The following is a 57,671-nucleotide window of genomic DNA, read 5'->3' as shown; positions in this document are numbered from 1 at the left end:
AGCTAGTGATAAACTAATCATTTCAAGAAGAAAGAAATAAGGGTATAAGATGGCAAGATCAATAAAAAAAGGTCCATTTATAGATGCACACTTATTAAAAAAAGTAGTAAGTGCAAATGCTGCGAAAGATAAAAAACCAATTAAAACTTGGTCAAGAAGATCTACAGTATTACCAGATATGATTGGATTAACATTCAATGTACATAACGGAAGAAACTTTGTTCCTGTATTAATTACTGAGAACCATGTTGGATATAAATTAGGTGAGTTTGCACCAACTAGAACATTCAAGGGCCACAAAGGTTCTGTTCAAAGAAAGGCGTAATTATGGCAAGAGCAATATTAAAATTTATTAGAGTTTCTCCAATCAAAGCAAGACTTATAGCTAGAGAAGTTCAAGGAATGAATGCAGAGTATGCAATTGCATCTTTACAATTTACTCCAAACAAAGCTGCTGGAATTATTTCAAAAGTTATAGCTTCAGCTGTTGCAAATTCTGGTTTAGATCCTGTTGATGCGGTTATTACATCAGCTAGAGTTGATAAAGGACCGGTTTTAAAAAGATTTACTCCAAGAGCAAGAGGTTCAGCTTCACCAAAGCATAAACCAACTGCACATATTATGATTGAAGTAGCTGCTTCTACAAAAGGAGACAAATAATGGGTCAAAAAGTTAATCCAATAGGTTTAAGATTAGGTATCAATAGAAACTGGGATTCAAGATGGTTCCCAAAATTTGAAACAATGCCTGCAAATGTAGCTGAAGATGACAAAATTAGAAAGTTTGTTAAAAAAGAGTTATATTATGCTGGAATTGCTCAAACAGTTATCGAGAGAACAGCTAAAAAAGTTAGAGTTACAGTTGTAGCAGCTAGACCTGGAATTATCATTGGTAAAAAAGGTGCAGATGTTGAAAAACTAAAAGATTCTTTATCTAAATTAGTTGGTAAAGAAATTGCTGTTAATATTAAAGAAGAGAGAAAACCTCAAACATCTGCTCAATTATCTGCAGAAAATGTTGCTCAACAATTAGAAAGAAGAGTTGCATTTAGAAGAGCAATGAAAAGAGTTATGCAAAATGCATTAAAAGGTGGAGCAAAAGGTATTAAAGTATCTGTTTCTGGAAGACTTGGTGGAGCTGAAATGGCTAGAACTGAGTGGTATTTAGAAGGTAGAGTTCCATTACATACATTAAGAGCAAGAATTGATTATGGTTTTGCTGAAGCTCATACAACTTATGGTTGTATAGGTATTAAAGTATGGATTTTCAAAGGTGAAGTTTTAGCTAAAGGAATTCCAACTGAAAAAACTGAAGAAGCTGCTAGTAAGCCAAAAAGAAGACCTGCTAAGAAAAGAGGTAAATAATCATGTTAATTCCTAAAAGAACAAAATTTAGAAAAATGATGAAAGGCCGAAATAGAGGTCAAGCTCATAGAGGTAACTCTTTAGCTTACGGAGATTTCGGAATTAAAGCTCTAGAGCATGGTAGAATTGATTCAAGACAAATTGAAGCATCTAGAATTGCAATGACTAGAAAAGTTAAAAGACAAGCTAAAGTTTGGATTATGGTATTCCCTGACAAACCACTTACTGCAAAACCATTAGAAACAAGAATGGGTAAAGGTAAAGGTTCAGTTGATAAATGGGTAATGAACATTAAGCCAGGAAGAATTTGTTTTGAAATGGCAGGTGTTGGTGAAGAATTAGCAAGAGAAGCTTTAGCTTTGGCTATGCACAAATTACCTTTTAAAACAAAAATTGTAACAAGAGATAGCGAAAATGAACTATACTGATTTAAAAGATAAAAACTTGAATGAATTACAAGTACTATTAAAAGAGAAAAAGGTGCTTCTTTTTGAATTAAAAGCTAAGCTAAAAACTATGCAGTTGACTAATACTTCTGAACTAAGAGCAGCAAAAAAAGATATTGCTAGAATTCAGACAGCTATTACAGCTTCAAAAGCTAACTAAGGATCTAGTATGACACATAAAAGAGAGATTCAAGGTGTAGTAGTAAAAAGATCGGGTGATAAAACAGCTTCTGTTTTAGTTACTAGATCAGTTTTACACCCAAAGTATCACAAAACTGTTAAGAGATTTAAAAAATATTTAGTTCATGATGAAAAAAATGAGTTAAATGTTGGTGATAGTGTAATCGCTATTGAGTGTAGACCATTGTCAAAAACTAAATCTTTTAGATTAAAGACAATAGTAGCTACAGGAGTTAAATAATGATTCAAAGTTTTACAAGATTAAATGTAGCAGATAATACAGGTGCTAAAGAGATTATGTGTATCAAAGTTTTAGGTGGTTCTAAAAGAAGATATGCAACTGTTGGTGATGTTATTGTTGCTTCTGTTAAAAAAGCTCTTCCAACTGGAAAAATTAAAAAAGGTCAAGTTGTTAAAGCAGTAATTGTAAGAACTCATAAAGAAGTTCAAAGAGAAAATGGTTCATTAATTAGATTTGATGACAACGCTGCTGTTATTTTAGATGCTAAAAGAGAGCCTGTTGGAACAAGAATTTTTGGACCAGTTGCCAGAGAAGTTAGATATTCAGGTTTCATGAAAATCGTTTCACTTGCACCGGAGGTATTATAATGGCTATTAAATTAAAAATTAAAAAAGGTGATACAGTAAAAATCATCGCTGGTGATGATAAAGGTAAAACTGGAGAAGTTTTAAGAGTATTACCAAAAGAAAACAAAGTAATCGTTAAAGATTGTAAAGTTGCTAAAAAAACTGTTAAGCCTGATCAAGAAAAAAATCCAGATGGTGGATTTATAAATAAAGAGATGCCAATTGATATATCAAATGTGGCAAAAGTAGAAGGGTAAGAAATGGCATCAAGATTATTAGAAAAATATAAAGCTGAAATTAGACCTGTACTTGAAGCAGAGTTTCCAAAAAACAAAACTTTAACAGCTAAAATTGATAAAGTTGTTATTTCTGTTGGTGCTGGTGAAGCAATGAAAGACGCTAAATTAATCCAAAATATGCAAGATACAATCTCATTAATTGCTGGTCAAAGAGCAGTTAAAGTTATTGCTAAAAAATCTGTAGCTGGATTTAAAGTAAGAGAAGGAATGCCTGTTGGTATTAAAGTAACATTAAGAGGTGAAAATATGTTTCATTTCTTAGACAAATTATGTAATATTGCTTTACCAAGAGTTAAAGACTTTAGAGGTTTAAATAGAAATGGATTTGATGGTAGAGGAAACTTTAACTTTGGTCTTGATGAACAATTAATGTTCCCAGAAGTAGTTTATGATAACATCATTAAAACACACGGAATGAATATCTCAATCGCAACTACTGCAACAAGTGATGCAGAGTCTTATAGATTGTTAGAATTAATTGGAATTCCATTTACAAAAGGAAGAGCGTAATGGCAAAGAAATCTATGATCGCTAAACAACAAAGAACACCTAAGTTTGCTGTAAGAGCATACACGAGATGTTCTGTTTGTGGAAGACCTCATTCTGTATATAAAGATTTTGGTCTATGTAGAGTTTGTTTAAGAAAAATGGCTAACGAAGGTTTATTACCTGGTGTTAGAAAAGCTAGTTGGTAGGAGAAAAAAGCTATGATGAATGATTTAATCGCAGATGCTTTAACTAGAATTAGAAATGCTGCAATGAGAAGATTAGAAGTTGCAACATTATTACACTCAAATACTGTAGTAGGTGTTTTAAATGTTTTACTACAAAAAGAGTATATTGCTGGATTCAAAGTTATAGATGGACAAAACAATAAAAAAACAATTCAAGTTGAATTAAAATATGATGATAAAGAAAAATCAGCAATTAACGAAATTGTAAGAGTTTCTAAACCAGGAAGAAGAGTTTATAAACCAGCTTCTGAAATTAAAAACTTTAAAAATGGGTACGGTACTATTATTCTTTCAACTAACAAAGGTATTATTGCAAATGATGAAGCATTTGCTGCTAATGTTGGTGGAGAAGTACTTTGTACTGTATGGTAGGAGAGTGTAATGTCAAGAATTGGTAAAAAACCTATCACAATTCCTGCAGGAATTGAAGTAACAGTAAATGGAACTCTTATTAGTGTAAAAAAAGGAAACAATGTTTCTAATGTTGAAACTCATGGAAGAGTTGGTGTTGAAATTGCAAATGGTCAAGTTGTTTTAACTAAAATTGGTGAAACAAAAGAATCAGCTGCATTTTGGGGAACTTATAGAGCGTTAACTGCAAATGCAATTAATGGTTTACATGAAGGTTTCACAAAAACGTTAGAAATCAATGGAGTTGGATATAAAGCAGCTGTAAAAGGTGATGTTTTAGAGTTAATTTTAGGTTACTCTCATCCAATTAACTTTGAAATTCAAAAAGGTTTAGAAATTTCAGTTGAGAAAAATATCATAACTGTTAAAGGTGCAGATAAACAACAAGTTGGGCAAGCTGCGGCAATTATTAGAGGCTTTAGAAAACCAGAACCATATAAAGGTAAAGGTGTTAAATATACTGATGAGAAAATCATTAGAAAAGCCGGAAAAACTGCTAAGAAGTAAGGTGTAACTATGAGTAGAGAAAAAGATTTAGCAAAAAAAGTTGCTTTAAGAATAAAAAGAAAAAAAAGAGTTAGAGCTAATATTTTTGGTACAAACGAAAAACCAAGAGTATCTATTTTTAAATCAAACAAATACATTAGTGCACAAGCTATCAACGATGTTGAAGGTAGAACTTTAGCAGCTGTTAGCTCTCAAGCTATGGGTTTAAGTGGTAATAAAGAGAACGCTGCAAAAGTTGCAGCTGAGTTTGCTTCTAAATTAAAAGCAGCTGGAATTGAGTCTGTTGTTTATGATAGAAACGGGTATCTTTATCATGGTGTTGTTGCAGCATTTGCTGACGCATTAAGAGAAAATGGTATTAAATTATAAGGATTAATGATGGCAGTAAATAGAGAAGATTTTCAAGAAGCAATCGTTAAAATCGGAAGAGTAACAAAAGTTGTAAAAGGTGGAAGAAGATTCAGATTTACAGCTTTAGTTGTTGTTGGAGATAAAAACGGAACAGTAGGATTTGGAACTGGTAAAGCTAAAGAGGTTCCTGATGCAATTAAAAAAGCGTTAGATGATGCATTCAAAAGCTTAGTTACTATTTCTATTAAAGGTACTACTATAGCACATGATATTGAACACAAATATAATGCAAGTAAAATTTTATTAAAACCAGCTTCAGAAGGAACTGGACTAATTGCTGGAGGAGCTGCAAGACCTGTTCTTGAGCTTTCTGGAGTTAAAGATATTATTGCAAAATCTTTAGGTTCAAACAATCCAAATAACCTTGTACAAGCTACAGTTGAAGCTCTTGCAAGAATAAAAGGATAATTAGATGATATTAGAAAATTTACAACCAGCTTGTGGTAGCACAAAAGCTGCTAAAAGAAAAGGTAGAGGTCAAGGAAGCGGTAACGGTAAAACTGCTGGAAAAGGTAATAAAGGTCAAAAAGCTAGATCTGGATACAATGTAAAAAGAGGATTCGAAGGTGGGCAACAACCACTTGCAAGAAGACTTCCTAAAGTTGGATTTGTTTCTAGAGTAGTTAAACCATATTCAATTAACGTTGAAAAAGTTACTGCTATCGCAGAATTACCAGAAATTACAGTTGAAACAATCAAATCTGTATACAAATTATCAAAATCTGTTGTAAAAGTAAAACTTATTGGTGCAACAGCTAAAAATTTAAGTGCTAAGATTAAAGACGAAAACGTTACAACTACTGGAAATTAATTATGAGTAAAGATCTAGTAAATAAGATTCTTATTACATTAGGTTTTATTCTTCTTTACAGGTTACTGGCATACGTGCCAGTACCTGGAGTTAATATAAATGTAGTTAAGGAATTTTTTGATTCAAATGCAAACAATGCATTAGGTCTTGTAAATATGTTTAGTGGAAATGCTGTTGAAAGACTAAGTATTATTTCACTAGGAATTATGCCTTACATTACTGCTTCTATCATCATGGAACTACTAGCAGCTACTTTCCCAACACTTGGTAAAATGAAAAAAGAGAGAGATGGTATGCAAAAATATATGCAAATTATCAGATACTCAACAATTGTAATTACTCTTATTCAATCTGTAGGTGTTTCAATTGGATTAAATTCTTTAACAGGTCAAAATGGACAAAGTGCTATTTCTATTGATATGAATACATTTATAGCAGTTTCAGCTATTTCAATGCTTACTGGAACAATGCTTTTAATGTGGATAGGTGAGCAAATTACTCAAAGAGGTATTGGAAATGGTATTTCTTTAATTATCTTTGCAGGTATTGTTTCAGCAATTCCAAGTGCTATTGGTGGGACTATTGATTTAGTAAATAATGGGCAAATGCATTTCTTAACTGTAATTGGTATTTTACTAGTTATTTTAGCTACTGTTGGAGCTATTATTTATGTTGAATTAGGTGAAAGAAGAGTTCCTGTTTCTTACTCAAGAAAAGTAATTATGCAGAACCAAAGTAAGAGAGTTATGAATTATATTCCTATTAAAGTTAATTTAAGTGGAGTAATTCCTGCAATTTTTGCGAGTGCTATTTTAATGTTTCCTTCGACAATCTTACAAGGTAGTCAAAATAAATATTTAATGGTAATTGCAGATTATATGAATCCTAGTTCATATACATTTAATATTTTTATGTTTTTATTTGTAGTTTTCTTTGCATTCTTTTATGCATCTATTACATTTAATGCTAAAGATATTAGTGAAAATCTAAAAAAACAAGGTGGATTTATCCCAGGTGTGAGACCAGGGGCTAGTACTGCTGAGTTTTTAAATGGTGTTGCTGGGAGATTAACTTTCTGGGGTGCTATTTATATGGGATTAATTTCTACACTTCCATGGTTAATAGTTAAAGCTATGGGTGTACCTTTCTATTTTGGAGGAGTATCTGTTTTAATTGTTGTTCAAGTTGCTATTGATACAATGAGAAAAATTGAAGCTCAACAATATATGAATAAATATCAAACTCTAAGTGCGGTTGGACTATAAAATGTCTATCGCTCTTAGAAAACCGCAAGAGATTGAAAAACTTAAAGTTGCTAATGTAGTTGTTGCAAAAACACTTAAATATCTAGAAGAAAATGTAAAAGCAGGAATGACTTTGAAAGAAGTTGATGCAATGGGTGAAAAATTTATTAGAAACCTTGGTGCAAGACCATCTTTTAAAGGATTATATGGTTTTCCAAATGCTATTTGTACATCTTTAAATGAAGTAATCATTCATGGAATTCCAAGTGATGTTGTTTTAAAAGAAGGTGATATCTTAGGACTAGATATTGGAACTGAAGTTGATGGCTGGTATGGTGATAGTGCTATTACTATGCCTATTGGAAAAATCTCTAAAAAAGATGAAGATTTAATTGCTTGTTCTAAAGATTCATTATATTATGCTATTGATATAATTGAAGAAGGTATGAGATTTAAAGAGTTATCAAAAGCTATTGAGGATTTTATTGTTGCTAGAGGATATGAGCCACTAGTTAGATTTTGTGGACATGGTATTGGAAGAAAACCACATGAAGATCCTGAAATTCCAAATTACTTGGAACATGGAAATATAAAATCTGGACCAAAAATAAAAAATGGAATGGTTTTTTGTATAGAACCAATGATTTGTCAAAAAGATAGAAACCCTGTTATTCTTAAAAATGGTTGGGATGTTGTTTCAGCTGATGGTTTAAGAGGGAGTCATTATGAGCATACAGTTGCTGTAGTTGATGGACGAGCAGTTATTTTAAGTAAAACGGAAAATTAAGGAACAAATGTGGCAAAAGATGATGTAATTGTTGTTGATGGAAAAGTTGTTGAAGCTTTACCTAATGCAATGTTTAGAGTTCAATTGGATAATGGACATGTAGTTTTATGTCATATCTCAGGAAAAATGAGAATGCACTACATAAAAATTTTACCAAACGATACTGTAAAAGTAGAAATTACACCTTATTCTCTAGATAAGGGTAGAATTACTCACAGATACAAATAGGTATCTATTTTAAATAAGGATTTTTCCTTATTTAATAATCTTTTTTTAAATCAATAATACTAAAGTATATTTTTTGTAAAATCTCTTATGACAATTAAAGTTAAGAATCAAATTTTAAAATATTTACACAATCTTAAATCATTTGGATATAAGTATCACGATGAGTTTGATATAGGTAGTTTTGACGTTAGAAATCAGAATTTACCAAATAATTTTGCTGAACTAAATGAAGTATGTACTAATTGTTACTTATGTGAATTATCAAAAAGTAGAAAGAATGTACTTTTTGGTTTTGGAAATCCAAAGAGTAAAATTATGTTTATTCAAGATGAACCAACTTCTAGTGAAGATGAATTAAATTCTTTTTACGTTGGCAACAGTGGTGAAATTTTATCTAAAATGATAGAGAATGTTTTAAATATGAAAAAAGAGGATGTTTATATTACATCATTGGTGAAGTGTAAATCTTTAAATGGTGCAACAAATTTAAATTTTGAATCTTGTAATGACTATTTATTAAAGCAAATAGAATTAATTAGCCCTAAGATAATAGTAGTTTTAGGCGAAAAAGCTTATTCATTTTTGTTGAAAAATGGTGAGTTTGCTAAAAATAGAGGAAAGATATTAAAGTTTAATGATATTTCATTAATACCTATTTATTCACCAACTTTCTTATTAAGAAATCCTTCATATAAAAAAGAGACTTACTTTGATATGTTAAATATAAAACAGTTTTTAGAGGAGTTAAATTGAGACAGATATTAGTTTTACTTTTTGTAGTTTTTGCTTTTTTAGGTTGTAACCAAAAGCAAGTTGTTCAATTAAAAATGCCAGGACAAAAAGCTCCAGTTGTTAAACAATCTACTCCAAAAATGGAAGAAGATAAGGTTACAGTAGTAGAAGAATTTACTCCTGTTGAGATTATGGAAACAGATATAAAAGAACAAATTATTAACAATAATGGAAGTAGTAATGAAGTTCTTGAACCAAATGAGAAATTCAGTAATATTGATACAACAAAAGCTAATGTTAATTTAGCTTTTGTTTATCCAGCATCTCTTTCTAAATATGCAAAGAGTTCTATTAATACTGTTGCTGGATATCTTGCTTTTAAAAACTTAGAATATAACCTAACGGTTATTGAAACAAGTAATGAAAATTTTGATACCATACAAAATGCTTTTTCTAATATCAGAGATAAAAATATTAATAAAGTAATTGCTCTTTTTTCACCAAATGCTATAAATAGTTTATCAAAAGTTGTAAATTCAGATTTTAAAGTTTATCTTCCATTAATAGAAAAAAAAGATAGTTTAGAAAATAATGATAATTTAATTTTTGGTTCAATCTCATACGAAGAACAACTTAAAAAATTAAGTTATTATTCAAATGGAAATAATATATTATTTTATCAAGATACATATTTAAGTAGAAACATAAAAAAAGCTTACAACAATGTAGTTTCTAGTGGTATAGAAAGAGAAATTAAGAATAGTGAAAAGAACTTCAAAGGAGTAGTTGGAGGTCTTAATGCTTCAAGTTTGTATTTAAATTTAGATATTGTAAAAAGTGCTTTAGTATTGTCTCAATTAAGAGCTAGTGATGTTTCTCCAGCATTTATTTTTGGGACACAAGCTATTTATGATTTAAATTTATTAACTTTAACGCAAGATGAAGATAGAAAAAAATTGATTGTTGCTAATTCAATAGGTGAAGTTGATAAAAAATTAAAAGATGAAATTAATTCTATGGGTGCTGATTTGAATTTCTCTTGGGTTGACTATTCAACTTTAGTAGGAGTTAATTATTTAGTAGATGGAAATAGCAATTTAATCCCTACAAAAATAGAGAATAATGAAGCTATTTATATGCCAAGACTTTACAAAAGTACAAGTTTTGGATTTGTAGAAATTAAGTAGAGTTTAGATAAAATCGCGAATTATTTAGAAAAAGGATTAATTTTGAGAACACATTATTGTAGTAGTGTAAGAGAAAATTTAATAGGACAAAAAGTAACAGTAGCTGGATGGGTTAATAGTAGAAGAGACCACGGTGGGATTATTTTTATAGATCTAAGAGATAAAAGTGGTTTAGTACAACTTGTTGCTGATCCACAAGATTGTAAAGATGCTTTAAGTGTAGCTGAAACAGTTAGAGATGAGTATGTTTTAATAGCTACAGGAACAGTAAGAGCTAGAGGAGAAGGATTAGAAAATCCAAATTTAGAGACTGGAAAAATCGAGATTATTTTAGAGAATCTTGTTATTGAAAACAAAAGTAAAGCTATGCCTTTTGATATAAATGATGAAAAGGTAAATGATGAAATTAAACTAAGAAATAGATTTTTAGAGTTAAGAAGTAAAAAATCTTTTGATATTTTCCAACTTAGAAGTAAAGCTACTATTCAAGCTAGAAATACTCTTGATGAACTTGGTTTCTTAGATGTTGAGACACCAATTCTTACAAAATCAACTCCAGAAGGAGCAAGAGATTATTTAGTTCCTTCAAGAGTTCATCCTGGAGAATTTTATGCATTACCTCAATCTCCACAATTATTTAAACAACTTTTAATGGTTGCTGGATTTGATAGATATTTCCAAATTGCAAAATGTTTTAGAGATGAAGATTTAAGAGCGGATAGACAACCAGAATTTACTCAAATAGATGTTGAGATGAGTTTTTGTACTCAAGAAGATGTTATAGGTGTTGCTGAAAAATTAATCTATGATATATTTACAAAATGTGGTAAAAATATACCGTCATCTTTTAGAAGAATGAAATATTCTGAGGCTATGGAAAATTATGGTAGTGATAAACCAGATTTAAGATTTGGTATGCCATTGATTGATGTTATTGATATTTTTGAAAAATCAACAAATGAAATTTTTACTGATATTGCAAAAGATAAAAAAAATAATAGAATTAAAGCTTTAAGATGTCCAAATGGAGATAATATTTTTTCTAAAAGACAAATGAAAAGTTTTGAAGATTATGTAAGAAAATTTGGTGCAAAAGGTCTTGGATATTTCCAAATGAAAGAAGATGGATTAAAAGGTCCATTAACTAAATTTTTTTCAGAAGCTAATTTAGAAGAGATTGTAAAAGTTACTGAACTTGAAGTTGGTGATGTTGTATTCTTCGGAGCAGGAGATAAAAAAACAGTTTGGGATTATATGGGAAGATTTAGATTATTCTTAGCTAATGAAATGAATATTGTTCCAGTTGATAAATATGAATTTTTATGGGTTGTAGATTTCCCTATGTTTGAAGTTGAAGATGGAAGAACGAAAGCTTTACACCATCCATTTACAATGCCAAAAGACTTAAATAAAGAAGATTTAGAAGAAATTGAATCAATTGCTTATGATATTGTTTTAAATGGTACTGAGCTTGGTGGAGGAAGTATAAGAATTCATAAAGAAGAGATTCAAAGTAAAGTATTTGAACTTATGGGAATTGGCCAAGAAGAAGCAAAAGAGAAGTTTGGATTCTTACTTGATGCATTACAATATGGAGCACCAAGTCATGGTGGATTTGCATTGGGTCTTGATAGAATGATAATGCTTTTAGCTGGAACAGATTCTATAAGAGATGTTATAGCATTCCCAAAAACTCAAAAAGCACAATGTTTATTAACTCAAGCACCTTCAAGTGTAGATGAAGCTCAATTAAAAGAGTTACATATTAGAGTAAGAAAACAAGCAGAAATCTAATAAAAATAGATAAGAATTAAAAGAATATGGTTAAGAAATTATTATTAATATTAGCTTTTCCTATTTTTTTATTTGCTAAAATTCAAGTAACTACATACTTCCCTCTGGAGACTCAATTTGTTAAAAAAATTGGGAAAAATGAGGTAGAAGTATATGAAATAACTCACCGATACTCTGATAATTATATAGAGATTCCTAAATCTGCATTGAATAAACTTTCAAGTTCAAAATTATTTTTTCATTTTGGTTTGAATATTGAAAGAGATTATGCAAAAATTCTAAAAGACAAAAATAGTGCTATATCTATTATTGATTTATCTAAAAATATTCAAAAAATAGATTCAAATCCTTATATTTGGACAGATCCTTTCGCCACAAGAGATATAGCTAAAAATATTTTTGAATCATTAATTGAAGTTGATAAAAGAAATAAAGATTTCTATAAAAAAAATTATCAAGAACTTTTAAATGAAATTGATAAAACTTTTCTAACAATTTTACAAAATTTAAACAAAAGCAAGGTTAATAGTTTTTATGCAATTGAAAATTATTGGGATTATTTTGCAAATAGATTTAGGTTAGAAGTTATTAAGAAAGATAAAAAAGCTTTTAGTACAAACGAATTAAAAGATTTAAGTAAAACTTATGAAGATAAAGATATAAATAAACTTTTGTATTGTTATTCAAAAGATGAAAAGTTGGCAAATACTTTAGCTAAAAGTTTAAAAGCGAAACCTATTGAGAATGATATCTTTAATGAAGATTGGGAAACTAATTTAATTAACCTTGCTAACAGTATAACAAGATAAAGAGCTAGTAAATTTTCACTAGCTCTTATAAGTTTTTTAAGAAAGTGCGTTTATCATATCTTTTGTTACATCAGATACATCTTTTGTACCATCAAGTTCGATAAATAAGCCCATTTTTGTATAAAAATCAATTAATGGTGCAGTTTGTGAGTGGTATGCCTCAAGTCTACTTTTTACAGTTTCAGCATTGTCATCTTTTCTAATGATTAATTCGCTACCGCAGTAGTCACAAATATTTTCTTCTTTTGAAGGATTAAATTCTACATGGAAAGATGCTCCACATTTTGAACAAACTCTTCTTCCTGTAATTCTTCCCACAATTAATTCATCTGGAACGTTTAAAGATATAACTTTATCTAAAGATATTTTCATACTTTCCATTAATTCATTTAAAGCTTCTGCTTGAGCTAATGTTCTTGGAAAACCATCTAAAATGAAACCATTTTTACAATCTGATTCCGCTAATCTATCTTTAATAATACCAATAATAGTAGAATCTGGAACAAGTTTTCCTTCATCCATAAATTTTTTTGCTTCCATACCCATGTCAGTTTTGTCAGCAATTGCTGCTCTTAATATATCTCCAGTTGATATTTGAGGGATATTATACTTCTCAATTAAGAACTTAGCTTGTGTTCCCTTACCTGCACCTGGTGCTCCAAATAGCATTAAATTCATATTCTGTCCTTACACTTTTTTGGTGTATTGTATATAAAAAGCATTTAATAGTAGATAAGATAATTAAAGTAGATAAAGAATTTAAATGATTTTTGATACAATAAATCCTCGAAAAATAAAACCATCCTATAAAGAATAGCTTAAACGACTAGGCTATTTTTTAAGGCGTGCTTTATGGTTTGATTTTTTGAGCATTTTTTGAAATGTTCAAATGATCAAATTTAAAAATAATAATACATTTTGGTCAAAGTTCTATGAAAACTCATTGTTCTCACAAGTGTTAAACTAACAAGTTTACTTTTTATGTTGGATTAGTACTCTATATGGATTATATGCTTGGTTATATTTAAAAAGAGAATAGATAATAGATGCTAATTTTTTAGCAATAATTATCAATGCTTCTTTTTTGGATTTACCAGATGATACTTTGTCTCTAAAAAGTTTATGAAGTTCGTTATTATGTCTAACAGCTGATACTGCTGCCATATAAAGAGCATGTTTAGCTATGGGTATTCCTCTTTTAGCTAAAGTTCCAGTTGATAAAGATTTACCTGATTGATATAAAGTTGGATATAGACCTAAAAAACCTATGAAAGCTTTAGCTGATTCAAATCTTCTAAGGTCTCCACATTCTCCTAATATTGCTGTAACAGTTTTATTAGATACTCCAGGAATTGATTTAAGATTTTCAATATTACTTGAATCATCATCAAGTTGATTGTCTATAAGAATTTGAATTTGTTCTTCAACTTCATCTCTTTCTTGAATATAAAGCTCTAATATCTTAATATTAGTCTTGATCATTAAAGCTCTAGATTCATTTGCACGACCTGTATAAATAGAAGATTTAGCAAGTTCTATAAGATATTTTGCTTTTTCAAGATTAAAGCTATTACCTTTGATATGTCGAAAAATCTTAGTTAGCTTTTCTGGCGTAGCTTTTGAAATATCCATTGCGGTTGGGTAAGATTTAATGATCGCTATTGCAGTTTTGGTAAAGATATTTGGAAATACTTTTTCAATCTCTGGATTAACAGTAGCAACAACAGTTGTTATCTCTCTTTTAATAGTTTTTATTTTATCATCTAATGATTTTTTTAATCGATTTAAAACTTTTAAATTGTGATAATCTTCATTGCTAATATAACTAGCTTTGTATTTACCACTAGCAAGTAATTCAGCAATAACATAAGCATCTATTGAATCATTTTTAATCTTTTTAAGAGTAGAGAAATCTCTATACTTAGAAGTTTGATAAGAATTTAAAAGTATTACTTTATAATCTGCATCAGTAATATAACTATAGAAATTTTCACTAAATGCTCCAGTTGATTCTATACCAATAATAAAGTCATTCATATCTAATGATAGTTCAGCTAATCGTTTGAGTAGTTCTCTTAATCCTAATATATCACTATAAATCCAAAAAGGTTTGCAAGCTAACTCTTTTGCATCATCTAAAATACAAACATAGTGTTTGTCTTTAGCAATATCAACTCCAACATAATACATAATAATCCTCCATAATGTGATAGTTTAAAATCTCATAGCTTCGTGTTATAACAGGTAGAAAATATTTTTCTCCCGAGCATCCTATAGATGATTTAATAAAGCTAACACAAGACGTTTTATATGTAGGTATTTAAATCCTAAAAGGAAAAAAACTTGTTTATTATTAGCCTTTGTGAGAGCTATGAGTTTCATAGAACTTCAATCAATATTTTAAACTTTGATTGATAAATGTATTATACGAAGGAAATACATGAAAAAACTATTTTTAATTATCGGAGCTCCTGGTAGTGGAAAAACTACAGATGCTGAGCTTATAGCAAAAAAACATGAAAATATTACTCACTATTCTACTGGGGATATGTTTAGAGCTGAAGTTGCTAGTGGAAGTCAAAGAGGACAGATAATTGATAAATATATTAAAGCTGGAAATATAGTTCCTATTGCTATTGCAATTGAAACAATTCTTACTGCTATAAAAAATGCTCCAACAGATGTTATAGTTATAGATGGTTATCCACGAAGTATTGAACAAATGGAAGAGCTTGATAAATATTTAGAAAAAGAAAATGAAGTTGAATTGGTAAATTGTATAGAAGTTGTTGTAAGTGAAGAAGTTGCAAAAAATAGAGTTATAGGGCGTTCAAGAGGGGCTGATGATAAGGTTGAAGTGTTTAATAATAGAATGAAAGTTTATATTGAGCCATTAGCTGATATTCAAAGATTTTATGAATCAAAAAATCTTCTTAAGAAAATTAATGGTGAAAGAATGATAGAAGAAATTGTGAATGAAATGGATGAATATATTCAATCAAGAATTTAATTAAAGAGTTTTTTCAGTATGAATAAAATAAATTTTTATAGTGTAATAATCGGAACTGAACTTTTGAATGGTCGTCGAAAAGATGCACATTTCTCATTTTTAAATCAACAACTTTTAGAACGTGGTTGGGAACATAAAGCTTCATTTGTGATTGAAGATGATCCAGAACTTATGTTAAATATTTTTAATTTAATAAAATCAGATAAGAATTCTGTTATGTTTTGTTTTGGTGGTATAGGTGCTACGCCAGATGATTTTACAAGAGAAGTAGCTGCAAAAGCTTTTACAAATGGTAATTTAGAATTTCATGAAGAAGCAAAACAAAAAATTATAAATAGATTTAAAGAAGATGCTTATCCTCACAGAATAAATATGGCTTATTTACCAATAAACGCGAAACTTCTAAAAAATGTAATAAATGATGTATCAGGGTTTTATTTAGAAGATAGATATTTTTTTACTCCAGGATTTCCATCTATGAGTCAAAGTATGGTTATTGAAGCATTAGATAAGTTATATCCAAAATCTAAAGAACAAAAATATACAAAAACAATAACTATAAATTGTAGTGAAAATGATTTAATTGATAGTATGAAAAAGTTACCTGAGAATATTAACTTTTCATCATTACCAAAAATTATTGGAAATGATAGAAAAGTCGTAATATCTTTAAATGGATACAATAAAGAAGAAATAGATAAATATTTCCAAATATTTACAGATTTTTGTATAAATAACAATAAAGAGTATGTATTAAAAGATATAAATGAAATAAGTTAAAACTTTAGTTTTCTAAAGTTTTAATTTGATTAATTCCATTTTTTAATCTATTTAAACCATCTTTTAAAGTTTTAAGTGGACAAGCTATATTTATTCTTATAAAATTATCTCCATTTTTTCCAAATGTTCCGCCAGAAATTATTCTTATTTTTCCTATATTTTCTAATTTGTTTGCTAGTTTTGTAGAGCTAATATTTAATTTTGAAATATCAATCCATAAAAGATAAGTAGCTTCAGGTTTTACTACTTCAAGTTCTGGAATTTCTTTTTTTATATAATCAATTAAATAATCTTTATTTTTTTCAAGATAGATTAACAATTCATCTAGCCAATCTTCGCAGTGAAGATAAGCAGTAGTTAGAGAATCTATTCCAAATATATTAAGACTTTTTATTTCATTTCTATTTAAAACTTTATTTAACTTTACTTTTAAATTTTTATTTGCAACTATTATATTTGAAGCTTTTAGACCTGCAATATTAAAAGTTTTACTAGCTGATGTGCAAGTTATAGAATTTTGTAAAAATTCTTCAGAGATTGAAGCAAAAGGAGTATAACAGTAATTCTTATAAACTAAATCTCTATGAATCTCATCACTTATTACAAGCACATTATATTTTAAACAAAGTTCTCCCATTTTTTTTAATTCATTTTTATTCCAAACTCTTCCAACTGGATTATGTGGATTTGATAAAATAAATAGTTTAACTTTGTTATTTCTTATTTTATTTTCAAAATCTTCAAAATCTATTTTATAATTATTATTTTCATAGATTAAATTGTTATTTAAAACTTCACAGTTATTATTTTCTATAGAAATATTAAAATAGTGATAAACAGGAGATTGGATTAAAATTTTATCTCCAGATTCACAAAATGTTTGAATGATTGAGCTTAAACTAGGAATTACTCCAGTTGTTGGCTCAATCCACTCCTTTTTTATCTCAAAGTTATATTTCTTTTTCCACCAATATATTTCTGCTTCATAATACTCTTTTGGAATCATTGTATAACCAAAAACTCCATGTTGAGCTTTTTTTATAATACTATCAATGATTTTTGGTGCAACTTCAAAATCCATATCAGCAACCCACATTGGAAGCACATCTTCTTTAGTTGTATCCCATTTATAACAATTTGTATTTTTTCTATTTATAATTTTGTCAAAATTGTATTTCATAATATTTCCTCTTTTAAAGCTTTATTATACAAGATTATTTATATTATTAATTAAAGAATAATCTAGATAAAATTAAAGAAAATATTGGAGTAAATTATGGAAAATTTTATTTATTATAATCCAACAAAAATAGAGTTTGGAAAAGAAAAAGAGAAAAAAATAGGAAAGTTTATAAAAGATTCAGGACTTAAAAAAGTTTTATTAGTTTATGGAAGTGAAAGAATAAAAAGTAATGGGCTTTTTGATGTTGTTACAAATAGTCTAAATGAAAATAATATTGAATATATAGCATTTGGAGGAGTGATTAGTAATCCTATTTTAAGTACAGTTCAAGAGGCTATAAAAATTGCAAAAAAAGAGAATGTAGAGGCTATTTTAAGTGTTGGTGGAGGTTCTGTATTAGATAGTTCTAAAACAATAGCTGTTGGAACTTTATATGATGGGGATGTTTGGGATTTTTTTGGTGGAAAGAAAACAATAGAAAAAGCTTTACCTATATTTGATATTATAACTTTAGCAGCTACTGGAAGTGAAATGAATGGTTATGCTGTTGTAACAAATGAAATAACAAAACACAAAGATTCTATTTGGTCACCTCATGTTTACCCAAAAGTATCGATTATAAATCCTGAGCTTCAAAAAAGTGTCTCAAAGGATTATTTAGTATATTCGGCTGCTGATATTATTGCTCACTGTATTGAAGGATATTTTACAGCAAAAATACAACCAACTTATATGAGTAGACAAGTAGAAAATATTATAAAAACTGTTATGGAAACTACAGAAATTTTATTAAAAAATCCAGAAGATTATAGTGCAAGAGGTGATTTTGCATGGGCTGCAACAAATGCTTTAAATGGAACTACAACGGTTGGAACTTCAGGGGTTTCATTTCCTAACCATATGATAGAACATTCTTTATCTGCATTATATAATGTACCTCATGGAGCAGGGCTATCGGTTGTAATGCCAGCTTGGATGAAGTGGTATTATAAGAAAAATGAGGCTCAATTTATAAGATTTGCAAAAGAGCTTTTTGGTAAAAATAGTGCATTAGAAGGAATAGAAGCTTTAGAAAATTGGTTTAATAAAATAGGAACACCAACAAAACTTAAACAATTCTCTTTAGGGGTTGAAAATTTTAAAGACATAGTAGAAAACTTAAGTTTTCAAGAAGAGTATTCAAAAGAAGATTTAGAAGAAATTTTAAAAAATGCTATATAAAATTAGGGTTTTTTACCCTAATTTTAACTTATCTGTTATCAGCCTCTTTGGCATATTTATAACCTAAATCATAGGCTTTATTGTTCATATCATGAAGTTTTGCAGGAATTTTTGAAAGCATCGTAGTTCTTAAAACTTCTTTTGGAATAGTTTCACCTGTAAAATAGTTTGCAATTGCCAAAGCTAAAATTGATTGAGTAATTACATTTCCAACTTCTTCTTTTGCAATTGTAATAATAGGAATTTCAATAATATTCCATCTCTTTTTATCTTCTTCGCTTGGTCTTACTAAGTTTGGTTCAATTATAATTGTTGCACCATCTTTTACACCATTTTTGAATAAATCAAAAGATATTTGTGCAACTGATAGCATAAAATCTATTTCCCCATCATTTGCATAAGGATAGATTATCTCTTCATCTTGAAGTGTTATATCAACAACAGTTGGTCCACCTCTTACTTGAGAAGTATATGTTGCTGTTTTTAAACCATAACCACCGTTATTTATTTTTGCAGCAGCAAAAATTTCTCCTGCAAGAAGAACTCCTTGTCCACCAACTCCTGTAAATCTCATTAAAGTTCTATTACTTGACATATTATTTCCTTACAGCTCTACCATAGTTTTGTTTTTGTGAGCTTCTTTTACTTTTTCATAAGCTTCACAGTATTCAAGTGCATTTTCATCTTGTTTTAAAATCCCAGTTGGATATTTTCCTACTTTTTGGTCATCTTCAAGCATTTCAAATTTAGTTTTTGCAATACTTATTTCATCTATCCATTCTAAGTTTGCAGTTGCACTTGCCATTTTATTTTTTCTTCCTAAATTTACATGGCAATTTGAGAATACTTCAACATATGAAAAACCTTTGTGTTCAAGAGCTTTTACTAAAGTTCTTTCTAATTTTTTTGGATCTATCATAGTTTCTCTTGAAACAAAACTAGCACCTGCTGCTTCAACTAATTTACAAGAATCAAATGTTGGATCAATATTTCCTCTCTCCATTGTAGCAGTCCACATACCTTTTGGAGTTGTGGGACTTGTTTGAGAGTTTGTAAGTCCATAAATAAAGTTATTAATTAAAATATATGTTAAATCAATATTTCTTCTAGCTGCATGAATTGTATGATTTCCTCCAATAGCAAGACCATCACCATCTCCACCTACAACTATAACTTTTTTTGTTGGATTTGCAAGTTTTATACCTGTTGCATATGCTAAAGTTCTTCCATGTGTAGTATGTACAGTATTACAATTTATATATGAACTAAATCTTCCTGAACAACCAATTCCTGAAACTACACAAACATCATCCATATTCCATCCAAGCTTATCAATAGCTCTAATTACAGCTTTTAATATAACTCCATCACCACATCCCCAACACCAAAGTGTAGGCATTTTATCTGTTCTTAAATACTCATCATAGTTAAAAGCCATATTACATTCCTTTTACTTTTTCTATTATTTCAAGTGGAGAAAGTGGTCTTCCATTTGCTTTTAAAAGAGTATCAAAATCTTTTCTTCCACTAACTCTTTGTATTTCTTGTGTATATTGTCCCATATTGAGCTCAGCTACAAGAACTTTTTCAAATTTATTTACTAGTTCATTTAATCTTTTTTCTGGGCTTGGCCAAATTGTTTTTGGTCTAAACATACCAGCTTTTATACCTTCTTTTCTTAGACGATTTACAGCTTCTTTAGCCCCAAGAGAAACAGAACCATACGCAATGATTAATACTTCAGCATCATCTAACATATATTCTTCGTTTGACTCTAATTCATTTGAAAAATCTTCTACTTTTTTGAATAATCTTTTCATTAAAGCATCACAAACAACACCATCTTCAGTTGGATGACCTGTTGGACCATGATGAAGACCTGTAAAGTGATATCTATAACCTTCAAACATAGAATTTAAGATAGCAGGTTCATTCTCTTTAACTCCATAAGGGAGATAATCTTTTTTATCACCATCAAATTTTCTTCTATAAACTCTATTTTCTTCAACTTCATTTAAATCTGGTAAATTAACTTTACCTGCCATATGACCAATTGTTTCATCAAGTAGTACAAAAACAGGTTGCATAAATCTATCTGCTAGATTAAATGCACGTACAACTTCTGTGTAACACTCTGTTAAATTTCCAGGCATTAATGTAATAGATTTCACATCACCATGTGTTGGATTTTTTGCTTGTAAGATATCTCCTTGAGCGACTCTTGTTGGAAGTCCAGTTGAAGGTCCACCTCTCATTACATTTACAACAACAAGTGGAACTTCAGCAATATATCCAAGACCTAAGTTTTCAGATTTTAAAGAAATTCCAGGTCCAGAAGATGCTGTCATAGCTCTTTTACCACTCATAGCTGCTCCAAGTGCAGAACAAATTCCAGCTATTTCATCTTCCATTTGAATACAAACTCCACCAATTGCAGGAAGTTTTGATGATAGTGAATGCATTATTTCGCTTGATGGAGTAATAGGGTACCCACCAAAAAATTCACATTTTGAATCAACAGCTGCTAGAGCTGCTAATTCATTTCCTGTTGATATTAACTCTCTTGCCATAATTAAACCTTTTTATCTTCTTCTAAAATTTTATAACTATTTTTTATAATTCTTTCTTGTCTTTGTTTAGAATCATCACTTAATTTTGCAAACTTAAATTCTTTTTTATCTGCTACAAAAATTGCAAAATCTGGACATGATAACTCACAATCATTGCATCCAATACAAGCTTCAGGATGTACAACTGTAGCCATAGAACCTAAAGTCGAGTGAATATCTTGTCTCATTCCCAATACTCCAGCAGGACAAACAGAAACACATCTGTCACAAGCTTTACATCTACTCTCATCAACCCATACAGGTGTATTTAAAGGAGCCTCAATATTTGACATAATTTTCCTTCATTAAATATAATTAAAATTTATAAATTTTATAATTTATGCTAGTAATAGTACAATATTTTTGCTTATTTTATTAAAAGAAAACTATAAATATTTTTGATATAATCTAAAGATTTTAAAAAAGGAAGCTTTTTGGTACTATATCAGCCTCAGAATGGTTATTGTTACAATAGTGATACACATTTTTTGTTTAATTTTATTTGTAAAAATTTAGAAAAATATAAGAATATAAATGGCGAACTTTTAGATATTGGAAGTGGAAGTGGTATTTTAGGGTTATTACTAGCTAAGAAATTTAACAAACTTTCTTTAAATCAGGTAGAACTTCAAGAAGTTTTTCAGTTTTTTTCTCAAAAAAATGCATCTACAAATAATATTGTTTCAAAAATGCACAAAGGCTCATTTTTAGAGTTTGATTTTGATAAAAAATTTGATTTTTGTGTTTCAAATCCTCCTTTTTATCATTCAAATGTTATAAAAAGTGAAAATGAAAATATAAAAATTGCTAGATATAATGATTTTATGCCTTTAAAAGATTTTATAAAGAAAGCTTCTCAAATTTTAAAAAATGGTGGGAAATTCTTTTTTTGCTATGATTGTAAGCAATTATCAGAGATTATTTTATATTTAAATGAATTTAAATTTAATCTTGAATCTATTCAATTTTTGCATCCAAAAAGTACAAAAGAAGCGACATTGGTTATGATTCATGCTAAAAAAGATTCTAAATCTTTAGTTAGAATATTTGAACCTCTAATTGCATTTGATGAGAGTGGAGAATTTACACAAAGTGTACAAAATATTTATAAAGAAGCAGGAACTCATAGTATAAAGGTTGAATTTGAGTAATTTAATAAGAAAAGACGGCTACAATTTTGCTTTTAATCCAAAAGCTTGTGAAAGTTGTGCTGGAAATTGTTGTATTGGTGAAAGTGGCTATATTTGGATAAATAAAAATGAGATAGAAACTTTAGCAAAATACTTAAATATTAGTACTGAAGATTTAAAAGAGAAAGTTCTTTTTAAAGTAGGGTATAAATATAGTATAAAAGAGATAAAATTAGGTGAAGATAGTTTTGCTTGTTGTTTTTTCAATTTAGAAAAGAAAGAATGTATGATTTATGAAGCAAGACCTACTCAATGTAGAACTTTTCCTTTTTGGGATTATTTTAAAACAAATGAAAATGAGGTATATGAAGAATGCCCTGGAATAAAAAAAATTTAATTGTTGGTTTTTTAGTAGCAGCACTTTTTACTGCTTGTGTTTCAAAAAATTTAGAAACTACTAAAACAAATGATAGAGTATTTGATAAAGTAGAAACTAAGCCATTTGAATTGGAAGATTTCTATATAATGTATGCTTTAGAAATGGAAAATGAAAGAGTCTATTATGAAGCAAGAGATGTTTATTTTAAACTTTTTGAACATACAAACAAATATGAGTATTTAGTAAGTTCAGTTTCTCTTGCAACACAGCTAAAAGATTATCCTTTTGTTGAAGCTGCAATAGAAAAATATTTAAAATCGAACATAAAAGAAGAAGAAATATTATTAAGACTTTATAGTTTTGCACAGTTAAAACTTGATAAGTTAGATGATGCAGTTAAAAATGCTGATAAGTTAGTTAAGTTGTATCCTAATGAGTTGAATTACGATGTTTTAGCAACAATCTATTTAACACAAAAAGAGTATCAAAAGGCATATGATAATTTTTATAAAGCTTTTATTATAGCACCTAATACAAATACTTTAAGAACTATTTCTAATTTAGAATTTTTTCAATTAAATAGAAAAAATGATGCTGTTAATAGACTTGAGAATAATTTAAAGAAATATGATTATGATTTTAATTTATCTTTGCAATTAGTATCTTTTTATGAAATTTTAAAAGAAGAAAATAAAATTGAAGATCTTTTAAAAGAGATGTTTTTTTACTATAAGAACAATGATTCACAGCTTCAACTAAATAATACAAAAACACTGTTTTGGAAATATGTAAAAAAAGAAAACATAATAAAATTTTGGGAAGCTAATAACGAAAAAGATGAAATTTTAGTTTCAGCTTATAGAGCAACAAATAATCCTGAAAAAGCTATGAGTTTATTAAAAGATATTTATGAAAAAAGTGGAAATAAAGAAGTTTTAGCAGAGCTTGCTATTGTTCAATTTGATATGGCAACAAATAAAAAAGAGATAGTTCCAAGTGTTATTGATAAATTAGAAGTTGTTTTACAAACATCAAACAATCATATTTATCAAAACTTTTTGGCATATTTATTAATAGATTTTGATTTAGATGTAAATAGAGGTTTAGTTTTAGTAAAAAAAGCTTTAGAACAGGATCCTGAAAATATAGCGTATTTGGATACTTTAGCTTGGGGAGAATACAAGCTTAGAAATTGTAAAACAGCTTATGAACTTATGAAAAAAATTGTTGATGAAGTTGGACTTGAAGATGAAGAAATTAGAGTTCATTGGGAAAAAATTAAGGAGTGTAAGTGATATTAGATGAGATAAATGAAAGAACAAGAGAAGATTTAGAAAGAAGAAAAGCTGAACTTCCTTTTGATATGCTAGGAAGAAGCTTATCTTCAAATCCATATATGCCAAGAGATGTAAAAAAATACTTAAAAAGTACAAAAGATGAACCAATTAGGATTATTGCTGAAGTTAAAAAGGCAAGTCCAAGTAAAGGTATTATTAAAGAAGATTTTGATCCACTGTTTATTGCAAGTGAATATAGTAAAAATGGAGCAAATGCAATTTCAGTTTTAACTGAGCCTCATTATTTTCAAGGTAATTTGGAGTATTTGACACAAATCAGAAGATATGTGCCAACTCCACTTTTAAGAAAAGATTTTATTTTAGATAAATATCAAATTTTAGAAGCATTAGTTTATGGGGCAGATTTTATACTATTAATAGCTAAATCACTTAGTACAAAAGAGCTAAAAGATCTTTATACTTATGCAAGAACTCTTGGATTAGAAGTTTTGGTTGAGATTCATGATAAAGAAGACTTAGAAAAAGCGATAAAAAGTGGAGCTGATATAATAGGTATTAACCATAGAAATCTTGAAACTTTTGAAATGGATATGACTTTGTGTGAAAAATTAATTCCTCTTATTCCAAATGGAAAAATAATTGTCGCAGAATCTGGTGTTAGTGATGTTGAGGTTATAAAAAATTTAAGTTCAATTGGGGCAGATGCTTTCTTAATAGGTGAACATTTTATGAGGGTTCCAAGTATTGAAGAAGAATTAAAAAAATTTAAAAATGCTTTGAACTAATTTAATTTTCTAGAATTTAAAGTTTTCTAAATAGTCTTTAATTCTAGGAATATAATCTTTTCTACAAACAAGGTATGTTGGTATATTTATGATACTTTTTGGTATTTTTGTAAGTTTTAAATCATTCTTATAATTTAACTTTTCTATTATGCTAAGAGGTAAGATACTTTTTCCCATACCAGCTTTTACACATCCTAAAATAGTTTCGTAATTACCAAATTCTAAATGTTTATAATCTTCATTTAAAATATTTTTTAAATAATTTTGACCATATTCATTGTAAGCACAACCATTTTTAAAAGATAAAAATGTATTAGTTGCTGGTCTGTTTTTTGGTTCAACTAAAACAATATTTTCATCTATTTTATTTAAAATTATTAACTCATCATTTTTTGGTTCACCACTTATAAAAGCGATATCAACTTTATAATTTAAAACATTTTTAATTGTTTCTTTTGTTGTATTTGTAATTAATTCTAAATTCATATTTGGAAAATCGTCATTAAGTTTTAGTAGAAAAGGTATTAATCTAGTGCTAGCATTTGATTCTGTTGAACCAATTATTAGATGTTTTTGATGATTTATATTTTGCATTTCATAATTTGCAAGTTCAATTTTTTTTACAATTTCCACTGCATATGAATATAATTTTTCACCCTCAGTAGTTAATATAACACCTTTTGGTACTCTATGAAAAAGAGAAACTCCTAGAGATTTTTCTAGTTGTTGTATTCTTGAAGTTACATTAGATTGGGCAAATCCTAAATTTAGAGCACCTTTAGAAATACTTTTTTCATTTGCAACTTCTACAAAAACTTTTAATAAATTTGAATCCATATCACTTTTCCTTATATTACTAATATCAATTTCATATTTGACATATTATCGCTTTTAATGATAGTATAACTTAATTTAAAAAAGGAGTAAATAATGCCACTAATAAATGTAAAAATGACACATGAAGATGGAGGAGCGACAAAAGAACAAAAAGAGGAACTAGCAAAAGAGCTTACAAATGCTTTTGTAAAAATATTTAATAGAGGTCAAAATTCAACTGTTGTAATAATAGATGAGGTTAATACAGATAATTACGCTATAGGTGGTAAAACTATAACAAAAATAAGAGAAGAGCAAAAGTAAATATTTGCTCTTAATTTTTAAAAAGTGTTGATCCAACTCTGATAAGGTTTGAACCACACTCAATTGCAAGTTCAAAATCACTGCTCATACCCATAGAACAGTATCTTGCACCTAGTGGTACTAATTCATCAAATATTCTTTTAGTAGTCTGGAATGATTTTTTAATAGTATTTTCATCTTCTACATGAGCTCCAATACTCATAACACCTTTTAAAATTATGTAAGGGCATTTTTCAAGTATTTCTCTATATGTTTCGATTGCAACTTCTGGTAAAACACCCGATTTTGTATCTTCATAAGCTGAATTTATTTGAAGTAGAGCAGATAATTTTTTATTTCTAGATTCAAGTTTTTTATTTAATTCAATAGCTAATTCTAAAGAATCTAGAGAGTGAATTAACGTAGGATTTAAATCAATAAGATTATTTATTTTATTTTTTTGTAGAGTTCCTACAAAATGCCATTCAATTGGTAATTCTTCTAAAGCTAAACTTTTTTCTTTTAAATCTTGAACTTTATTTTCTCCAAACGCTCTTTGACCAACTTCATATAAAGTTCTAATATCTTCTGATGTTGAATATTTTGAAATACCTACAATTTTAACTATATGATGTTCAGATACTCTAAGCCTTGCTGCTTCAACTTTTGTTATTAAGTTATCTAGATTTCTTGTTGCTATTAATTTATCCATGAAAAACCTTTTTAATTATTTAAGAATATTCTATTAATATCATTATAAATACCAAGAAGCATTAAACTTCCTAATATTATCCATCCCATTATTGTTAGAAACATAAAAACTTGTTCACTAGGTTTTCTTCTCATAATCATTTCATAAAGATTAAACATAATATGTCCACCATCAAGTGCTGGAATAGGAAGAAGATTTAAAACTCCTAAATTTACAGATATTAAAGCTGTAATTGTAAGTAGTGCTATAATAGAACTTTCACTAGCATCAGAAATGATTTTACCAATACTAATAACTCCTCCAATTTCACTTGATGGAATAATTCCAGAAATTAATTTTTGAACACCTTGGAAAATCATTGTTGAAGCAAAAATAGTTTTATCATATGCGTATATCAAAGAATCATAAAAGCTTAAATTTAGAGTAATAACTTCTCCTATTGGAGCAATTCCAATCATTCTTTTTTTAATTTTCTCATTAAACATATTTTGACTATCTGAAATTTGTGGATTGATTATTTTTATAATTAAGTTATTGTCTCTTTTTATATAAAATTGTAAAGCACCTTCTGTAGTTGTAATAACTTTTCCTATTTCATCCCATGTTTTAATTTCTAAATCATTTATTCTTATTATTTCATCATTTTTTTGTAAACCTGCCTGAAAAGCAACAGAATCTGGACTAACATTACCAATAATAGGAGCTAAAGTTTTTGCACCCATTAAAGCTATTGTAAAATATAAAATAGCAGCTAGTAAAAAGTTTGCAAAAGGCCCCGCAAAAAGTATAATTATTCTTTGCCAAGGTTTTTTTGTATTATAAGAATCATCTCCTGATTCAGTTAAAGCAGGATTTGTATCATCTTGACCTTTCATTTTTACATAGCCACCTAGTGGAATTAATGCAATTTGCCAAGTTGTACCTGCCCAATATTTTGAGTAGATTTGTTTTCCAAATCCAATAGAAAATACATGAACTTTAACACCAAAATAACGAGCAGCTAAAAAGTGTCCTAGCTCATGAAAAAATACTAAAAATGATAAAACTAATAAAAAAGTAATAGTACCCAAAAAAATCCTTAAGCTTTAAAATAGTCTCTTGTATATTCAAATCCAGAATATAAAGTTAAAATAACAGCAATCCATAGTAAAGTAGTTGCATATGGCCAATTCATTATTAAAAATCCTATTGCAAACATTTGAGCTACAGTTTTTACTTTTCCTGCCATAGTTGAAGCTACATTTTTACCTTCTGCAACTGCAACAACTCTAAGACCAGTTATAAAAAACTCTCTTGATAGTATTAAAAAAACAGCCCAAGCACTAGCTCTGTCTATAACCATAAGTCCCAAAAAACCTGCAAGAACGAGCATTTTGTCAGCAAGTGGATCTAAAATAGCACCTAGTTTAGTCATTTGATTCCAACTTCTTGCAATAAAACCATCAAAAAAATCTGTAACAGATGCAACAACAAAAATAAGTCCTGCAAAATAATCAAACCAAGAAGGATGCCAAGATGCGAATATAGGATTGTTTCTATCTATAAAAAACCATAGCATTAGCGGAGCTAATGCTATTCTAAAAAGTGCTAATATGTTTGGAAGATTTAGTGCTTTTGACATTATTTAAATGTTGTCCCTCCATCAACGATTAAAGTATGACCAGTAATCCAAGAAGCATCATTTGTACATAAGAAATAACAAGACTGTGCAAGATCTTCAGGTTGTCCAATTCTATTTAATGGAGAGTATTCAGCTGTTTTTGCTTTCACTTCTTCATAGTTTGTAAATGCTTTTAAAGCATCTGTATCAATTGGTCCACCTGAAACTGCATTTACTCTTATATTAAATTCACCAAGTTCAGTTGCAGCATATCTAACCATAGCTTCAACAGCAGCTTTATTTGTTCCATGACCTGCATAGTTTTCAATATATACTAAGTTACCAGTTGAAGATAATGAAACAATAGCTCCACCTCCAACTTTTTGCATTCTTTTTGCAGCTTGTTGAGAACCACATACAAATGCATTTACAGTTGCTGTATAAATATTGTTTAATCCTCTAGGTTTTAATTTCATAAATTTACCATATCCACCAACAACAGCTCTTCCGTAAATCATAGCATTTGAAATAAAGAAGTCAACTCTATCAAAATCTTTATCTATTTCTTCAAAAAGTTCTGCATACTTTTCTGGTTCTAAAATATTAAATGGGTAAGCTCTACATTTTACTCCAAACTTAGATTCAACATCTCTACAAATTTCTTGAGCAATTTCAGCATTTGAATTATAAGTGAATGCTACATTTACACCATTACTTGCAAATTTGTAAACACACTCTTTTCCAATACCTTTTGTACCACCAGAAATTACTAAAGTTTTTCCATTCATAGAACTCATTATTTAACTACCTCGTATTTTTTTAATATATTTTCTAATTTGATTAAAGTTTCTTTGCTAGGTTCTGTTAAAGGTAACCTAAATTCTAAAGTATCTAATAATCCAGCTAAATACATAGCTGCTTTTATTGGAATAGGGTTACTTTCACAAAATAATACTTTATTTAATTCAAAAAGATCATTGTGAACTTTTAATCCAGTTTTAAAATCACCATTAATAGTGCTATTTACAAGTTTTACTTTTAAATCTGGAACTAAATTCGCAGTTACAGAAATAATCCCCTTAGCTCCACTTGCTAACATTGGAAAATCTACGCTATCATCTCCAGAAACTACTACAAAATCTTCTCTTTGTGATATTATAGAAGTTGCTCTTTCAAGTGATCCAGTTGCTTCTTTGATACCATAGATATTTTTTACATCATCAAAAAGCTTAATTGCTGTTTCTGCTAACAAATCAACTCCTGTTCTTCCAGGAACGTTGTAAAGCATAACAGGTATTTCGATACTATTTGCTATTGCTTTATAGTGAGCATATAAACCTTGTTGAGTAGGTTTATTGTAGTATGGAGCTATTGATAAAATTCCATCTGCTCCAATCTCTTCTGCAAATTTTGCTATATCACAAGCTTCATGTGTTGCATTCGAACCTGCACCAGCTAGAACTTTTACTCTTGTATTTTTACAAGCAGCTACAGCAACTTCAATACACTCTTTGTGCTCTTTATGTGATAATGTTGCACTTTCACCAGTAGTTCCAACAGGGCAAACAGCATCAATCCCATTTGCAATTTGTCTTTTAATTAATGATTCATACTTCTCTAAATCAACTTTTCCATTTTTAAATGGTGTGATTAGTGCAGTCATAGAGCCAATAATGGTATCCATTTTTATCCTTTAGTTTTTTTCTTTTAGTATAAGAGTTGTAGAATTCTCTTTTATCAAATATTTTTTTGCAACATTTACAATATCTTCTACTTTCAGCTTATCTAAGTTAGCTTCATAATCTAAAAGTGGTTTAATATTATCTCTTACAAGATATGTTCCAAATAGTGAAGCAACATCACTTGAGCTTTCAAGAGAGTAGATAAAATCAGCTTTTGTATTTATTTTAAGCTTATCAATATCTTTTTCTTTAACTTCACCTTTTTGAATTCGCGATATTATATCTAAAATCTCTTTTTCTATTTTTAAAGCATCAATATTTTCATTTGCAACAGCCATAAATATAAAAACACCAGGATCTTTTAATTCCATATTATAGGCATAAACAGAGTTAGCTAATCTTTTTTCATCAACTAGTACTTTTTGTAGGATTGAACTTTTACCACTACTTAAAAGTTGAGATAAAGCGCTAAGAGCAACTTGATCTTCATGCTCAAAATTTGGTATATGATAAGTCATAGCTAACATTTCTACATTTGATTCTTTATTTACTGTAGCTCTTCTTTCTCCATCTTGAACAGGTTCAACTGTATGAATAGAACTAGGAATATCTTTTGTATTTTTTATATCTTTAAAATGTTTTTCAACTAATGAAAATACATCTTCTTTTTTTATATCACCGGCAACTACAACTATTGCATTTTTAGGTTGATAATATGTAGAATGAAAATCTTTTATATCTTCTATTGTCCAGTTTTTTATATCATCCATAAATCCAATCGGAGTCCAGTGGTAAGGATGGTAAACATATGAATTGTTAAATAATCTAAATTGTAAATAACCCATTGGATTATTATCAGTTCTCCAACGTCTCTCTTCTGCAACTACATCTCGCTCAGGTTGAAATTCTTCATTTTTTAAAGTAAGATTTTGCATTAACTCACTGAAAAGTTCTAAAGATTTATCTGTATTTTTTGAAGCTGTTTTTATGTAATAGTGAGTGTAATCAAAGCTTGTTCCTGCATTGTTTACTCCCCCAAAACCTTTTACAATTTCATCAAATTCTCCAGATTTTAAATTTTTCGTAGATTTAAAATTTAGATGTTCTAGCATATGGGCAATTCCACTTTTTCCCATAACTTCATTTCTACTTCCAACTTTGTAAAAAATATCAACAGATACTACATTTGTATTATTATCCATAGGAATAGCTACAATTTGCAATCCATTATCTAGGTTTTTTGTATAATAATTTGGCAAACTATTTGCACTCATAAAATCTCCAATAAAAATAAAAAATATAAAAATTTTTAAGAATTTTTTCATTATCTTAAATTCGCTCCAATAGCTTCAGTTATGTTTTCATAACCATCTTTTTTTAATAATTCTAGGATCTCTTCATTTATTTTTCTTACCATTGAGGGACCTTCAAAAACTAAACTAGAGTATACTTGAACAAGTGAGGCACCATTTTTTATTCTCTCATAGGCTTGTTTACCTGTAGAAATTCCACCAACACTGATTAAAATAGTTTTTCCATAAAGCTCTTTTGCTATCTCTTTGAATAATAAAGAAGATTTTTCACTTAAAACAGCACCACTAAGACCTCCAAAATCTTTACAGTTTGGAATTAAACTATAATCAATTGTTGTATTTGTAGCTATGATTCCAGCAGCACCAGCATTTACAGCTGTTTTACAAAGTTCAATTGCTGTTTGTGTCTCCATATCAGGAGCGATTTTTAATAATATAGGCTTAGATGTAAGCTCTTTTGCCATAGAAAAAAGTTCATTTATAAATTTTTCATTTTGTAAATCTCTTAAATTTGGAGTATTTGGACTTGAAATATTTATAACTATATAATCTCCATAACTTTCAAATTTTTTAATCAGAGTTTTATAATCACTTAGTGCATATGCTTCTGGAGTATATTTATTTTTACCAATATTTACTCCTAAAGGAAGAGGAAAAGGATAAACTTTTTTTAGATTTTTTAAAACTGCATGAGCTCCAAGATTATTAAATCCCATAGCATTCTGAACTGATTTATATTCTGGATATCTAAACATTCTTGGTTTTGGATTTCCATCTTGTGGCATAGGAGTCATTGTTCCAATCTCTGTGAAACCAAATCCCATGCTTTTCATAGAATTTACCATAGTTGCATTTTTATCAAATCCAGCAGCTAGTCCAACAGGATTTTCAAATTTTACACCAAAAAGTTCTTGATTTAGTTTTTGGTTAATTATGTAATTCTTTTTTTCATAATAATTTCTTAAAATTTTACATTTTCCAACAACTTTTAAGCCACATTCAGCAATGTGATGAGCTTTTTCTGGATCGAATAAAAATAGTACTTTTTTAACAGTTTCGTAACTAAACAAAGATTTTCCTTTTTTTAAAATTATTATATATTATCAAAAACTAATCAAAGATTTGCTGAATTGTATAATCTTTGATATTCAGAACTAGATGCTAGAAGCTCATCTTGAGTTCCAATATCAACTATTTCACCACTTTTAAATACAGCAATTTTTGTAGCATTTTTAATAGTACTTAGTCTATGTGCTATTACAAACGTTATTCTATTGTGACTTACTTCTTCAATAACTTCACTGATAATACCTTCACTTTTATTATCAAGTGCAGATGTTGCTTCATCTAAAATTAGAACTTTTGGATTTTTATATAAAGCTCTTGCTATTGCAATTCTTTGTCTTTGGCCCCCACTTAAATTTGTACCAAATTCATCTAAAACCGTATTAACACCTAATTTCATATTTGAAACAAATTCATATGCATGAGCCTGTTTTAAAGCCTCTATAACTTTAATCTCATTAAGTTCTTCTCCGTAAGCCACATTTGCAGCTATTGTATCATTGAAAATATATACTCTTTGAGTAACTATAGAGATTTGCTTTCTAAGTTCTTCTAATGAAATATCTTTTATATTTGTATTATTGAATTTTATCTCTCCACTATTTACATCATAAAATCTAACAAGCAAATTGATTAAAGAAGATTTTCCTCCTCCACTGTCTCCCACAAGAGCAACTATTTCACCTTTTTTTGCTTCTAAATTTATATTTTTTAAAGCTTCTAAATCATCATATTTTAAACCAACATTACAAAAAGAGATACTTTTTATATCTTCAATTTTTGTTATATTTCCTGATTTTATTTGTGCTGTTTTTGCAAAAATATTATTTATTCTCTCATTAGCAGCAATAGCATCTTGCATTTTATTATATAAAGAAGAAATTCTTTTTATTGGTGTATAAAGCATAAATAAAGCTGCAATGAATGAACTAAATTCTCCAGTTGTAAGTTCACCATTTACAACTCTACTCCCACCAACTAAAATAACAGTTCCAAAAGCAATCGCTCCTAAAGTTTCCATTAAAGGAGAAGTAAGTTCATTTGTTTTAACGGCTTTCATATTGTATTTGAAGAAAATCAGATTTAAAGTACTAAATTTTTTTGCCTCAATATCTTCTGTTCCATTTGCTTTAATTATCTCAATATTATTGAATGACTCACTTAAACTTGAAGTAATATCAGAGTTACTCTCTTGAGATTTAAAAGATAGTTTTTTCATTCTTTTTGCTAAACGAGTAAGTGGATAAATAGCTAGTGGAAGAACAACTAATCCATAAAAAGCAAGTTCAGGAGAACGATAAATTACTAAACTAACTAAAGCAATAATTGTAAGAGATTCTCTTATTAATTCAGCTAAAGAGTTTGAAACTGCTGATTGAATCCTATTTATATCATTTATGATTCTACTTACTAACTCTCCACCATGAGTTTTTTGGAAAAAAACAAGGTCAAGTTTTAATACATGTGAAAATAATTTATCTCTTACATTTCTTGTAATATCTTGACCAATAAAAGAGATGAAATAAGCTTGAATATATCCACCAAAACCTTTTGCAGCATATAATATAACTACAATAATAGGCATAATATAAAGCATATTAACATCTTTTTTTATAAATATATCATCTAAAAGAGGTTGGATTGCATAAGCCGTTCCAGCTGTTGCTAGAGCCACTAAAATTATTCCTATGAAAGCATAAAAAATTTCTAACTTATAGTTTTTATAATAAGGTTTATATTGGGTGAAAAATTTTCTCATTTTATTCCTAGTTTTTTAAAAAAGTCTTAGATTTTAGCGAAAATTAGCTAAAACTAAGAGTTCTTGAACATTTCGATGAATTTTTTAAATCCAAATGCTTTTATTGTTAGGAAAAATAGTACAAAACCACTAAGTGTACTTGAAAATGCCAATCCAGCAGCTTCAAATGGATAAATTAAAATTAGAGAAAAAATAATATTTGCTAATAAACTTTGAGCTGATATTTTTGCTGTTAATACTTGTTGCTCTTTTGCATATAACCAAAGAGAGAAGATTTTTGCTAATCCAAAAGGTAAAAGACCAATTAAATACATTGCTAGAATCAATGCTGTATTTTGTGTATCATTTGCAGTAAATGCACCTCTTTCAAAAAGAAGTTTTATAATGAATTCATTAAAAACTATTCCAATAATCATAGAAACAGTAAGAACTAAAAATAAAATAGATGAAGATTTTTTCATAAGTTTAAGAGCTAAATTTTCATCTTTATTTTTTATTGCTTTTGAAATCATTGGAAATAGAGCTATTGAAGTTGCTATTGCAAATATAGCAAGTGGTAATTGAAAAACTCTGTTTGCATAGTATAGATATGATATTGAACCACTAATCAACATTGAAGCTAGCCAAGTATCAATAAAAGCTGATATGTGCATAGTTGAAGAACCTAAAGTAGCCGCAAAAAAGTTTTTATAAAATTTATTTTCTTCTTTTTGCTTATGTTTTCTAAAAGTAAATATTTTTGTCAAATTTGCTCTTTTTATGGCAATTATATGAACAATAACTTGTAATATACCACCAAAAATAACTCCAAAAGATAAATAATAAGTAATTGTATATTGCTCAAGACCTTTTGCAATTATCAAACTAGCAATCATTGATAGATTTAAAAGTGCTGTTGAGTATGCAGTAGTTGCAAAGTGATGTTTGTATTGGAGCAAAGCACCCATAAATGTAACTACAAATATAAGTGGTAAATAATAAAAATTTATTGCAAATAGTGGAGCAGCTAGGTTAACTGTTTCTTCTGAAAATCCAATAGCAAATGCTTTTGCAAATAGATGAGAAAACATAGTTACTATCAATGACAGAACTATTAAAAATGCCAAAATTTGTAAAAATACAATAGAAGAGAATCTTATTTTATATTTTGATTTTGCATAAGAGGGAATAAATGCTTGTGTAAAAGCTCCATCTGCAAAAATACTTCTAAAAAGGTTTGGAAATTTAAAAGCAATAAAAAATATATCAGAATATATATTAGCTCCAAGAATCGAAGCGGTCATCAAATCTCTTATAAAGCCAGTAATTCTTGAGACTAAAATTCCACTACTATTTGTAAAGATTGATTTTATTAATCTCATTTTAGCTCTTTATAGTCATTTATTGAGTGGAAAATTATTTGCATATTACCTTTAAATGAACCTAATTGAGCATTAATTATTTCTACTGTACTTCCATCTTTTGGTAAGATATTTTTATCTTTTGCAAATAGTTTTATAGTTTTTCCACCGTTTATTTGCAAATTTCCTTTTGAAATAAATCCTTTTAGATTTGTGATTATCTCATTTTCATATTTAAAATTGAAAATATCTATTTTTGAACCATCTAAAAAAAGCTCTTTATAATTCTTTATTTCATCTTTTTCTTTTAAAACACTGAACTTTTTTATCTCTTTTAATCCATAAAAATTATATAGCTCTTTTATTTGTAAATCATATGAAAAACCTACTTTTAGATTTTTTGCATTTTCAAAAATATAAATAGCTCTATCATTCTTTTGTTTTATGATAGCTTTGTCATACTCTTTATATAAAACAACAATATTTTCTATAATTTCATCTTTTGTTAATTTTTCTTGATTGTATAAAGAAGAGATTAAAATAGGTTCAATATCTTTGTTTTCAACTTTTTTAGTAGAATTAGAGTTTTCTTTATTGATTGAGAAAATTGCAAATATTGGAAGATGATCAGAAAAACCTTCTGCTTTATGAACTTTATTTCCAAAATTATTTGATATTTTCCATCTATTTATATCTTTTCCATCAAATAAATAGTTTGGCTTAAATGCCTCAAAAGAATTCGGGATATAAGATAGTTTTTTATTATCAAAAAGAGCAGAATTAATAATCATATTATCAGGTGTGTTGTTTTGATTTTTATATTTTGTAGAAAATCTTTCATTTGTTGGAAGTTCTAGCCAAAGATTGTAATGAGATTTTTTACTTTCATTTATCATATCTTCTTTAGTAACAAATTTACCATCTATTGTTGTATTTAAAATATTATTGATTCCAGTAATTCCCTCTGTTAGATTCAATTTTTGATTTTTCTTAAAAGTTTCAAATTCATTGTAATCAGAGTTTAAATCTCCCAAAATAATATAATCATAATCATTTTCTAACTCTTTTAATCGATTATTTAATGTTTGAGCATACTTTATTCTAAATATTTCACTAGATTTTTTTGATGGCCAATGGTTATTGAAAATTTTAAAATCTATATTTTCAAAAGTAAATGTTGCTTCTAAAATAGGTCTATAACTATCAGATGATAAATTTACATCTATTCTTTTTGAATTTTTTATAGGAATTTTAGATAAAAAACCAAGACCTACTGCACTATTAGAATATTTTGAGAAAGTATAATAGTTGTATTGAGGAAGTTTTTGTTTTAAAAGTTTTATTAAATTTTCATTTTCTATTTCTTGTAAAGCAATAATATCTGCATCTAAATCATTTATAACTTTTAAAATATTTTTTAATTTTGCATCAAATGCTCTTTGATTCCATAGATGTTTATTGTTTGGAATATATTCTGTATACTCTGTTTTATCGTTATTTAAATCAAAAAAATTTTCTACGTTGTAAGAAGCTATTTTTATATTTTGTGAAAAAAGGATGACTGGTAAAAATAGAAAAATTAGAAGTCTAAACATATAAATCCTATATTTATTTTTCGAAATAGTAGCTAATTTAAAATTAAAGCATAAAAATGGATAATTATTATCTTTTACAAATATTTATGATATAATAAATAAAAAGTTAGGTTTATAGGAAAATTAAAAGAAATATCAGTATTATTTCGTTTTTTAAAGGAAAAATTAATGACAAATTATGCAAATTTATTAAAAGAGTATGATTTAAAGGTTACTCCACAAAGAGTTGCTATTGTTGATGAACTTTATATGAATGGTCACATGAATATCGATGAGTTATATAAAAAACTATTAGATAGATTTCCATCTGTATCGTTAGCAACAATTTACAAAAATGTTAACTCGATGTTAGAAAAAACTTTTTTATCAGAAGTTAAAATACCTAATTCAAAATCAGTTTATGAATTAGTTAAAACAGAGCATGCTCATTTAGTATGCAAAGAGTGTGGTTTTATTGAGGATGTGATTCTTGATTCAACTGATATTTTAGAACAAGTTTCAAAAATTAGTCAATTTAAAGTTGACAATACAGATATCGTTTTAAGTGGTACTTGTAAAAAGTGCTGTAAATAATTAGCTTTACGCTAATTATTTTAGGAATTTCTAACAATCAAGCTAGAAGGCAGATTGTATTTATTTATTAACTCTTCTTCTTTTTCTCTGTGCTCGCCGTTATCAATCTCATGATCGTATCCAAGTAAATGTAAAAGGCCATGAATAAAAAGTAGTTTTATTTCATCATTATTACTATGGTTATACTCTTTTGCTTTTTCAGTAACAAAATCTTTTGAAATAATTATTGTTCCTAATGGAAGATGTGCAAAATCGCCATCGAAAGGAAAACTTAAAACATCAGTTACTTCATTCTTTTCTCTATATTCAAAATTTATATTTTTTATTGTTTCATTATTTACAATAATTAATTCAATTTCTCTATTTGTAACGCTATGTGCTATTTCTTCAAGTTCAGATAGTTCTACAAGTAAGTCTGTTTGGTTTTCAAAATCTATCATTTTTAGCCTATATTAATAATTTTTGAATAGTATATAATTTTTAAAATAAATCTAAGGAGAAGAGATGAGTTTAGAAATAGGAAAAAAAGCATCTATTGATTATAAAGTTGAAAAAAAAGATTTAGCTTCAAATTTAAATATATCAGTTGATGATAATTTTCCAGATGTTTTTGCAACAGCTAGAATGATTGCTTTAATGGAATGTAGCGCAGCAAAACTTATGATGCCTTTATTAAAAGATGATGAGCAAAGTGTTGGAGTTAATGTAAATATTACGCATATGGCAGCAACACTAGAAAATGATGTAGCTATTTCTACTGCAACTTTTGTTGGAATGGAAGGTAAACTTTATAAGTTCGAGATTGAAGTTGTAGATGGTGGAGGAGTTTGTGGAAGAGGGACTCACACAAGAGCTATAATTTCAACTTCAAGACTTCTTGAAGGTGCAAAAAAAAGAGTTGAAAAAGCTCTAAATAACTAAGTAATAGAGCTTAAAAAAGCTCTATTACTTTTGATACTTCATCTACTGCAAAAGTTTTTATATCTAGTTTTAAATTTGGTTTTTGTGCAATAATTGCTTTTTTAATACCTTGTGCTTGAGCCTCTTTTAATCTTAAATCAATTGAATAAACATCTTTTATTTCACCTGTTAAGCTAACTTCACCTATAAAAACAGACTCTTTTGATATTGGACGATTTCTAAATGAGCTAATAATTGCTGCAATTACTGCCAAATCTGCACTACTTTCTTTTATTTTTATTCCACCACTTATATTTACAAAAACATCATAGTGGTTAAAAGGTAAATCTAATTTTTTTTCTAAAAGAGCTAAAAGCATTGTAAGTCTATTTGTATCAAAACCTGTTGCACTTCTTTTAGGATTTGGAAAAGTTGTTTCACAAACCAAAGCTTGAACTTCTAGAATTATTGCTCTGCTTCCTTCCATAGAAACTGTTAGACTAGAACCACTTTGAGCTTTATTTTTATCAAAAAACTTTGATGCAATATCTTTTGCGCTAACAAGCCCTTCACTAGTCATCTCAAAAATTCCAATTTCACTTGTACTTCCAAATCTATTTTTAAAACCTCTAAGCATTCTTAGTTCTTTACTTGACTCTCCCTCAAAATATAAAACCGTATCAACCATATGTTCTAAAACTCTAGGTCCTGCGATGCTTCCATCTTTTGTAATGTGACCAATAATAAACATAGCAATATTTGATTCTTTTGCTTTACGCATAAGTTCAAAAGTAATTTCACGAACCTGAGATACACTTCCTGGCGCTGAATTTAAGTGGCTTGAATAAATCGTTTGAATTGAATCAATAACACAAACTTCATAATTTTCTCTCAGAAGTTCATCCATAATCTCTTCAAGTTTAATTTCACTTAGTAAATATAAACTATTATGGTTTGCGTCTAATCTATTTGCTCTTAATTTTATTTGACCGGCACTCTCTTCTCCTGATACATAAAGCACTTTCTTCTCTGATTTTGCAATACTACCAGCAACTTTTAGCAATAGTGTAGATTTACCAACACCAGGACTTCCCCCAATAAGAGTTAAACTTCCAGGTACCACGCCTCCACCTAAAACTAAATCAAATTCATAGTTAAAAGATGAAAATCTTGTAACATCATCTTGCAAAATTTCTGTAATAGGTCTTGCTTTTGATGATGAGTTTGAAGCTGTAATAGTCTGTTTTAAAACTTCTTGTTGCTCTGTACTTAGCTCTAAAAAACTATCCCAAGAGTCACAATTTGGACATTTTCCTAACCATTTTGATGATTGTTCTCCACAATGTTGGCACTCAAAAAGAGTGTTTTTCTTTTTTGCCATTTTTTGCCTTTTTTAAATTATGTTAAGATTTTATCAAAATAAAATTGATATATTTAAAAATATTGCAAAATGCAATATATTAAAGGATTTTTAGATGATTATTTATATCCATGGTTTTGCAAGTAGTGGTTTAGGAGATAAACCAAAAATTTTTAAGAAGTATTTTAAAAATGGGATAATTACTCCTAGTTTATCAACAATTCCCTTTTTAGCAATTCATACTTTAGAAGACTTAATAGAAGTTTTTTTGGCAAAAGGTGAAAAAGTCTCTTTAGTAGGTTCTTCTTTGGGTGGTTTTTATAGTTTATATTTAGCAAATAAATATAAGCTAAATGCAGTTTTAATAAATCCTGCTTTAAATCCCAAACAAACTTTGAGTAAATTTTATAGTTTTGGATTGGTTAAAAACTATTTTGATAATTCGAATTTTGAAATCACACAAGAACAGCTAAAAAGTTTAGAAAATTTTCAAGTATCACTTATACAAAATCCTAAAAATATTATGGCTTTGATTCAAAAAGGTGATGAAATAATTGATTATAAAGAGAGTCTTGAAATTTTAAAAGATTGTGAGATAATTGTAGAAGAGGGTGGAAATCATAGTTTTGAAAATATAGAAAAATATTTAAATAAAATAAATAATTTTTTCAAATAGAACAATATTTATATAACATTTTGTAAAATTATGGTAATATAAAAATAATTTTAAGCTTATTTTTATAATTGGAGAATTTTATGAGTAGTTTTAGAGTCCAAAATGCAAGATTTCGTATCTTAAAAGGCGGAAAAATTGGTCTTTGTCTTAGTATTGCTCTTCTTTCTTCAGTAATCTCTCCAACAAGCTTATTTTCAGCCGATTACTTTACTGGTGTTCAAGCTACAGTAACTCCTACAACAGCAACAGGAACGGGGTCAGGTAATAATTATTCCTTAACAGTTGAACAAGCTAATAATGTTAGTAATACTTTATTAAATCAGAATGTTTCAAATACATCAACGCTTACAGATGATATAGTTTTTAAACCTACTTCGTGGGCTACTAGTTCATACACAAATCCAATTTTCGCTCCAACTTATACTAATGCATATGGTACTACTATACCTGATAGATTTAATGTAAATAAAACTATTGATAAGCCTTTGATTCTAAATTTAACTTTTGATTCGTTTGCAAATGCAAATAATATCTATAAAGATACTTCCAGTACTTTGTTTTATCAGGGTATATCACAACCAGCTGGATATGTTGTTGCTTCTGTTTCAAATCCTACATTAAATTTATCTACAAATAATTCTACAAATTACACGGCTAATATAATAATGAGTGGAAATAACACAGTTGCTGGAAATATAGACATAGGTAGTGATGGTAATATAAATATAATCGGAAGTAATGTAGAATTTAAGGGAAATGTAACTGCTGGAAATACAGATATTTCAAATGGAGCTACTTTAAATTCCCTAGGAAATATAACTTCAAATATAAATGGAACAACAGCAAATAGTGGAACATTAAATATGAATGGAAGCAGTCAAACAGTAACTGGAAATATTGGGAATACAAATTCCCTTCAAAATTTTAATGTAACAAGCGGAACAACAACGCTAACTGGAAATTTAAATGCTACAAATACAAATATTTCAAATGGAGCTACTTTAAATTCTCAAGGAAATATAACTTCAAATGTAAATGGAGCAACAGCTAACAGCGGTAATTTAGTCACGAGTGGTACAAATCAGTTAGTAACTGGAAATATAGGAGATACAAACTCACTTCAAAACTTTAATGTAATAAGCGGAATAACTACACTAAATGGAAACTTAACTTCTACAAACACGGATATTACAAATAATTCAACATTAAAAATTTCAGATGGAAAAACAATTACATCAACAATTTTAAGTAGTGATGCAACAGGAAACTTAACTCTTTTAGGAAACGGAACTATATTTGGGACAATTGGAAATAGTGCAAATAGTTTAAGTAGTGTAAATGCAGGAGCAACTGGAACAATATCAACTTTTAATGGTGATATTTACTCAAAAGATACAAATATAGTTGGAGATGGAACAGTAAATTTAAATCAAGATTTAATAGGAACAAATTTAACATTTAATGCAAATGGGATTGTAAACTCTATTGCTGATATTAGTGCAGCTGTTGTAGGAACAGCGGGAACATTAAATATGAACGGGACAACACAAACTATAACAGGAAATGTTGGAGCAATAAATAATCTAAATATAACAAACGGAACAACTACACTAAATGGGAATCTAAATGCCACAAATACAAATATTTCAAATGGAGCTACTTTAAATTCACAAGGAAATATAACTTCAAATATAAATGGAACAACAGCTAATAGCGGTAATTTAGTTATGAGTGGATTGAGTCAAACAATAACTGGAGATATTGGAAATACAAAATCACTTCAAAATTTTAATATAACAAATGGAACAACAAAACTAACTGGTAATTTAAATGCAGTAAACACAAATATTTCAAATGGAACTACTTTAAATTCATTAGGAAATATAACTTCAAATATAAATGGAACAACAGCTAATAGTGGAACTTTAAGTATGAGTGGTACAAATCAAACAATAACTGGAAATATTGGAAATACAAATTCACTTCAAAACTTTAATGTTACAAATGGAACAACTACACTAAATGGGAATCTAAATGCCACAAATACAAATATTTCAAATGGAACTATTTTAAATTCACTAGGAAATATAACTTCAAATATAAATGGAAAAACGGCAAATAGCGGAACATTAAATATGAATGGGACAACACAAACTATAACTGGAAATATTGGAGATACAAATTCCCTTGAAAACTTTAATGTAACAAATGGAACAACTACACTAAATGGAAATTTAAATGCCACAAATACAAATATTTCAAATGGAGCTAGTTTAAATTCTCAAGGAAATATAACTTCAAATGTAAATGGAACTGCGGCAAATAGTGGTAATTTATTAATGAGTGGAGCAAATCAAACAATTTTTAACAGTATTGGTAATATATACTCTTTAAATAATTTTACTGTAAAAACTGGAACAACAACTGCAAATGCAGATATAAAAGCATTAAGCACAAATATAGCAAATGGAGCAACTTTAAACTTAAAAGCTAATATTGTTTCAAATATAGATGGTGATACTCCAAATAGTGGAACACTAAGTATGAGTGGAGTATCTCAAACAGTTACAGGAGATATTGGAAGTATAAATAAACTAAGTAATTTTGTTGTAAATAGTGGAGCAACAACATTAAATGGAAATTTAAGTGCAATAAACACAAATATCGGTACAAATGCGACTTTAAATTCACTAGGAAATATAACTTCAAATATAAATGGAACGGGTTTAAATACTGGAACATTAAATATGACTGGAACAACACAAACTATAATTGGAAATGTTGGAACAATAAATAATCTAAATATAACAAACGGAACAACTACACTAAATGGAAATCTAAACGCAGCAAATACAAATATTTCAAATGGAGCCACTTTAAATTCACTAGGAAATATAACTTCAAATATAAATGGAACAGGCTTAAATACTGGAACATTAAATATGAATGGGACAACACAAACTATAACAGGAAATGTTGGAGCAATAAATAATCTAAATATAACAAACGGAACAACTACACTAAATGGGAATCTAAATGCCACAAATACAAATATTTCAAATGGAGCTACTTTAAATTCACAAGGAAATATAACTTCAAATATAAATGGAACAACAGCTAATAGCGGTAATTTAGTTATGAGTGGATTGAGTCAAACAATAACTGGAGATATTGGAAATACAAAATCACTTCAAAATTTTAATATAACAAATGGAACAACAAAACTAACTGGTAATTTAAATGCAGTAAACACAAATATTTCAAATGGAACTACTTTAAATTCATTAGGAAATATAACTTCAAATATAAATGGAACAACAGCTAATAGTGGAACTTTAAGTATGAGTGGTACAAATCAAACAATAACTGGAAATATTGGAAATACAAATTCACTTCAAAACTTTAATGTTACAAATGGAACAACTACACTAAATGGGAATCTAAATGCCACAAATACAAATATTTCAAATGGAACTATTTTAAATTCACTAGGAAATATAACTTCAAATATAAATGGAAAAACGGCAAATAGCGGAACATTAAATATGAATGGGACAACACAAACTATAACTGGAAATATTGGAGATACAAATTCCCTTGAAAACTTTAATGTAACAAATGGAACAACTACACTAAATGGAAATTTAAATGCCACAAATACAAATATTTCAAATGGAGCTAGTTTAAATTCTCAAGGAAATATAACTTCAAATGTAAATGGAACTGCGGCAAATAGTGGTAATTTATTAATGAGTGGAGCAAATCAAACAATTTTTAACAGTATTGGTAATATATACTCTTTAAATAATTTTACTGTAAAAACTGGAACAACAACTGCAAATGCAGATATAAAAGCATTAAGCACAAATATAGCAAATGGAGCAACTTTAAACTTAAAAGCTAATATTGTTTCAAATATAGATGGTGATACTCCAAATAGTGGAACACTAAGTATGAGTGGAGTATCTCAAACAGTTACAGGAGATATTGGAAGTATAAATAAACTAAGTAATTTTGTTGTAAATAGTGGAGCAACAACATTAAATGGAAATTTAAGTGCAATAAACACAAATATCGGTACAAATGCGACTTTAAATTCACTAGGAAATATAACTACTAATTTATTTTTTGATGGAAATGGAGTTGCAAATTTATATGAAGGAATCACAGGTGATATAAACTTTGCTGGAAATGATGGTGTAGTTAATGTAAAAGATGAAAAAAATGTAGATGGAAATATTTCAACATTGGCAAATAATACAGGAACTATAAATTTTGAAGGGGATAGTCAGGTTTCGGGAACTATTGGAGATATTGCTTTTGGTGTAAAAAATATAAATGTTAATACAAATAATCAACAAGATAAAGATCCTAGTGGAAATGTTTTATCTGGTTCAGGTTTATTTATTCATAGGGATATTTATGCAGATAGAATTAATCTTCAAAATAATGCAACTTTAATCTTAGATGATGGGGCAGATATTACTAATACAAATTTACCTGATTTGATAGTAATGACAACTGATGCAAATAATAAAGGAAATGTTATATTTGCTGGAACATCAAATATAAAAGGGCAAATTGGTGAAAATCTTTTAAGTTTAGAGAGCATAACTGCAGGAGAAACAGGTTCAATTTTAACATTTGAAAATAAAGTTTATGTAAAAGATTTAAATTATAAATCAGATGGAGATGTTATTTTAAAAGATGAGCTAAAAGGAAATATAGTTTTCAAAGCTACTCAAGGAACTTTAACTCTTAGTGATGGAGTTAATTTAAATACATCAAACACTACTTTTGAAGATGCTAACAGTGCAAAATTAATATTTGCTGGTGATTCTACAATTAATGGAACTTTAGGTGGAAATACAACTGGAAAATCTACATTTGCAACTATTGAAGCGGGAGCTGCTGGTAAAACTGTAACTTTCCAAAATAATTTATATGCTACAAATTTAGAAATAACTGGAGATGAGGGAATAGTTAATCTAAATGGGAATTTCACAGGAAATAACATAAATTATCAAGATGATGGAATTATAAACTTAGCAGATAAAAAAGCTATAAATTCAAGTATTACAACAAATGATGAGTATGGAACTTTAAATTTATTAGGTGATTCATCTATAAATGGAACTATTGGAACTATCGATAATAAATTAAAAGAGATTAATAGTGCACAAAACAGTAAAACTTCAAATTTAAATGGGAATACTTTTGCAAAAGATTTAAATGTTGGAACGGGAATTTTAAATTTAAATGGCAATTTCACAGGGGATAATCTAAATTATGAGGCAAATGGAGTTGTAAATTTAGCAGATAACAAAGTAGTAGATTCAAAAATATTAACAACAACAGATAATCAAGGTATATTAAATACTTTAAAAAATGCAGAATTTAAGCAACAAATTGGTCAAGATGGTAAAAAATTAAAAGATATTAATACAGCAAAATCTGATTCTACAACAACATTTAAAGAAGATGTTTATGCTCAAAATTTAAATTTACAAGAAAATGGAACTGTGAATTTAGGTGGGAATTTTAAAGGTGATAAAATAGACTTTAAAGATAATGCTACTTTAAATATTGCAAAAGATAAAAATATTAGTTCTAAAATTGTTTCTCAAGATGAAAATATAGGAGAAATAAATATTGCAGGAAGTACAATAATAAGTGGAGAGATAGCTGATAGTTTAAATAAAATAAGAGCTATAAAATTAAATGGAAAAAATTCAAGTTCTACATTTGAAAAAGATACATTTGTGAAAGATTTAAATTTAAATGAGAAATTAACTTTGAATTTAAATGGAAATTTGGAAGCTGAAAATTTAAATTATAATTCTGACGCAACAATCAATCTTGCAAATCAAAAAAATATAGATGCTAAAATTAATACTTTAAATAATGGTGAAGGAACTTTAAATCTTCTTGGAAGTTCGAATATAAATAAAAAAGTTGGAAGTGATACGAATAGATTAAAAGAGATAAAAACAGGAGCATCTGGTTCAACTTCTGAATTTAAAGATAATGTTTATGCAAATAAAACCACTATAAAAGATGAAGGAACAGTAAATTTCAAAGAAAATTTATATTCTAATATCTATTTTGGTGGTAATGGAACTGTAAATATCGAAGATAATAAGGCTGTTATTTCTCAAACACAACCATTTACGACAACTATTGCTGATGGTGTTGGAAATTTAAATTATAAAGGTGCTACAACTTTAACAAATGATATTGGTTCTATTGATAAAAGATTGAATACAGTTAAATTTGCAAGTGATGCAAATAGAGAAAATATTGAACAAAAGTTAGCATATGATGTTTATGCTAAAAATACTGTTATTGGGAATGGTTCAAATAAAGTTCTTATAGATTTTGTTGATGATGTAAAATTTGCTGGAAATTTAAATATTAAAGATGGAGCAACTTTAAATATTAAAGATAAAAAATTAGATGTAAAAGACAATATAAAAGTAGATAAAAATTCTACTTTAAATTTTGATGTACAAACTACAGATTTAAGTTCTGGAAGTGCAGTTGTTGGTGGAAAATCTGGTCAGATTACAGCAGATAGTTTAACTATGGAAAGTGATGCTAAATTTAATATTACTTATGATGGAACATGGGAAGGAAAAGGTCAGTATAATTTAATTGTTACACAAAATGATATTGATACAAAATATAGGGCAACTGAAGAAAGTGGATTTGTAAGAGATAATAGTATTATAGATTCAACTGTTGAAGTTGTTGGTAAAAATTTAGTATTAAAAGCAGATAGGACAACAGATGGTTCTCATAAAGCTGAAGATTTATATATAGTAAAATCAGGAATTGGTAATGATTATTCAAATGGAGCTTCACAGTCTTTAGCAAAATTAGCGAATGAAAAAGCAAGAGAGGGTGCTTTGGCTAAGATTATTAGAGATATAGAATATTTAGAAGATGGTAAGACTATAACATCTACTAAAAAACAAGAAATGATAGATATTCAAAGAAAGTTAGCTCCAAATCCAAGTGGAGTTGTTAATCAAAATATTGCAGATGCTTCAAATATCAATAAAACTTCTATTAAAGGAAGATTAAATGAAATGAGAACTTCTAATATAGAAGATTCTATTCAAGCTTATGAAGGTAAAGGTCTTTCTTCAGGTGATTCTTATACAGTTGGTGATTCAACATTGTGGTTAAAAACAACTGCTTCAAAAACAAAACAAGATGATGTTGGAGTTTATGAAGGATTTAATACAAAATCTTATGGTTTTGTTGCAGGACTTGATAAAAATGTAGGAGATAGTTCAATTATTGGAATTAGTACTTCTTATATGGACACTAAAGCTACTCAAAATAGTCATCAAACAGATACAAATAGTATAGGAGTCTCTTTATACGGGTCAAAAGAGTTTGAGTTAGGATATATTGAAGGACAATTAAATTACACACAACATTCAAGTGATACAAGTAGAACAGCAAATTCAGGTGATTTGACTTCAAAAGTAAAAGCAGATGAAATGGGTGCAAGAATAGAAGCAGGAGTTCATATTCCAGTTGACAATGGAGCTTATATTACACCTTATGCAGGAGTTGAATATAGTCAAGTTAATCAAAAAGGTTATACGGAAAAAGGAACTTCATATCAAAATGATGCTTTAAAAGTTGATAAATATAAAGAAGATAAAACGACAGCAGAAGTTGGTATAAAAGCAACAAGCAGAATAGAACTTGATAATGCTTTAATTATTCCACAAGTTAGTTTTGCGGTAGCAAAAGATTTTGGAACAAGTAATCCTGAGATAAAAGCTCAATTTGTAGGAGGTGGAGATAAATTTGTAACTCCTTCTAGAAAACCTGATGATATGATTTACAAAGTTGGAGTTGGAGTTGAGGCTAGAATCACAAATGATACAAAAATAAGATTTGATTTAAATTATGACAGAAGTAAAGATGGTGATTTTGAAGGTTATAGTGGTAATGTTACACTAGGAATTAGTTTTTAGGAAAGGACTACAATGTTAAAAAAAGTTTTTTTAGGTATTTGCATTTTTACAACTATTGTTTTATCAGATGAAATAACTTCTTTTACGGCAATTAAATATAAAGCAGATTTTTCAAAGCAAGATCATAAAACACAACAAGCTATAGTAAATGAATACTCAAAATTAAAGAAAATGGCAAAAACTGTTGAAGCAACAAGTTTAAAAGGTGATTCAGATTTTGAAGTTGCAAAAAACTTATTGTTAATTGATATTTGGTCAAAAAAGTTTATACAAAGTTATAATCCATCTGAAGATGAGCTAAAAAAGCTTTATATTGAACAAAAACCAAGTGTTGTTGCAAAATATGAACTTAGAAATATTTTAGTTAGCTATGAAAAAAATGCAGATATGATACTTGATAAATTGAACCAAATACAAAATCCAAAAGAGAAAAAAAATAGCTTTATAAAATATGTAAAATCTGTTTCAAACGATAATACTTCAAAAAACAATGATGGGCTTTCTCCTCTCGTTGATGAAAATAGATTAAATCCTGAAATAAGAGAAGCATTAAAAGATAAAAAAGTTGGAGATATAGTAAAAGTAAATATAAAAGATTTGGGAACACAAATAATTTATTTAGAAAAATATATACCACAAAAAGAGGCAACTTTTGAAGAATCTAAAGATGCTTTAAGAGAACTTGCAAAAAAATTAGCATTAAATTCACAAATTGAGCTTCTATCAAAATGATAAGAGGTATTTGTTTATTATTATTTCCTATTTTATTTTTTTCAGCTTGTTCATCAAAGGTGCCAACTGTAGAATTAAGAATACAAACAGCATTTTCTTATGCTGATAAAAATAATTTAAAATATGAAATAATACATACAAATAATTTTGATCTTTTTTCTTTACAAAATAAAAATCTTTTCTGTGAAAATTTAAATGTTTATATAGAAGGAGATGGACTCTCTTTTTTAAATAAAAATAGAATTTCTCCTAATCCAACTCCGGTAAATTCTACAATTTTAAATTTATTAAGTTTTGATAAAAGTAGCTGTAAAGTATATATAGCAAGACCTTGTCAATATTATACAAGTAGTAGTTGTAATACTTCTTTTTGGACAAATAAAAGATTTTCTCCTGAAGTTATAAATAGTTTTAATGAAGCAATGGATTATTTAAAAGTAAAATATAAAAATAACAGTTTTACTTTAATTGGACATTCAGGTGGTGGAGCAGTTGCTACAATACTAAGTTCATATAGAAGTGATGTAAAATATCTTGTTACTATTGCAGGTAATTTGGATATTGAAAAATGGGTCCAATTAAAAAGATTAACACCTCTTTATGGTTCATTAAATCCAAAAGATTTTACAAATGATTTAAAAAATTTAAAGCAGTACCATTTAGTAGGCAAAGATGATGAAGTTTTACCTAAAGAACTCTTTTTTTCATATTTAAATAGTTTTGAAGATAAAAGTAATGTAGGTTACAAAATCATTAATGCAAACCACAACTGTTGTTTTGAAAAAGATTTTCAAAACATAATTAATTCTCAGAAATAATTTTATTATAAAAATAATTCGATAGAATAAACTTTTTAAGTAGGAGGAGCGTTTTTTTGTTTAAAAAAATAATTTTTGTAAATATTTTTTTATTATTGTTTCTAGGAGCTGTTGAACCTATTACTCCAATACCTTTAAGTGCAACTGTTAATACTAAAAAAGCAGATTTAGGAAGGGAATTATTCTTTGATTCTAGATTATCAAAAGATGATAGAGTCTCTTGCCATTCTTGTCATTTATTAAGTCAAGGTGGAGTTGATAATAAAAAATTATCAGTCGGAGTTGATGGAAAACTAGGTATTATAAACTCTCCAACTATTTTAAATTCTACTTTTAGTTTTTCTCAATTTTGGAATGGAAGAGCAAAAAATCTTCATGAACAAGCTTTTGGACCAATTAGTGATCCAAATGAAATGGCAATGAATTTTAAAGATTTAGAAAATAAACTTAGAAAAACAGATTATTTGAAGAAGTTTTTTTCTATTTATAAAGATGGAATTACAATAAATAATATTGTTGATGCAATTGTAGAATATGAAAAAACGTTAATTACACCAAACTCTCCTTTTGATAAATATTTAAGAGGTGATGAAACAGCTATTTCAGAAGAAGCAAAAAGAGGATATCAAACATTTAAAGAGCAGGGGTGTATAGCTTGCCATCATGGAAGAAATGTAGGTGGAAACTTATATGCAAAATTTGGTGTTGTAAGTAATGTTGAAACAACTTCAAAAGGAAGATATGAAGTTACAAAGAATGAAGATGATTTATACTACTTTAAAGTACCAACTCTTAGAAATATTGAACTAACAAAACCATATTTGCATGATGGACGATTTGATAATTTAGAAGATACTGTTAAGTTTATGGCTAACTATCAATTGGGAAAATCTTTAAGTGAAAAAGAGATAGATGAAATAGTTATTTTTCTAAAGAGTTTAACAGGAGAACTGTACGATTATGAACAGAAAAAATAAGATTAGTTTTTTAAAATATTTTGAACCTATAAATATAATTTTATTTTTATTTATAATTGTAACTGCTCTTTTTATTTATAATATAAATCAAACAAATGAAAAAATAAAGAATTTTAATTTTTATTACAACAACGTTGTAAAATTAAAAATACTATATAACGAATTTAATAGTTTTGTAAATACAAAGGCAACTTTTATAAATTATGATTCTCTTATTTCAAAAATGGAAACTACTGAGAAGTTAATAAATGCATTAAATAAAGAAGAGTTTTACAAAAATTTTAGTGAAGATTTAAAACTATCGATTGAAGTTTTAGATAGTGAATGGAAAAAGAAAGTTGAAGATATTGAGCGATTTAAATCTGTAAATGCTTCTATAGTTGGATCTATTAATTATATTTTATCATTAAGCTCAAAAGTTAAATTGGATTATATGAGTAAAAATCCAAATGATATTTTAATTATTGATGATGCTATTAGTTCTATATTTAGACTTTTTGTAAATGATAAAGATGGAAATAGTTTATATATAAAAGATCATATTTCAAATCTTGAAAAATTAGCTTTAAAGTACAATAATTCAGATATAGATTTTTTAACAAAAAGAGTTAATTCTTTACTAATGAATTTAAAAAAGTTAAATAGAATTGAACAGGATTATTTTAGTTTTGATCTTAGAATAGTTCTAGATTCTTTAGATAAAAAACTTGATGACATAAATCAAGTAAATATATCAAAACAAAAAAAACTATCATTTTTATTATTTATTTCTTCAACAGTTTTATTATTGATATTTGTTTATGTATATATTAAATCTATAAAAACAAAAGATGAATTAATTGCCTTTAGATATGCAGTTGAAAATAGTTATAATGCTATAGTTTTAACAGATAAAAATAGATTAATAAAATATGTAAATGAAGCTTTTGAAAAAGCTACTGGTTACTCAAAAAAAGAAGCTATTGGTCAAAATCCAAGAATTTTAAAATCTGGAAGCTTGCCGAGAGAGTTTTATGACAATATGAATGAAATTCTTGATAGAAGAGAGAAGTGGACCGGAGAATTTATAAATAAAAATAAAGATGGGGAGATATATTATGAAAATGCTTCAATAACACCAATTATTATTGATAATGATTTAAAAGGGTATCTAGCAATAAAACTTAATGTTTCAGATTATATAAAAGAGAAAGAGAAAGTTGAATTCTTGGCTTATCATGATAGCTTAACTCTTTTATTAAATAGACGTGCTTTACAAAGAGATATTGTTGAAGTTCTAAATGATTGTAAAACAAATAATAAGAAGTTTACAATTTTATTTATAGATTTAGATGGTTTCAAATTTATAAATGATGGTTTAGGTCATGATATAGGAGATATTCTTTTAAAAGAGATAGCTTATAGGCTTGCAAATACTTTAGCTCAAAAGCATAATGCTTATAGATTAGGTGGAGATGAGTTTGCAATCATTTTTGAATATAAACACGTAAAAGAAATAGAAGAGAGTGCTAGAAATATAATCAAAAAAGTAAATGAAAAGATATTTATAAATAAACACTCTTTACATGTTGGATGTAGTATAGGAATTGCAAAATATCCTGTTGATGGAGAAGATTATTCAAGTTTGATGAAACATTCTGATACTGCAATGTATAAAGCAAAACAAAATGGGAAAAATAGATATGAGTTTTATACTAAAGATTTAACAAACATTGTTAGCCGAAGATTTGAAATAGAGCAAGCATTAGCTGTTGGTTTAAAAAATGATGAATTTTATGTAGTTTATCAACCAAAGTATTCTTTGAAAACAAAAAAAATATATAGTGTTGAGGCTCTTTTAAGATGGAATAGTTCTACATTAGGTAATGTTACTCCTGAGCAGTTTGTACCTATTGCAGAAGAGATAGGATTCATTTATGAATTAGGGCTTTTTGTATTTAAAAGAGCTTGTGAAGATTTTGTAAGTTTAAAAGAAAAACTTGGTTTAGAAATGATAAGTATAAATGTATCAGTTGTTCAATTGATGCAAGATGATTTTATGGATAAAATAGAAAATATATTAAATGAGACAAAAGTAGACTCAAATAAAATAGGAATAGAACTAACAGAGACATACTTAATAAAAAATGTAGAAGATATATTAGATATTTTAATAGTTATGAGAAGGTTAGGATTTAAAATCTTGATTGATGATTTTGGAACAGGTTATTCATCTTTAAAATATCTTCAACAGTTACCTATTGATATATTAAAAATAGATAAATCATTTGTAAAAAATTTAACAAAAAATAATAATGATATCGTAAAAGCTATAGTTGCTATATCGAAGAGTTTTGGATTTATAACTATTGCTGAGGGTGTTGAGACAAAAGAGCAAGAAGAACTTTTAATTGAACTAGATGTAGATATAGCTCAGGGATACTTATATTCTAAACCAAAAAGATTAATAGAGTTTAATTAGTTAAACTCTATTTTTAATCTATAATATCTAGGAAATATATTTTTTAGAACAGGATTTATTTCAACAGGAAAAGATTTATAGATAGAATTTTTAATTGAGTTAAAGAATTCATTGTTCCCATTTGTTAAAATTAATTGTTCATATCTTCCATCTTTTAAAATAGTTATTCTAATATCTGCAAAAACAGGTTCTTTAAAACTTGATTTATCCAAACTACTTTCTATGTTTGTATATATTTTTTCTTTTAAATTATTATAAAATTTCTCTTTTTCTGTTTGCTCTTCAAGAGAAGCCGCTTTTTCTAATTTTATATTTTCTATTAATTTTAATTTTTTATCAGAACTAGTAACAATATCATTAGTCGTTTGATGTTCAGTTTTAGAAGTTGTTGCAATATCATTTTTTTGTTCAGAAGTAGCTATAGATTTTTCTTCAACAGCTTGATTTGAACTATTTTCTTCAATATTACTCTGCACAAGTGCTGGTGGAACTCTATTTTCTAATAGTTTGTTATTTTCATTATCAGGATTCTCATCTGTAATTACATCTTTTATCACTTCATCTTGTGATATTTCTTTTATCTCTTGTTTTGCTTCTTCAACTGCTTGAACAACATTTTGGTGAGTATCAAAAGTGTCATTAGAGTCATCAATAATATAACTATAACTACCATAAATCACTGTAATTAAAATTACAACAATAATAAAATCTTCAAAAAAACTTTTAATTTTTCTGTTCAAAACTATATCCTTTAAAGAAAATTATTCAGAGATATAAATCTCATCTAGTAAACTATCAACAAAGCTATCAGGACTAAATTCTATTAAATCTTCTTGTTTTTCACCAATTCCAACATAAAAAATTGGAAGTTCAAGTTGATTTGATATAGAGAATAAAGCTCCACCTTTTGCAGTACCATCTAATTTTGTAACAATTATTCCATCTATTCCAACAATTTCATTAAATGCTTTTGCTTGAGCAATTGCACTATTTCCTTGTGTTCCATCCAAAATCATAAGCTTTTGATGAGGTGCATTTTCCATAGCTTTACTACAAACTTTTACTATCTTTTTTAACTCATTATTTAGATTTGTTTGAGTTTGAAGTCTTCCAGCCGTATCAATAATAACATTATCAATATTTCTTGCAATTGCAGAGCTTATAGTATCAAAAGCGACAGCACTTGCATCATGACCCTGTTTAGTTTTAATGATTGGCACATCAATTTTTGCTGCCCAAGTACTAAGTTGTTCAATAGCAGCGGCTCTAAATGTATCACCAGCTCCTAATATGACACTTTTCCCTTCTTTTTTTAGTTTATTTGCTAATTTTGCAATAGTTGTAGTTTTTCCAGCACCATTTACTCCAATAATTAGTCTTACATAAGGTTTTGGAAGATTTGAAAAATCAACTTTTGGTGCATGTTCAAAAAGCATTACAAGTCTATGTCTTAACTGTTTTCTTGTAATCATATCAGGAAGACCATTCATTGCTTTTTCTATAATTTCATACTCAACATCAGCTTCTATTAAAAGTTCTTCTATTTCATCAAAAGATATTTTTTCTTTTTTTTGAGGAACAACATTTTTTATACTTGCAAAAGTTTTTTCTAAAGCTCTAGAGAAAAAGCTTTTTTTCTCTTCATCTTGTTTTACTTCAACTTTTTTTTCTTCTTCAATTTGTAAATTATTAGAAGCAGCATTAGAATCAAAGTTATCTATCGATTCTTCTATATCTTTTTTTACAGATTGTTCTAAATTAGGTTTTTCTTCTGGTAAATCTTTTTTCTTCTTAAAAAAACTAAACATATTTTTCCTATTATTTTTCTAAAATCTTTTTAATATCTGTCTCAATCATTTCATAAGGAGCTAAACCTTGAATTTTTTGATGAATTCCAGCTTCTCTATCAATAATAAAAGTTGTTGGAATAGATTTTATACCACCAACTGCTTTTGCCAAATCAAAAGTTTCGCTTCCATAAGATATTTTATAATTTATTCCAAACTCTTTTGCAAAATTTTTGATCTCTTCGTCGCTTTTAAATTCTTCAAGTAAAACAGAGACTACTACTAAATCATTTTTATACTCGTTTTGTAATCTTACAAGAGCAGGTATTTCTACTTTACAAGCAGGGCACCATGTTGCAAAGAAATTTAAAACTACCAATTTATTTTCAAGACTTTTTATATGAATTTTATTATTTTCTGTTTTTATTTCTAGAACTGAACCATCAAGTGTATTTAAGAGAAAATCACTTTTTGTAATGTTTTGTTCTACTTTTGTTTGATTATCATTTTGTTTATTCTCTTTTGAATCGCATCCAGCAAAAAATAAAATAGAAAAAATTGAAAAAATTGCCAGAGTTTTAATCTGCATTTTAATTCCTTTAGATAAAATTATTCATTAGGTAGAGATTTTACCTAAGTGAGGCTTAAATATGAACACAAATCACAAGAGTGATTTTAGAATATCAAGTATAAAAAGATTAAGATTTTGTTCATCTTTTAAAAGATATTCAAAAAGTAAAAAAATTGTAGAAAAATTAAAATATATTATAAAAAAAGAAGGTGCAGAAAATATACTATTATTTGTGCCTTTGGAATTAGAAGTTAATATTAAGCCATTGATTTTAGAATTAAGAAAAGCAAAGAAAAAGGTATATGTACCTTTTATGCAAGATGATAGCTTTAAAATGGTGAAATATAGGTTACCTTTACAAAAAAGAAGATTTGGAATCTATGAACCAAATAACTCATTTATGAAACCTGTAAAAATAGATTTAGCAGTTGTTCCTATAGTTGGAGTAGATGCTTTAAATAAACGAATCGGTTTTGGAAAAGGTATGTATGATAGATTTTTTTATAGATTAAAATATAAACCTACAATAGTTTTTACTCAATTGGTACTTTGTAAAAGTGAAAAAATTTTAAGTGATAATTATGATATAGAAGCAGATTACATTATTACAGGTTAGGTTTTAAATGGAGAATATGGTAGTAGCAATAATTGCTGGGCTTTTTAGTTCAGTACTTACAGTTTTTGTTTCAAAAAAAATAAATAAAGCAAAATTTGAAGTTTTTATTGAGCAAGCAAAAGCAAAAGCAAAAATTATTGAACATGAAGCAGAAGTAGCTTTGAAAGATGCTCAATTAAAGGCTAAAGTTGAATGTGACAGAGAGTTCAAAAATGCTAGAAAAGAGTATGAAAATATGCTCTTTAAAATAGAGAAAAAAGAGAAAGAGCTAAATGAACATCTTGAAAATGAGTTAAGAATTATAAAAAGACAAAAAGAGGAAATAGAAGATAACAATAGAAAAATTGTAATTTTAAGAGAAGGTATTGAAGAGCAAAAAAGAACTTATGAACAAAAAACTCTTGAAGCCATTAAAATACTTGAAAATGCAAGTGGACTTACTAAAATAGAAGCAACTGAGCTTATGCTTGAAAAAGTAAAAGAGGATTCAAGAGCAACAATTGCATCAATCTTTAGAAAAAAATATAAATTAGCTGAACAAAATTCAAAACAAGAGGTAAATAATATTTTATCTCAAGCAGTTACAAGATATGCAGGTGAGTTTGCAGCTGAAAGACTTATAAATAATATTCCTTTAAATGATGAAGAGACTAAAGGAAAAATTATTGGAAAAGAAGGGCGAAATATTAAAGCTCTTGAGATGCTTTTAGGAGTTGACATTATCATTGATGACACTCCAAATACAATTACAATTTCTTCTTTCAACTTATATAGAAGAGCAATAGCAACAAAAACTATACAAGAACTTCTTGATGATGGAAGAATTCAACCAGCAAGAATTGAAGAAATTTATAAAAAAGTTAAAGCAGAATTTGATAAAAATATCCAAAAAGAGGGTGAAGATGTTGTAATGGAGCTTGGAATAAAATCTATGCATCCAGAACTTATTAAACTTGTTGGAAGATTAAGATATAGAGCATCTTATGGTCAAAATGCACTTGCACATACTCTTGAAGTTGCACATCTTGCTGGATTGATTGCTGCACAAATGGGTGGAGATGCAATTTTAGCAAGAAGAGCAGGAATTATGC

Annotated in this window: 64 protein-coding genes (2 of these 64 only partly in view); 41 read left to right on the top strand and 23 right to left on the bottom strand. The window is 27.9% G+C overall.

All coding sequences use genetic code 11. The features are described 5' to 3' along the window. The 23 genes from rplB to ACBT_RS08005 all read left to right on the top strand — a co-directional run. Positions 1 to 40, top strand: partial view of a 50S ribosomal protein L2 gene (gene rplB / locus ACBT_RS08115; protein ID WP_024776081.1) — the final stretch only. Its footprint begins 788 nt before the window's first position; only the last 40 of its 828 coding nucleotides appear in the window; the start codon falls outside the window, past its left edge; the stop codon is at positions 38 to 40. Between the two features lie 9 nt (positions 41 to 49). Next, on the top strand, positions 50 to 325 hold the full coding sequence (gene rpsS, locus ACBT_RS08110; RefSeq protein ID WP_024776082.1) for a 30S ribosomal protein S19: 276 nt from the start codon (positions 50 to 52) through the stop codon (positions 323 to 325). Between the two features lie 2 nt (positions 326 to 327). Further along, positions 328 to 660: a 50S ribosomal protein L22 gene (gene rplV / locus ACBT_RS08105; protein ID WP_034216216.1), complete on the top strand. Its 333-nt coding sequence runs from the start codon at positions 328 to 330 to the stop codon at positions 658 to 660. Continuing rightward, entirely contained in the window at positions 660 to 1,364 is a 705-nt protein-coding gene (gene rpsC / locus ACBT_RS08100; RefSeq protein ID WP_024776084.1) for a 30S ribosomal protein S3, read from the top strand. The genes rplV and rpsC overlap by 1 nt, the downstream gene beginning before the upstream one ends. 2 nt (positions 1,365 to 1,366) lie before the next feature. Further along, positions 1,367 to 1,792 carry a 50S ribosomal protein L16 gene (gene rplP / locus ACBT_RS08095; RefSeq protein ID WP_024776085.1) on the top strand — a complete coding sequence of 142 codons (426 nt, stop codon included), beginning with the start codon at positions 1,367 to 1,369 and terminating at the stop codon, positions 1,790 to 1,792. Beyond that, on the top strand, positions 1,779 to 1,970 hold the full coding sequence (gene rpmC, locus ACBT_RS08090; protein ID WP_024776086.1) for a 50S ribosomal protein L29: 192 nt from the start codon (positions 1,779 to 1,781) through the stop codon (positions 1,968 to 1,970). The genes rplP and rpmC overlap by 14 nt, the downstream gene beginning before the upstream one ends. Positions 1,971 to 1,979: 9 nt before the next feature. Next, positions 1,980 to 2,231, top strand: coding sequence for a 30S ribosomal protein S17 (gene rpsQ / locus ACBT_RS08085; RefSeq protein WP_024776087.1), 252 nt, complete (start codon positions 1,980 to 1,982; stop codon positions 2,229 to 2,231). Continuing rightward, a complete protein-coding gene (gene rplN, locus ACBT_RS08080) occupies positions 2,231 to 2,599 on the top strand; it encodes a 50S ribosomal protein L14 (RefSeq protein ID WP_024776088.1) in 369 nt (122 codons plus the stop codon). Before rpsQ ends, rplN begins: the two co-directional genes overlap by 1 nt. Further along, on the top strand, positions 2,599 to 2,835 hold the full coding sequence (gene rplX, locus ACBT_RS08075) for a 50S ribosomal protein L24 (RefSeq protein ID WP_024776089.1): 237 nt from the start codon (positions 2,599 to 2,601) through the stop codon (positions 2,833 to 2,835). Before rplN ends, rplX begins: the two co-directional genes overlap by 1 nt. Before the next feature lie 3 nt (positions 2,836 to 2,838). After that, positions 2,839 to 3,387: a 50S ribosomal protein L5 gene (gene rplE, locus ACBT_RS08070; RefSeq protein ID WP_024776090.1), complete on the top strand. Its 549-nt coding sequence runs from the start codon at positions 2,839 to 2,841 to the stop codon at positions 3,385 to 3,387. Beyond that, positions 3,387 to 3,572, top strand: a complete 186-nt coding sequence (locus ACBT_RS08065) for a type Z 30S ribosomal protein S14 (RefSeq protein WP_024776091.1) — start codon at positions 3,387 to 3,389, stop codon at positions 3,570 to 3,572. Before rplE ends, ACBT_RS08065 begins: the two co-directional genes overlap by 1 nt. 12 nt (positions 3,573 to 3,584) lie before the next feature. Beyond that, entirely contained in the window at positions 3,585 to 3,983 is a 399-nt protein-coding gene (rpsH, locus tag ACBT_RS08060; RefSeq protein WP_024776092.1) for a 30S ribosomal protein S8, read from the top strand. Positions 3,984 to 3,992: 9 nt separating this feature from the next. Beyond that, the gene (rplF, locus tag ACBT_RS08055; RefSeq protein WP_024776093.1) at positions 3,993 to 4,529 is read left to right on the top strand and encodes a 50S ribosomal protein L6; all 537 of its coding nucleotides are present in this window, start codon (positions 3,993 to 3,995) and stop codon (positions 4,527 to 4,529) included. Positions 4,530 to 4,538: 9 nt separating this feature from the next. Next, positions 4,539 to 4,898: a 50S ribosomal protein L18 gene (gene rplR, locus ACBT_RS08050; RefSeq protein WP_024776094.1), complete on the top strand. Its 360-nt coding sequence runs from the start codon at positions 4,539 to 4,541 to the stop codon at positions 4,896 to 4,898. A gap of 9 nt (positions 4,899 to 4,907) precedes the next feature. Next, complete coding sequence (gene rpsE, locus ACBT_RS08045; RefSeq protein ID WP_081754494.1) at positions 4,908 to 5,348, top strand: 30S ribosomal protein S5; 441 nt, start codon at positions 4,908 to 4,910, stop codon at positions 5,346 to 5,348. A gap of 4 nt (positions 5,349 to 5,352) precedes the next feature. Continuing rightward, complete coding sequence (rplO, locus tag ACBT_RS08040) at positions 5,353 to 5,751, top strand: 50S ribosomal protein L15 (protein ID WP_024776096.1); 399 nt, start codon at positions 5,353 to 5,355, stop codon at positions 5,749 to 5,751. A gap of 2 nt (positions 5,752 to 5,753) precedes the next feature. Then, positions 5,754 to 7,016 (top strand): preprotein translocase subunit SecY, encoded by a 1,263-nt coding sequence (gene secY / locus ACBT_RS08035; RefSeq protein ID WP_024776097.1) that lies wholly within the window; start codon positions 5,754 to 5,756, stop codon positions 7,014 to 7,016. A gap of 1 nt (position 7,017) precedes the next feature. Next, complete coding sequence (gene map, locus ACBT_RS08030; RefSeq protein WP_024776098.1) at positions 7,018 to 7,782, top strand: type I methionyl aminopeptidase; 765 nt, start codon at positions 7,018 to 7,020, stop codon at positions 7,780 to 7,782. A gap of 9 nt (positions 7,783 to 7,791) precedes the next feature. Then, positions 7,792 to 8,010: a translation initiation factor IF-1 gene (gene infA / locus ACBT_RS08025; RefSeq protein WP_024776099.1), complete on the top strand. Its 219-nt coding sequence runs from the start codon at positions 7,792 to 7,794 to the stop codon at positions 8,008 to 8,010. An 87-nt stretch (positions 8,011 to 8,097) separates the two neighbouring features. Continuing rightward, entirely contained in the window at positions 8,098 to 8,763 is a 666-nt protein-coding gene (locus ACBT_RS08020; RefSeq protein ID WP_024776100.1) for a uracil-DNA glycosylase, read from the top strand. Beyond that, positions 8,760 to 9,929, top strand: coding sequence for a hypothetical protein (locus ACBT_RS08015; RefSeq protein ID WP_024776101.1), 1,170 nt, complete (start codon positions 8,760 to 8,762; stop codon positions 9,927 to 9,929). The genes ACBT_RS08020 and ACBT_RS08015 overlap by 4 nt, the downstream gene beginning before the upstream one ends. Before the next feature lie 42 nt (positions 9,930 to 9,971). Further along, the gene (aspS, locus tag ACBT_RS08010; RefSeq protein ID WP_024776102.1) at positions 9,972 to 11,723 is read left to right on the top strand and encodes an aspartate--tRNA ligase; all 1,752 of its coding nucleotides are present in this window, start codon (positions 9,972 to 9,974) and stop codon (positions 11,721 to 11,723) included. 26 nt (positions 11,724 to 11,749) lie between these two features. Continuing rightward, complete coding sequence (locus ACBT_RS08005) at positions 11,750 to 12,532, top strand: metal ABC transporter solute-binding protein, Zn/Mn family (protein ID WP_024776103.1); 783 nt, start codon at positions 11,750 to 11,752, stop codon at positions 12,530 to 12,532. A gap of 36 nt (positions 12,533 to 12,568) precedes the next feature. Here the strand turns inward: ACBT_RS08005 and ACBT_RS08000 are convergent, their stop codons facing one another. Further along, positions 12,569 to 13,210 carry an adenylate kinase gene (locus ACBT_RS08000; RefSeq protein WP_024776104.1) on the bottom strand — a complete coding sequence of 214 codons (642 nt, stop codon included), beginning with the start codon at positions 13,208 to 13,210 and terminating at the stop codon, positions 12,569 to 12,571. A 294-nt stretch (positions 13,211 to 13,504) separates the two neighbouring features. Next, entirely contained in the window at positions 13,505 to 14,722 is a 1,218-nt protein-coding gene (locus ACBT_RS07995; protein ID WP_024774266.1) for an IS110 family RNA-guided transposase, read from the bottom strand. 250 nt (positions 14,723 to 14,972) lie between these two features. Here ACBT_RS07995 and ACBT_RS07990 point away from each other — a divergent pair, with 250 nt between their 5' ends. Both ACBT_RS07990 and ACBT_RS07985 read left to right on the top strand, forming a co-directional pair. Further along, positions 14,973 to 15,542: an adenylate kinase gene (locus ACBT_RS07990; protein WP_024776105.1), complete on the top strand. Its 570-nt coding sequence runs from the start codon at positions 14,973 to 14,975 to the stop codon at positions 15,540 to 15,542. Between the two features lie 18 nt (positions 15,543 to 15,560). Further along, on the top strand, positions 15,561 to 16,322 hold the full coding sequence (locus ACBT_RS07985) for a competence/damage-inducible protein A (RefSeq protein WP_024776106.1): 762 nt from the start codon (positions 15,561 to 15,563) through the stop codon (positions 16,320 to 16,322). 4 nt (positions 16,323 to 16,326) lie between these two features. On the opposite strand, the gene ACBT_RS07980 is transcribed toward ACBT_RS07985, so the two are convergent. Beyond that, the gene (locus ACBT_RS07980; RefSeq protein ID WP_024776107.1) at positions 16,327 to 17,502 is read right to left on the bottom strand and encodes a MalY/PatB family protein; all 1,176 of its coding nucleotides are present in this window, start codon (positions 17,500 to 17,502) and stop codon (positions 16,327 to 16,329) included. 96 nt (positions 17,503 to 17,598) lie between these two features. Here ACBT_RS07980 and ACBT_RS07975 point away from each other — a divergent pair, with 96 nt between their 5' ends. After that, positions 17,599 to 18,726 carry an iron-containing alcohol dehydrogenase gene (locus tag ACBT_RS07975; protein WP_024776108.1) on the top strand — a complete coding sequence of 376 codons (1,128 nt, stop codon included), beginning with the start codon at positions 17,599 to 17,601 and terminating at the stop codon, positions 18,724 to 18,726. A 28-nt stretch (positions 18,727 to 18,754) separates the two neighbouring features. Here ACBT_RS07975 and ACBT_RS07970 read toward each other — a convergent pair whose 3' ends face one another. From ACBT_RS07970 to ACBT_RS07955, 4 genes are read right to left on the bottom strand one after another with little or no spacing between them, the layout of a single operon-like run. After that, positions 18,755 to 19,321 carry a 2-oxoacid:acceptor oxidoreductase family protein gene (locus tag ACBT_RS07970; RefSeq protein WP_024776109.1) on the bottom strand — a complete coding sequence of 189 codons (567 nt, stop codon included), beginning with the start codon at positions 19,319 to 19,321 and terminating at the stop codon, positions 18,755 to 18,757. Between the two features lie 9 nt (positions 19,322 to 19,330). Next, on the bottom strand, positions 19,331 to 20,164 hold the full coding sequence (locus ACBT_RS07965) for a 2-oxoglutarate ferredoxin oxidoreductase subunit beta (RefSeq protein ID WP_024776110.1): 834 nt from the start codon (positions 20,162 to 20,164) through the stop codon (positions 19,331 to 19,333). A 1-nt stretch (position 20,165) separates the two neighbouring features. Continuing rightward, on the bottom strand, positions 20,166 to 21,296 hold the full coding sequence (locus ACBT_RS07960; RefSeq protein WP_024776111.1) for a 2-oxoglutarate synthase subunit alpha: 1,131 nt from the start codon (positions 21,294 to 21,296) through the stop codon (positions 20,166 to 20,168). A gap of 2 nt (positions 21,297 to 21,298) precedes the next feature. Further along, complete coding sequence (locus ACBT_RS07955) at positions 21,299 to 21,628, bottom strand: 4Fe-4S binding protein (protein ID WP_024776112.1); 330 nt, start codon at positions 21,626 to 21,628, stop codon at positions 21,299 to 21,301. Between the two features lie 141 nt (positions 21,629 to 21,769). Here ACBT_RS07955 and ACBT_RS07950 point away from each other — a divergent pair, with 141 nt between their 5' ends. Genes ACBT_RS07950 through trpC form a run of 4 tightly spaced genes read left to right on the top strand, consistent with a single transcriptional unit; the run spans position 21,770 to position 24,927 of the window. Next, positions 21,770 to 22,486, top strand: a complete 717-nt coding sequence (locus ACBT_RS07950; protein WP_024776113.1) for a tRNA1(Val) (adenine(37)-N6)-methyltransferase — start codon at positions 21,770 to 21,772, stop codon at positions 22,484 to 22,486. After that, a complete protein-coding gene (locus tag ACBT_RS07945) occupies positions 22,479 to 22,862 on the top strand; it encodes a YkgJ family cysteine cluster protein (RefSeq protein ID WP_024776134.1) in 384 nt (127 codons plus the stop codon). The genes ACBT_RS07950 and ACBT_RS07945 overlap by 8 nt, the downstream gene beginning before the upstream one ends. After that, entirely contained in the window at positions 22,838 to 24,139 is a 1,302-nt protein-coding gene (locus tag ACBT_RS07940; RefSeq protein ID WP_024776114.1) for a tetratricopeptide repeat protein, read from the top strand. Before ACBT_RS07945 ends, ACBT_RS07940 begins: the two co-directional genes overlap by 25 nt. Further along, the gene (gene trpC, locus ACBT_RS07935; protein ID WP_024776115.1) at positions 24,136 to 24,927 is read left to right on the top strand and encodes an indole-3-glycerol phosphate synthase TrpC; all 792 of its coding nucleotides are present in this window, start codon (positions 24,136 to 24,138) and stop codon (positions 24,925 to 24,927) included. Before ACBT_RS07940 ends, trpC begins: the two co-directional genes overlap by 4 nt. A 9-nt stretch (positions 24,928 to 24,936) precedes the next feature. Here the strand turns inward: trpC and ACBT_RS07930 are convergent, their stop codons facing one another. Next, entirely contained in the window at positions 24,937 to 25,764 is an 828-nt protein-coding gene (locus tag ACBT_RS07930; protein WP_024776116.1) for a LysR family transcriptional regulator, read from the bottom strand. 93 nt (positions 25,765 to 25,857) lie between these two features. On the opposite strand from ACBT_RS07930, the gene ACBT_RS07925 reads away from it, so the two are divergent. Further along, positions 25,858 to 26,067, top strand: coding sequence for a tautomerase family protein (locus ACBT_RS07925; RefSeq protein ID WP_024776117.1), 210 nt, complete (start codon positions 25,858 to 25,860; stop codon positions 26,065 to 26,067). 10 nt (positions 26,068 to 26,077) lie between these two features. Here ACBT_RS07925 and ACBT_RS07920 read toward each other — a convergent pair whose 3' ends face one another. From ACBT_RS07920 to ACBT_RS07875, 10 genes are read right to left on the bottom strand one after another with little or no spacing between them, the layout of a single operon-like run. Beyond that, a complete protein-coding gene (locus ACBT_RS07920; protein ID WP_024776118.1) occupies positions 26,078 to 26,758 on the bottom strand; it encodes a YggS family pyridoxal phosphate-dependent enzyme in 681 nt (226 codons plus the stop codon). A gap of 11 nt (positions 26,759 to 26,769) precedes the next feature. Continuing rightward, a complete protein-coding gene (gene rseP, locus ACBT_RS07915; protein ID WP_024776119.1) occupies positions 26,770 to 27,828 on the bottom strand; it encodes an RIP metalloprotease RseP in 1,059 nt (352 codons plus the stop codon). Positions 27,829 to 27,836: 8 nt separating this feature from the next. Next, positions 27,837 to 28,379, bottom strand: a complete 543-nt coding sequence (gene pgsA, locus ACBT_RS07910) for a CDP-diacylglycerol--glycerol-3-phosphate 3-phosphatidyltransferase (protein ID WP_024776120.1) — start codon at positions 28,377 to 28,379, stop codon at positions 27,837 to 27,839. Beyond that, positions 28,379 to 29,155 carry an enoyl-ACP reductase gene (locus ACBT_RS07905; protein ID WP_034218844.1) on the bottom strand — a complete coding sequence of 259 codons (777 nt, stop codon included), beginning with the start codon at positions 29,153 to 29,155 and terminating at the stop codon, positions 28,379 to 28,381. The genes pgsA and ACBT_RS07905 overlap by 1 nt, the downstream gene beginning before the upstream one ends. Next, the gene (gene dapA / locus ACBT_RS07900) at positions 29,155 to 30,042 is read right to left on the bottom strand and encodes a 4-hydroxy-tetrahydrodipicolinate synthase (RefSeq protein WP_034218845.1); all 888 of its coding nucleotides are present in this window, start codon (positions 30,040 to 30,042) and stop codon (positions 29,155 to 29,157) included. The genes ACBT_RS07905 and dapA overlap by 1 nt, the downstream gene beginning before the upstream one ends. Positions 30,043 to 30,051: 9 nt before the next feature. Further along, positions 30,052 to 31,314, bottom strand: a complete 1,263-nt coding sequence (locus ACBT_RS07895) for a M16 family metallopeptidase (protein ID WP_024776123.1) — start codon at positions 31,312 to 31,314, stop codon at positions 30,052 to 30,054. A 50-nt stretch (positions 31,315 to 31,364) separates the two neighbouring features. Next, positions 31,365 to 32,423, bottom strand: coding sequence for a quinone-dependent dihydroorotate dehydrogenase (locus ACBT_RS07890; protein WP_024776124.1), 1,059 nt, complete (start codon positions 32,421 to 32,423; stop codon positions 31,365 to 31,367). 44 nt (positions 32,424 to 32,467) lie between these two features. Beyond that, a complete protein-coding gene (locus ACBT_RS07885; RefSeq protein ID WP_024776125.1) occupies positions 32,468 to 34,177 on the bottom strand; it encodes an ABC transporter ATP-binding protein in 1,710 nt (569 codons plus the stop codon). A 53-nt stretch (positions 34,178 to 34,230) separates the two neighbouring features. Further along, complete coding sequence (gene murJ / locus ACBT_RS07880; RefSeq protein ID WP_024776126.1) at positions 34,231 to 35,538, bottom strand: murein biosynthesis integral membrane protein MurJ; 1,308 nt, start codon at positions 35,536 to 35,538, stop codon at positions 34,231 to 34,233. Continuing rightward, on the bottom strand, positions 35,535 to 37,112 hold the full coding sequence (locus ACBT_RS07875) for an endonuclease/exonuclease/phosphatase family protein (protein WP_024776127.1): 1,578 nt from the start codon (positions 37,110 to 37,112) through the stop codon (positions 35,535 to 35,537). Before ACBT_RS07875 ends, murJ begins: the two co-directional genes overlap by 4 nt. A 168-nt stretch (positions 37,113 to 37,280) precedes the next feature. Between ACBT_RS07875 and ACBT_RS07870 the strand changes: the two genes are divergently transcribed. Continuing rightward, positions 37,281 to 37,685 carry a Fur family transcriptional regulator gene (locus ACBT_RS07870; protein WP_024776128.1) on the top strand — a complete coding sequence of 135 codons (405 nt, stop codon included), beginning with the start codon at positions 37,281 to 37,283 and terminating at the stop codon, positions 37,683 to 37,685. A gap of 20 nt (positions 37,686 to 37,705) precedes the next feature. On the opposite strand, the gene ybeY is transcribed toward ACBT_RS07870, so the two are convergent. After that, positions 37,706 to 38,125, bottom strand: coding sequence for an rRNA maturation RNase YbeY (ybeY, locus tag ACBT_RS07865; RefSeq protein ID WP_024776129.1), 420 nt, complete (start codon positions 38,123 to 38,125; stop codon positions 37,706 to 37,708). Positions 38,126 to 38,189: 64 nt separating this feature from the next. On the opposite strand from ybeY, the gene ACBT_RS07860 reads away from it, so the two are divergent. After that, the gene (locus ACBT_RS07860) at positions 38,190 to 38,606 is read left to right on the top strand and encodes a thioesterase family protein (protein WP_024776130.1); all 417 of its coding nucleotides are present in this window, start codon (positions 38,190 to 38,192) and stop codon (positions 38,604 to 38,606) included. A 10-nt stretch (positions 38,607 to 38,616) separates the two neighbouring features. On the opposite strand, the gene radA is transcribed toward ACBT_RS07860, so the two are convergent. Continuing rightward, on the bottom strand, positions 38,617 to 39,966 hold the full coding sequence (gene radA / locus ACBT_RS07855; protein ID WP_024776131.1) for a DNA repair protein RadA: 1,350 nt from the start codon (positions 39,964 to 39,966) through the stop codon (positions 38,617 to 38,619). 94 nt (positions 39,967 to 40,060) lie between these two features. On the opposite strand from radA, the gene ACBT_RS07850 reads away from it, so the two are divergent. The 6 genes from ACBT_RS07850 (at position 40,061) to ACBT_RS07825 (ending at position 53,606) form a co-directional block, all read left to right on the top strand. After that, positions 40,061 to 40,621, top strand: coding sequence for a YqiA/YcfP family alpha/beta fold hydrolase (locus ACBT_RS07850; protein WP_024776132.1), 561 nt, complete (start codon positions 40,061 to 40,063; stop codon positions 40,619 to 40,621). Between the two features lie 80 nt (positions 40,622 to 40,701). Beyond that, positions 40,702 to 48,618 carry an autotransporter domain-containing protein gene (locus ACBT_RS07845; protein ID WP_176325393.1) on the top strand — a complete coding sequence of 2,639 codons (7,917 nt, stop codon included), beginning with the start codon at positions 40,702 to 40,704 and terminating at the stop codon, positions 48,616 to 48,618. A gap of 12 nt (positions 48,619 to 48,630) precedes the next feature. Beyond that, entirely contained in the window at positions 48,631 to 49,350 is a 720-nt protein-coding gene (locus tag ACBT_RS07840; protein ID WP_024776136.1) for a peptidylprolyl isomerase, read from the top strand. Beyond that, on the top strand, positions 49,347 to 50,168 hold the full coding sequence (locus ACBT_RS07835; RefSeq protein ID WP_024776137.1) for an alpha/beta hydrolase: 822 nt from the start codon (positions 49,347 to 49,349) through the stop codon (positions 50,166 to 50,168). The genes ACBT_RS07840 and ACBT_RS07835 overlap by 4 nt, the downstream gene beginning before the upstream one ends. A gap of 56 nt (positions 50,169 to 50,224) precedes the next feature. Continuing rightward, the gene (locus ACBT_RS07830; protein WP_024776138.1) at positions 50,225 to 51,145 is read left to right on the top strand and encodes a cytochrome-c peroxidase; all 921 of its coding nucleotides are present in this window, start codon (positions 50,225 to 50,227) and stop codon (positions 51,143 to 51,145) included. After that, positions 51,129 to 53,606 carry an EAL domain-containing protein gene (locus ACBT_RS07825; protein WP_024776139.1) on the top strand — a complete coding sequence of 826 codons (2,478 nt, stop codon included), beginning with the start codon at positions 51,129 to 51,131 and terminating at the stop codon, positions 53,604 to 53,606. Before ACBT_RS07830 ends, ACBT_RS07825 begins: the two co-directional genes overlap by 17 nt. Here ACBT_RS07825 and ACBT_RS07820 read toward each other — a convergent pair. From ACBT_RS07820 to ACBT_RS07810, 3 genes are read right to left on the bottom strand one after another with little or no spacing between them, the layout of a single operon-like run. Beyond that, positions 53,603 to 54,346 carry a hypothetical protein gene (locus ACBT_RS07820; RefSeq protein WP_024776140.1) on the bottom strand — a complete coding sequence of 248 codons (744 nt, stop codon included), beginning with the start codon at positions 54,344 to 54,346 and terminating at the stop codon, positions 53,603 to 53,605. The genes ACBT_RS07825 and ACBT_RS07820 overlap by 4 nt on opposite strands. 21 nt (positions 54,347 to 54,367) lie before the next feature. Then, positions 54,368 to 55,414, bottom strand: a complete 1,047-nt coding sequence (ftsY, locus tag ACBT_RS07815) for a signal recognition particle-docking protein FtsY (protein WP_024776141.1) — start codon at positions 55,412 to 55,414, stop codon at positions 54,368 to 54,370. A 10-nt stretch (positions 55,415 to 55,424) separates the two neighbouring features. Further along, positions 55,425 to 55,982, bottom strand: a complete 558-nt coding sequence (locus tag ACBT_RS07810) for a TlpA family protein disulfide reductase (protein ID WP_024776142.1) — start codon at positions 55,980 to 55,982, stop codon at positions 55,425 to 55,427. 61 nt (positions 55,983 to 56,043) lie between these two features. On the opposite strand from ACBT_RS07810, the gene ACBT_RS07805 reads away from it, so the two are divergent. Together ACBT_RS07805 and rny are read left to right on the top strand one after the other, a co-directional pair. Beyond that, a complete protein-coding gene (locus tag ACBT_RS07805; RefSeq protein WP_024776143.1) occupies positions 56,044 to 56,580 on the top strand; it encodes a 5-formyltetrahydrofolate cyclo-ligase in 537 nt (178 codons plus the stop codon). A gap of 7 nt (positions 56,581 to 56,587) precedes the next feature. Then, on the top strand, positions 56,588 to 57,671 hold the 5' portion of the coding sequence (gene rny / locus ACBT_RS07800; protein WP_024776144.1) for a ribonuclease Y. 461 nt of this gene lie beyond the right edge of the window; 1,084 of the gene's 1,545 nt are visible here — the first part of the coding sequence; its start codon is at positions 56,588 to 56,590; its stop codon lies beyond the right edge, outside the window.

The organism is Aliarcobacter cibarius (genome assembly GCF_013372265.1).
Lineage (GTDB): Bacteria > Campylobacterota > Campylobacteria > Campylobacterales > Arcobacteraceae > Aliarcobacter > Aliarcobacter cibarius.
The sequence above is the reverse complement of the archived record's forward strand: the minus strand, read 5'-3'. Positions and strand labels throughout refer to the sequence as shown.

Excerpts from the sequence above, each read along its gene's own strand:
- rpsS (WP_024776082.1), top strand. The coding sequence starts at position 50 with ATGGCAAGATCAATAAAAAAAGGTCCATTTATAGATGCACACTTATTA.
- rplV (WP_034216216.1), top strand. The coding sequence starts at position 328 with ATGGCAAGAGCAATATTAAAATTTATTAGAGTTTCTCCAATCAAAGCA.
- rpsC (WP_024776084.1), top strand. The coding sequence starts at position 660 with ATGGGTCAAAAAGTTAATCCAATAGGTTTAAGATTAGGTATCAATAGA.
- rplP (WP_024776085.1), top strand. The coding sequence starts at position 1,367 with ATGTTAATTCCTAAAAGAACAAAATTTAGAAAAATGATGAAAGGCCGA.
- rpmC (WP_024776086.1), top strand. The coding sequence starts at position 1,779 with ATGAACTATACTGATTTAAAAGATAAAAACTTGAATGAATTACAAGTA.
- rpsQ (WP_024776087.1), top strand. The coding sequence starts at position 1,980 with ATGACACATAAAAGAGAGATTCAAGGTGTAGTAGTAAAAAGATCGGGT.
- rplN (WP_024776088.1), top strand. The coding sequence starts at position 2,231 with ATGATTCAAAGTTTTACAAGATTAAATGTAGCAGATAATACAGGTGCT.
- rplX (WP_024776089.1), top strand. The coding sequence starts at position 2,599 with ATGGCTATTAAATTAAAAATTAAAAAAGGTGATACAGTAAAAATCATC.
- rplE (WP_024776090.1), top strand. The coding sequence starts at position 2,839 with ATGGCATCAAGATTATTAGAAAAATATAAAGCTGAAATTAGACCTGTA.
- ACBT_RS08065 (WP_024776091.1), top strand. The coding sequence starts at position 3,387 with ATGGCAAAGAAATCTATGATCGCTAAACAACAAAGAACACCTAAGTTT.
- rpsH (WP_024776092.1), top strand. The coding sequence starts at position 3,585 with ATGATGAATGATTTAATCGCAGATGCTTTAACTAGAATTAGAAATGCT.
- rplF (WP_024776093.1), top strand. The coding sequence starts at position 3,993 with ATGTCAAGAATTGGTAAAAAACCTATCACAATTCCTGCAGGAATTGAA.
- rplR (WP_024776094.1), top strand. The coding sequence starts at position 4,539 with ATGAGTAGAGAAAAAGATTTAGCAAAAAAAGTTGCTTTAAGAATAAAA.
- rpsE (WP_081754494.1), top strand. The coding sequence starts at position 4,908 with ATGGCAGTAAATAGAGAAGATTTTCAAGAAGCAATCGTTAAAATCGGA.
- rplO (WP_024776096.1), top strand. The coding sequence starts at position 5,353 with ATGATATTAGAAAATTTACAACCAGCTTGTGGTAGCACAAAAGCTGCT.
- secY (WP_024776097.1), top strand. The coding sequence starts at position 5,754 with ATGAGTAAAGATCTAGTAAATAAGATTCTTATTACATTAGGTTTTATT.
- map (WP_024776098.1), top strand. The coding sequence starts at position 7,018 with ATGTCTATCGCTCTTAGAAAACCGCAAGAGATTGAAAAACTTAAAGTT.
- ACBT_RS08020 (WP_024776100.1), top strand. The coding sequence starts at position 8,098 with ATGACAATTAAAGTTAAGAATCAAATTTTAAAATATTTACACAATCTT.
- ACBT_RS08005 (WP_024776103.1), top strand. The coding sequence starts at position 11,750 with ATGGTTAAGAAATTATTATTAATATTAGCTTTTCCTATTTTTTTATTT.
- ACBT_RS08000 (WP_024776104.1), bottom strand. The coding sequence starts at position 13,210 with ATGAATTTAATGCTATTTGGAGCACCAGGTGCAGGTAAGGGAACACAA.
- ACBT_RS07995 (WP_024774266.1), bottom strand. The coding sequence starts at position 14,722 with ATGTATTATGTTGGAGTTGATATTGCTAAAGACAAACACTATGTTTGT.
- ACBT_RS07990 (WP_024776105.1), top strand. The coding sequence starts at position 14,973 with ATGAAAAAACTATTTTTAATTATCGGAGCTCCTGGTAGTGGAAAAACT.
- ACBT_RS07985 (WP_024776106.1), top strand. The coding sequence starts at position 15,561 with ATGAATAAAATAAATTTTTATAGTGTAATAATCGGAACTGAACTTTTG.
- ACBT_RS07980 (WP_024776107.1), bottom strand. The coding sequence starts at position 17,502 with ATGAAATACAATTTTGACAAAATTATAAATAGAAAAAATACAAATTGT.
- ACBT_RS07975 (WP_024776108.1), top strand. The coding sequence starts at position 17,599 with ATGGAAAATTTTATTTATTATAATCCAACAAAAATAGAGTTTGGAAAA.
- ACBT_RS07970 (WP_024776109.1), bottom strand. The coding sequence starts at position 19,321 with ATGTCAAGTAATAGAACTTTAATGAGATTTACAGGAGTTGGTGGACAA.
- ACBT_RS07965 (WP_024776110.1), bottom strand. The coding sequence starts at position 20,164 with ATGGCTTTTAACTATGATGAGTATTTAAGAACAGATAAAATGCCTACA.
- ACBT_RS07960 (WP_024776111.1), bottom strand. The coding sequence starts at position 21,296 with ATGGCAAGAGAGTTAATATCAACAGGAAATGAATTAGCAGCTCTAGCA.
- ACBT_RS07955 (WP_024776112.1), bottom strand. The coding sequence starts at position 21,628 with ATGTCAAATATTGAGGCTCCTTTAAATACACCTGTATGGGTTGATGAG.
- ACBT_RS07940 (WP_024776114.1), top strand. The coding sequence starts at position 22,838 with ATGCCCTGGAATAAAAAAAATTTAATTGTTGGTTTTTTAGTAGCAGCA.
- ACBT_RS07930 (WP_024776116.1), bottom strand. The coding sequence starts at position 25,764 with ATGGATTCAAATTTATTAAAAGTTTTTGTAGAAGTTGCAAATGAAAAA.
- ACBT_RS07925 (WP_024776117.1), top strand. The coding sequence starts at position 25,858 with ATGCCACTAATAAATGTAAAAATGACACATGAAGATGGAGGAGCGACA.
- ACBT_RS07920 (WP_024776118.1), bottom strand. The coding sequence starts at position 26,758 with ATGGATAAATTAATAGCAACAAGAAATCTAGATAACTTAATAACAAAA.
- pgsA (WP_024776120.1), bottom strand. The coding sequence starts at position 28,379 with ATGTCAAAAGCACTAAATCTTCCAAACATATTAGCACTTTTTAGAATA.
- ACBT_RS07905 (WP_034218844.1), bottom strand. The coding sequence starts at position 29,155 with ATGAGTTCTATGAATGGAAAAACTTTAGTAATTTCTGGTGGTACAAAA.
- dapA (WP_034218845.1), bottom strand. The coding sequence starts at position 30,042 with ATGGATACCATTATTGGCTCTATGACTGCACTAATCACACCATTTAAA.
- ACBT_RS07895 (WP_024776123.1), bottom strand. The coding sequence starts at position 31,314 with ATGAGTGCAAATAGTTTGCCAAATTATTATACAAAAAACCTAGATAAT.
- ACBT_RS07885 (WP_024776125.1), bottom strand. The coding sequence starts at position 34,177 with ATGAGAAAATTTTTCACCCAATATAAACCTTATTATAAAAACTATAAG.
- murJ (WP_024776126.1), bottom strand. The coding sequence starts at position 35,538 with ATGAGATTAATAAAATCAATCTTTACAAATAGTAGTGGAATTTTAGTC.
- ACBT_RS07875 (WP_024776127.1), bottom strand. The coding sequence starts at position 37,112 with ATGTTTAGACTTCTAATTTTTCTATTTTTACCAGTCATCCTTTTTTCA.
- ACBT_RS07870 (WP_024776128.1), top strand. The coding sequence starts at position 37,281 with ATGACAAATTATGCAAATTTATTAAAAGAGTATGATTTAAAGGTTACT.
- ybeY (WP_024776129.1), bottom strand. The coding sequence starts at position 38,125 with ATGATAGATTTTGAAAACCAAACAGACTTACTTGTAGAACTATCTGAA.
- ACBT_RS07860 (WP_024776130.1), top strand. The coding sequence starts at position 38,190 with ATGAGTTTAGAAATAGGAAAAAAAGCATCTATTGATTATAAAGTTGAA.
- radA (WP_024776131.1), bottom strand. The coding sequence starts at position 39,966 with ATGGCAAAAAAGAAAAACACTCTTTTTGAGTGCCAACATTGTGGAGAA.
- ACBT_RS07850 (WP_024776132.1), top strand. The coding sequence starts at position 40,061 with ATGATTATTTATATCCATGGTTTTGCAAGTAGTGGTTTAGGAGATAAA.
- ACBT_RS07845 (WP_176325393.1), top strand. The coding sequence starts at position 40,702 with ATGAGTAGTTTTAGAGTCCAAAATGCAAGATTTCGTATCTTAAAAGGC.
- ACBT_RS07840 (WP_024776136.1), top strand. The coding sequence starts at position 48,631 with ATGTTAAAAAAAGTTTTTTTAGGTATTTGCATTTTTACAACTATTGTT.
- ACBT_RS07835 (WP_024776137.1), top strand. The coding sequence starts at position 49,347 with ATGATAAGAGGTATTTGTTTATTATTATTTCCTATTTTATTTTTTTCA.
- ACBT_RS07825 (WP_024776139.1), top strand. The coding sequence starts at position 51,129 with ATGAACAGAAAAAATAAGATTAGTTTTTTAAAATATTTTGAACCTATA.
- ftsY (WP_024776141.1), bottom strand. The coding sequence starts at position 55,414 with ATGTTTAGTTTTTTTAAGAAGAAAAAAGATTTACCAGAAGAAAAACCT.
- ACBT_RS07810 (WP_024776142.1), bottom strand. The coding sequence starts at position 55,982 with ATGCAGATTAAAACTCTGGCAATTTTTTCAATTTTTTCTATTTTATTT.
- ACBT_RS07805 (WP_024776143.1), top strand. The coding sequence starts at position 56,044 with ATGAACACAAATCACAAGAGTGATTTTAGAATATCAAGTATAAAAAGA.